At 67.8% G+C, this 57,671-nt stretch carries 43 protein-coding genes (1 of these 43 cut by a window edge); 18 read left to right on the top strand and 25 right to left on the bottom strand.

The annotated features are described in order from the left end of the window. Window positions 1-118: 118 nt before the first annotated feature. Window positions 119-8,785: a cable pilus-associated adhesin AdhA gene (adhA, locus tag DTA15_RS16260; RefSeq protein ID WP_122332868.1), complete on the bottom strand. Its 8,667-nt coding sequence runs from the start codon at window positions 8,783-8,785 to the stop codon at window positions 119-121. 1,213 nt (window positions 8,786-9,998) lie between these two features. Here adhA and DTA15_RS16255 point away from each other — a divergent pair. Together DTA15_RS16255 and DTA15_RS16245 are read left to right on the top strand one after the other, a co-directional pair. Next, window positions 9,999-10,736 (top strand): sulfite exporter TauE/SafE family protein, encoded by a 738-nt coding sequence (locus tag DTA15_RS16255; protein ID WP_006490854.1) that lies wholly within the window; start codon window positions 9,999-10,001, stop codon window positions 10,734-10,736. Between the two features lie 289 nt (window positions 10,737-11,025). Continuing rightward, window positions 11,026-12,405, top strand: coding sequence for an amino acid permease (locus DTA15_RS16245; protein WP_006490861.1), 1,380 nt, complete (start codon window positions 11,026-11,028; stop codon window positions 12,403-12,405). Between the two features lie 33 nt (window positions 12,406-12,438). On the opposite strand, the gene DTA15_RS16240 is transcribed toward DTA15_RS16245, so the two are convergent. The 5 genes from DTA15_RS16240 to ftrA form a co-directional block, all read right to left on the bottom strand. After that, window positions 12,439-13,017, bottom strand: a complete 579-nt coding sequence (locus DTA15_RS16240; RefSeq protein WP_006490860.1) for an NnrU family protein — start codon at window positions 13,015-13,017, stop codon at window positions 12,439-12,441. Between the two features lie 301 nt (window positions 13,018-13,318). Beyond that, window positions 13,319-13,858 (bottom strand): TfoX/Sxy family protein, encoded by a 540-nt coding sequence (locus tag DTA15_RS16235; RefSeq protein WP_006490858.1) that lies wholly within the window; start codon window positions 13,856-13,858, stop codon window positions 13,319-13,321. Beyond that, window positions 13,855-14,964: a malate/lactate/ureidoglycolate dehydrogenase gene (locus DTA15_RS16230; protein ID WP_006490859.1), complete on the bottom strand. Its 1,110-nt coding sequence runs from the start codon at window positions 14,962-14,964 to the stop codon at window positions 13,855-13,857. The genes DTA15_RS16235 and DTA15_RS16230 overlap by 4 nt, the downstream gene beginning before the upstream one ends. A 60-nt stretch (window positions 14,965-15,024) precedes the next feature. Beyond that, complete coding sequence (locus tag DTA15_RS16225) at window positions 15,025-16,479, bottom strand: M20 family metallopeptidase (protein WP_006490856.1); 1,455 nt, start codon at window positions 16,477-16,479, stop codon at window positions 15,025-15,027. Between the two features lie 185 nt (window positions 16,480-16,664). After that, on the bottom strand, window positions 16,665-17,627 hold the full coding sequence (ftrA, locus tag DTA15_RS16220) for a transcriptional regulator FtrA (RefSeq protein ID WP_006490855.1): 963 nt from the start codon (window positions 17,625-17,627) through the stop codon (window positions 16,665-16,667). Window positions 17,628-17,741: 114 nt separating this feature from the next. Here ftrA and DTA15_RS16215 point away from each other — a divergent pair, with 114 nt between their 5' ends. Next, window positions 17,742-18,161, top strand: coding sequence for a rhodanese-like domain-containing protein (locus DTA15_RS16215; RefSeq protein ID WP_006490857.1), 420 nt, complete (start codon window positions 17,742-17,744; stop codon window positions 18,159-18,161). A 90-nt stretch (window positions 18,162-18,251) separates the two neighbouring features. Continuing rightward, window positions 18,252-18,578 carry a superinfection immunity protein gene (locus DTA15_RS16210; RefSeq protein ID WP_006490851.1) on the top strand — a complete coding sequence of 109 codons (327 nt, stop codon included), beginning with the start codon at window positions 18,252-18,254 and terminating at the stop codon, window positions 18,576-18,578. Between the two features lie 15 nt (window positions 18,579-18,593). Here the strand turns inward: DTA15_RS16210 and DTA15_RS16205 are convergent, their stop codons facing one another. The 7 genes from DTA15_RS16205 to DTA15_RS16175 all read right to left on the bottom strand — a co-directional run bounded on the left by DTA15_RS16205 (window position 18,594) and on the right by DTA15_RS16175 (window position 25,079). Next, complete coding sequence (locus tag DTA15_RS16205; protein ID WP_006493868.1) at window positions 18,594-19,754, bottom strand: cytochrome P450; 1,161 nt, start codon at window positions 19,752-19,754, stop codon at window positions 18,594-18,596. 105 nt (window positions 19,755-19,859) lie between these two features. Continuing rightward, complete coding sequence (locus DTA15_RS16200) at window positions 19,860-20,126, bottom strand: YodC family protein (RefSeq protein WP_034178596.1); 267 nt, start codon at window positions 20,124-20,126, stop codon at window positions 19,860-19,862. A gap of 335 nt (window positions 20,127-20,461) precedes the next feature. Then, window positions 20,462-21,322 carry an isocitrate lyase/PEP mutase family protein gene (locus DTA15_RS16195; protein ID WP_006489758.1) on the bottom strand — a complete coding sequence of 287 codons (861 nt, stop codon included), beginning with the start codon at window positions 21,320-21,322 and terminating at the stop codon, window positions 20,462-20,464. A gap of 146 nt (window positions 21,323-21,468) precedes the next feature. Then, entirely contained in the window at window positions 21,469-23,136 is a 1,668-nt protein-coding gene (locus DTA15_RS16190; protein WP_012493494.1) for an ankyrin repeat domain-containing protein, read from the bottom strand. A gap of 183 nt (window positions 23,137-23,319) precedes the next feature. Continuing rightward, window positions 23,320-23,745, bottom strand: coding sequence for a GNAT family N-acetyltransferase (locus DTA15_RS16185; RefSeq protein ID WP_006485684.1), 426 nt, complete (start codon window positions 23,743-23,745; stop codon window positions 23,320-23,322). A gap of 64 nt (window positions 23,746-23,809) precedes the next feature. Then, on the bottom strand, window positions 23,810-24,670 hold the full coding sequence (locus tag DTA15_RS16180; protein ID WP_006485686.1) for a MurR/RpiR family transcriptional regulator: 861 nt from the start codon (window positions 24,668-24,670) through the stop codon (window positions 23,810-23,812). Between the two features lie 55 nt (window positions 24,671-24,725). Further along, window positions 24,726-25,079 carry a YgiW/YdeI family stress tolerance OB fold protein gene (locus tag DTA15_RS16175; protein WP_006485690.1) on the bottom strand — a complete coding sequence of 118 codons (354 nt, stop codon included), beginning with the start codon at window positions 25,077-25,079 and terminating at the stop codon, window positions 24,726-24,728. A gap of 234 nt (window positions 25,080-25,313) precedes the next feature. Here DTA15_RS16175 and DTA15_RS16170 point away from each other — a divergent pair, with 234 nt between their 5' ends. The 5 genes from DTA15_RS16170 to DTA15_RS16150 all read left to right on the top strand — a co-directional run bounded on the left by DTA15_RS16170 (window position 25,314) and on the right by DTA15_RS16150 (window position 29,307). Beyond that, window positions 25,314-25,976 carry a response regulator gene (locus DTA15_RS16170; protein WP_006485687.1) on the top strand — a complete coding sequence of 221 codons (663 nt, stop codon included), beginning with the start codon at window positions 25,314-25,316 and terminating at the stop codon, window positions 25,974-25,976. Window positions 25,977-25,981: 5 nt separating this feature from the next. Further along, the gene (locus tag DTA15_RS16165) at window positions 25,982-27,349 is read left to right on the top strand and encodes an ATP-binding protein (protein WP_006485692.1); all 1,368 of its coding nucleotides are present in this window, start codon (window positions 25,982-25,984) and stop codon (window positions 27,347-27,349) included. Window positions 27,350-27,671: 322 nt separating this feature from the next. After that, on the top strand, window positions 27,672-28,118 hold the full coding sequence (locus DTA15_RS16160) for a MarR family winged helix-turn-helix transcriptional regulator (RefSeq protein WP_006485683.1): 447 nt from the start codon (window positions 27,672-27,674) through the stop codon (window positions 28,116-28,118). 35 nt (window positions 28,119-28,153) lie between these two features. Beyond that, complete coding sequence (locus tag DTA15_RS16155; RefSeq protein ID WP_006485685.1) at window positions 28,154-28,522, top strand: antibiotic biosynthesis monooxygenase family protein; 369 nt, start codon at window positions 28,154-28,156, stop codon at window positions 28,520-28,522. A gap of 584 nt (window positions 28,523-29,106) precedes the next feature. Continuing rightward, window positions 29,107-29,307, top strand: a complete 201-nt coding sequence (locus tag DTA15_RS16150; RefSeq protein WP_006485688.1) for a DUF805 domain-containing protein — start codon at window positions 29,107-29,109, stop codon at window positions 29,305-29,307. Between the two features lie 482 nt (window positions 29,308-29,789). Here DTA15_RS16150 and blaPEN-B read toward each other — a convergent pair whose 3' ends face one another. Continuing rightward, window positions 29,790-30,728 (bottom strand): PEN-B family class A beta-lactamase, encoded by a 939-nt coding sequence (gene blaPEN-B / locus DTA15_RS16145; protein WP_012493495.1) that lies wholly within the window; start codon window positions 30,726-30,728, stop codon window positions 29,790-29,792. Window positions 30,729-30,864: 136 nt separating this feature from the next. Between blaPEN-B and penR the strand changes: the two genes are divergently transcribed. Beyond that, entirely contained in the window at window positions 30,865-31,755 is an 891-nt protein-coding gene (penR, locus tag DTA15_RS16140; protein WP_006491626.1) for a beta-lactamase transcriptional regulator PenR, read from the top strand. A 467-nt stretch (window positions 31,756-32,222) separates the two neighbouring features. On the opposite strand, the gene DTA15_RS16135 is transcribed toward penR, so the two are convergent. The 3 genes from DTA15_RS16135 to DTA15_RS16125 all read right to left on the bottom strand — a co-directional run bounded on the left by DTA15_RS16135 (window position 32,223) and on the right by DTA15_RS16125 (window position 42,046). Continuing rightward, the gene (locus tag DTA15_RS16135) at window positions 32,223-32,474 is read right to left on the bottom strand and encodes a hypothetical protein (RefSeq protein ID WP_006482135.1); all 252 of its coding nucleotides are present in this window, start codon (window positions 32,472-32,474) and stop codon (window positions 32,223-32,225) included. Between the two features lie 96 nt (window positions 32,475-32,570). After that, window positions 32,571-34,793 (bottom strand): amylo-alpha-1,6-glucosidase, encoded by a 2,223-nt coding sequence (locus DTA15_RS16130; RefSeq protein ID WP_006482131.1) that lies wholly within the window; start codon window positions 34,791-34,793, stop codon window positions 32,571-32,573. A gap of 155 nt (window positions 34,794-34,948) precedes the next feature. Continuing rightward, window positions 34,949-42,046 (bottom strand): autotransporter-associated beta strand repeat-containing protein, encoded by a 7,098-nt coding sequence (locus tag DTA15_RS16125; RefSeq protein ID WP_012493496.1) that lies wholly within the window; start codon window positions 42,044-42,046, stop codon window positions 34,949-34,951. Between DTA15_RS16125 and DTA15_RS38280 the strand changes: the two genes are divergently transcribed. Then, window positions 41,988-42,185, top strand: a complete 198-nt coding sequence (locus tag DTA15_RS38280) for a hypothetical protein (protein WP_006482137.1) — start codon at window positions 41,988-41,990, stop codon at window positions 42,183-42,185. The genes DTA15_RS16125 and DTA15_RS38280 overlap by 59 nt on opposite strands. A gap of 482 nt (window positions 42,186-42,667) precedes the next feature. On the opposite strand, the gene DTA15_RS16120 is transcribed toward DTA15_RS38280, so the two are convergent. Together DTA15_RS16120 and DTA15_RS16115 are read right to left on the bottom strand one after the other, a co-directional pair. Further along, window positions 42,668-43,282, bottom strand: coding sequence for a YdcF family protein (locus tag DTA15_RS16120; protein ID WP_020979681.1), 615 nt, complete (start codon window positions 43,280-43,282; stop codon window positions 42,668-42,670). 237 nt (window positions 43,283-43,519) lie between these two features. Then, on the bottom strand, window positions 43,520-44,554 hold the full coding sequence (locus DTA15_RS16115) for a rod shape-determining protein (protein ID WP_006482133.1): 1,035 nt from the start codon (window positions 44,552-44,554) through the stop codon (window positions 43,520-43,522). Window positions 44,555-44,826: 272 nt separating this feature from the next. Between DTA15_RS16115 and DTA15_RS16110 the strand changes: the two genes are divergently transcribed. Further along, window positions 44,827-47,235: a patatin-like phospholipase family protein gene (locus tag DTA15_RS16110; protein ID WP_012493497.1), complete on the top strand. Its 2,409-nt coding sequence runs from the start codon at window positions 44,827-44,829 to the stop codon at window positions 47,233-47,235. Window positions 47,236-47,295: 60 nt separating this feature from the next. Here the strand turns inward: DTA15_RS16110 and DTA15_RS16105 are convergent, their stop codons facing one another. The 3 genes from DTA15_RS16105 to DTA15_RS16095 all read right to left on the bottom strand — a co-directional run bounded on the left by DTA15_RS16105 (window position 47,296) and on the right by DTA15_RS16095 (window position 50,134). Next, a complete protein-coding gene (locus DTA15_RS16105) occupies window positions 47,296-47,922 on the bottom strand; it encodes an FMN-dependent NADH-azoreductase (protein ID WP_006483167.1) in 627 nt (208 codons plus the stop codon). Window positions 47,923-48,228: 306 nt separating this feature from the next. Then, window positions 48,229-49,359 carry an ATP-binding protein gene (locus DTA15_RS16100; protein WP_006483159.1) on the bottom strand — a complete coding sequence of 377 codons (1,131 nt, stop codon included), beginning with the start codon at window positions 49,357-49,359 and terminating at the stop codon, window positions 48,229-48,231. A gap of 64 nt (window positions 49,360-49,423) precedes the next feature. Then, window positions 49,424-50,134, bottom strand: a complete 711-nt coding sequence (locus DTA15_RS16095; RefSeq protein WP_006483171.1) for a response regulator — start codon at window positions 50,132-50,134, stop codon at window positions 49,424-49,426. 219 nt (window positions 50,135-50,353) lie between these two features. On the opposite strand from DTA15_RS16095, the gene DTA15_RS16090 reads away from it, so the two are divergent. The 3 genes from DTA15_RS16090 (at window position 50,354) to DTA15_RS16080 (ending at window position 52,953) form a co-directional block, all read left to right on the top strand. Further along, window positions 50,354-51,268: a glutaminase gene (locus DTA15_RS16090; RefSeq protein WP_006483161.1), complete on the top strand. Its 915-nt coding sequence runs from the start codon at window positions 50,354-50,356 to the stop codon at window positions 51,266-51,268. Window positions 51,269-51,448: 180 nt separating this feature from the next. After that, window positions 51,449-52,099, top strand: a complete 651-nt coding sequence (locus tag DTA15_RS16085; RefSeq protein WP_006493359.1) for a hypothetical protein — start codon at window positions 51,449-51,451, stop codon at window positions 52,097-52,099. Between the two features lie 218 nt (window positions 52,100-52,317). Next, window positions 52,318-52,953 carry a cysteine hydrolase family protein gene (locus tag DTA15_RS16080; protein WP_006483160.1) on the top strand — a complete coding sequence of 212 codons (636 nt, stop codon included), beginning with the start codon at window positions 52,318-52,320 and terminating at the stop codon, window positions 52,951-52,953. A 25-nt stretch (window positions 52,954-52,978) separates the two neighbouring features. Here the strand turns inward: DTA15_RS16080 and DTA15_RS16075 are convergent, their stop codons facing one another. Continuing rightward, complete coding sequence (locus DTA15_RS16075; protein WP_006483157.1) at window positions 52,979-53,710, bottom strand: ribonuclease T2; 732 nt, start codon at window positions 53,708-53,710, stop codon at window positions 52,979-52,981. A gap of 230 nt (window positions 53,711-53,940) precedes the next feature. Between DTA15_RS16075 and DTA15_RS16070 the strand changes: the two genes are divergently transcribed. Beyond that, complete coding sequence (locus tag DTA15_RS16070) at window positions 53,941-54,330, top strand: OsmC family protein (RefSeq protein WP_006483162.1); 390 nt, start codon at window positions 53,941-53,943, stop codon at window positions 54,328-54,330. 78 nt (window positions 54,331-54,408) lie between these two features. Here DTA15_RS16070 and DTA15_RS16065 read toward each other — a convergent pair whose 3' ends face one another. Both DTA15_RS16065 and DTA15_RS16060 read right to left on the bottom strand, forming a co-directional pair. After that, complete coding sequence (locus DTA15_RS16065) at window positions 54,409-54,981, bottom strand: hypothetical protein (RefSeq protein WP_006483169.1); 573 nt, start codon at window positions 54,979-54,981, stop codon at window positions 54,409-54,411. 93 nt (window positions 54,982-55,074) lie between these two features. Further along, window positions 55,075-56,478, bottom strand: a complete 1,404-nt coding sequence (locus tag DTA15_RS16060; protein ID WP_006483168.1) for an HdeD family acid-resistance protein — start codon at window positions 56,476-56,478, stop codon at window positions 55,075-55,077. A 446-nt stretch (window positions 56,479-56,924) separates the two neighbouring features. Here DTA15_RS16060 and DTA15_RS16055 point away from each other — a divergent pair, with 446 nt between their 5' ends. Both DTA15_RS16055 and DTA15_RS16050 read left to right on the top strand, forming a co-directional pair. Beyond that, window positions 56,925-57,491, top strand: coding sequence for a helix-turn-helix domain-containing protein (locus tag DTA15_RS16055; protein WP_006483170.1), 567 nt, complete (start codon window positions 56,925-56,927; stop codon window positions 57,489-57,491). A 78-nt stretch (window positions 57,492-57,569) separates the two neighbouring features. Continuing rightward, window positions 57,570-57,671: the start of an HD domain-containing protein gene (locus DTA15_RS16050; protein WP_006483155.1), read on the top strand. 480 nt of this gene lie beyond the right edge of the window; only the first 102 of its 582 coding nucleotides appear in the window; it begins with the start codon at window positions 57,570-57,572; the stop codon falls past the right edge of the window.

Here is a 57,671-nt window from a genome sequence, read left to right as displayed (position 1 = left end):
CGGCAAAGCTGGCCCCGCGCATGACGCGGGAACGGATATGCGTCGGGCGGGCCCGCGTCGCGATGCGAACGGGCCTGCCGTGTCGGGGAGGCAGGCCGGCCTCCCCGGGGCGCTGCGGTCAGACGATGATCTGATGGTTCGCGAGCAGGCTCTCCAGGTTGGTCGTCACGTTGTTCAGCGTGACGAGGGTTTCGGAACCGAACGCCGTCCCGGCGCCGTCGCGGTCGATGCTGATCACCGTATCGGCGCCGACGTTCGTCACCGACAGGAACTGCCCGATCGTGTCGCCCGCATCGATCGTGGGCACGCCGTCCACGTAGTGCGCGGGCCCGTCCGCGTCGGCCGTGTAGCCGACCAGCAGCTTCGACAGATCGATCTTGTCGCCGCTCGTATCGGTGGGGCCGCTTGCCAGCTGGAAGTCGGTGATGACGTCGTGGCCGTTGCCGCCGGTGTTGTCCGCGCCGACGACTTCCCACAGGAACACGTCGGTGCCGGCGCCGCCCGTCAGCGTGTCGTTACCGGTGCCGCCGATCAGGATATCGTTGCCGTTGCCACCGTTCAGCGTGTCGTTGCCGGCGCCGCCGCGCAGCAGGTCATTGCCGTCGCCGCCGTTCAGCACGTCGTCGCCGCCATAGCCGTACAGTCGGTCGTTGCCGGACGTGCCCGTGACGGTGTCGCTGCCCGACGTCCCCTCGATGATCGACGCCGACTGCGTCGAGCCGAGCAGGCTCGCGTTCAGCAACTGACCGGCGGTGGCCGATGCGGACAGCCCTGTCTTGTCGGTCGCGGAGATCGTCACGCTGTCGAGCGCGCTGATGCTGATCAGCCCGCCGTTCAGCGTGATCGAACCGAGAAACTCGTTGAGCCTCAGGTTGTCGATCGGGCCGCCGTCGGTCGCCGTGATCGTCAGGTCGGACGACGGCCCGATGATGCCGAGGATTCCGGGGTTGTTGACGACGTTGAAGTGCAGCCCCAGTTCGTTCGCCAGCGCCTGGTTCGCGTTGAATTGCAGCGCGCCGAGGCCGAGCAATCCGCCGTAGTGCAGCGTCACGTGATCGAGGTTGTTGTTGTAGTCCGATGCGGAGAACGCCTGCTGCGTGCTGAAATCGATCAGGTTGAGCAGGTTCGCGCCGATGATCCCGAGCAGGTTCCCCGATGCCTGCGCCGATACGACCGGTGCGACATTCGGATCGATCGTGAAAAGCTGCGACGTCGTCGGGCCGAGGTTGCCGGCGGCATCGACCACGCGCACCGTCGCCGTGTAGTTCGCCGCGGACAACACGCCCGGCGTGTACCAGGTCCAGTTCGTGCCATTGACGGTCGCGTTGGTCCAGTGGGCGCCGCCGTCGAGGCTGACCTGGACGACCTCGCCCGCACCGAGCGCAGCATTCAGCGTGCCGCTCAGGGTCGGGGTCGTGTCGCCGGTGATCCAGTCGTTGGGCACGCCGGTGTTGTCGGTCAGGGTCGTCAGCGTGGCCGTCGCAGTCGGTGCGGTCGTATCGACCGTGATCGCGAATGCCGCGCTCGGGGGGCTCACGTTGCCGGCCGTGTCCGTGGCAGTCACCGTGATCGAATGCGCGCCTTCACCCAAGCCTGTGGCCGGCGTGAACGTCCAGTTTCCGGACGGATCTGCCGTCGTCGTACCCAGCAACGTCGTGCCGTCATAGACGCTCACCGTGCTGCCTGCTTCCGCCGTACCGGCAAGCGTCGGGGTCGTGTCGTCCGTCGTCGCGCCAGTCGTCAGCAGGCCAACGATCGAGCCAACGTCGTCGGTCACGGTGCCGATGATCGGCGCGGCCGGCGCCGTCAGGTCTGAAACCGTTACCGACGCGGACGGGCCGGTGTTGCCAGCCGCGTCCGTGGCGGTCACGCCGATCACCGTGCCGATCGGCAGCGGGCTCGATGGTGTGTACGTCCACGCGCCGCCCGGGTCGGCTGTTACGATGGCGTCCGGCGTGCCGTCGCCGTTCGTATCGATATTGACCGTCGCGCCCGCTTCCGCCGTACCCGACAGCGACGTACCATCGGTCGCGTTCACAGTCGGTAATGCAGGAGCCGTCGTATCGATCGTCAGATCGAAGGTCGTGCTCGGGGGGCTCACGTTGCCGGCCGTGTCCGTGGCAGTCACCGTAATCGAGTGCGCGCCCTCTCCCAAACCCGTGGTCGGCGTGAACGTCCAGTTTCCGGACGGGTCTGCTGTCGTCGTACCCAACAACGTCGTGCCGTCATAGACGCTCACCGTGCTGCCTGCTTCCGCTGTACCGGCAAGCGTCGGGGTCGTGTCGTCCGTCGTCGCGCCAGTCGTCAGCAGGCCAACGATCGAGCCAACGTCGTCGGTCACGGTGCCGATGATCGGCGCGGCCGGCGCCGTCAGGTCTGAAACCGTTACCGACGCGGACGGGCCGGTGTTGCCAGCCGCGTCCGTGGCAGTCACGCCGATCACCGTGCCGATCGGCAGCGGGGTCGATGGTGTGTACGTCCACGCGCCGCTGGGGTCGGCTGTTACGGTGGCGTCCGGCGTGCCGTCGCCATTCGTATCGATATTGACCGTCGCGCCCGCTTCCGCCGTGCCCGACAACGACGTACCGTCGGTCGCATTCACCGTCGGTAATGCAGGAGCCGTCGTATCGACCGTCAGCTCGAAAGCCGTGCTCGGGGTGCTCACGTTGCCGGCCGTGTCCGTGGCAGTCACCGTAATCGAGTGCGCGCCCTCTCCCAAACCCGTGGTCGGCGTGAACGTCCAGTTTCCGGACGGGTCTGCTGTCGTCGTACCCAACAACGTCGTGCCGTCATAGACGCTCACCGTGCTGCCTGCTTCCGCCGTACCGGCAAGCGTCGGGGTCGTGTCGTCCGTCGTCGCGCCAGTCGTCAGCAGCCCGACGATCGAGCCAACGTCGTCCGTGACGCTAACAACGATCGGTGCGGCCGGCGCCGTCAGGTCTGAAACCGTTACCGAGCCAGACGGGCCCGTGTTGCCTGCCGCATCGGTAGCCGTCACGCCGATCACCGTGCCGATCGGCAGCGGGGTCGATGGTGTGTACGTCCACGCGCCGCTGGGGTCGGCTGTTACGGTGGCGTCCGGCGTGCCGTCGCCATTCGTATCGATATTGACCGTCGCGCCAGCTTCCGCCGTGCCCGACAACGACGTACCGTCGGTCGCATTCACCGTCGGTAATGCAGGAGCCGTCGTATCGACCGTCAGCTCGAAAGCCGTGCTCGGGGTGCTCACGTTGCCGGCCGTGTCCGTGGCAGTCACCGTGATCGAATGCGCGCCTTCACCCAAGCCTGTGGCCGGCGTGAACGTCCAGTTTCCGGACGGGTCTGCCGTCGTCGTACCCAGCAACGTCGTGCCGTCATACACGCTCACCGTGCTCCCTGCTTCCGCTGTACCGGCAAGCGTCGGGGTCGTGTCGTCCGTCGTCGCGCCAGTCGTCAGCAGGCCAACGATCGAGCCAACGTCGTCCGTGACACTAACAACGATCGGTGCGGCCGGCGCCGTCGTGTCTCCCGTCACCGTTACCGAGGCAGACGGGCCCGTGTTGCCTGCCGCATCGGTAGCAGTCACGCCGATCACCGTACCAGCCGGCAGCGGGGTCGACGGCGTGTACGTCCACGCGCCGCTCGGGTCGGCTGTCACGGTGGCGTCCGGCGTGCCGTCGCCATTCGTATCGATGTTGACCGTCGCACCCGCTTCGGCCGTACCCGACAGTGACGTACCGTCGGTCGCGTTCACTGTCGGAATCGACGGAGCTGTCGTATCGATCGTCAGGTTGAAGGCCGTACTCGGAACACTCACATTGCCGGCCGTATCCGTTGCGGTGACGGTCAGGCTGTGCGCGCCCTCTCCCAAACCCGTGGTCGGCGTGAACGTCCAGTTTCCGGACGGATCTGCCGTCGTCGTACCCAGCAACGTCGTGCCGTCATACACGCTCACCGTGCTCCCTGCTTCCGCTGTACCGGCAAGCGTCGGGGTCGTGTCGTCCGTCGTTGCGCCAGTCGTCAGCAGGCCGACGGTCGAACCAACGTCGTCCGTGACGCTAACAACGATCGGTGCGGCCGGCGCCGTCGTGTCACCCGTCACCGTTACCGAAGCAGACGGGCCCGTATTGCCCGCCGCATCGGTAGCCGTCACGCCGATCACCGTCCCGATCGGCAGCGGGGTCGACGGCGTGTACGTCCACACGCCGCTCGGGTCGGCTGTCACGGTGGCGTCCGGCGTGCCGTCGCCATTCGTATCGATGTTGACCGTCGCACCCGCTTCGGCCGTGCCCGACAACGACGTACCGTCCGTCGCGTTCACTGTCGGAATCGCCGGAGCCGTCGTATCGATCGTCACGTTGAAGGCCGTGCTCGGAACACTCACGTTGCCTGCCGTATCCGTTGCGGTGACGGTCAGGCTGTGTGCACCCTCGCCCAGTGCAGTAGTCGGCGTGAACGTCCAGTTTCCGGATGGGTCCGCTGTCGTCGTGCCGAGCAACGTCGTGCCGTCATACACGCTCACCGTGCTGCCTGCTTCCGCTGTGCCGCTCAATGTCGGCGTCGCATCGTCAGTACTGCCGCCGGAAATGATCGCACCAACAACAGAGCCCACGTCGTCCGTCACGGTGCCGATGATCGGTGCCGCAGGCGCCGTCGTGTCACCCGTCACCGTTACCGAAGCAGACGGGCCCGTATTGCCGGCCGCATCGGTAGCCGTCACGCCAATCACCGTACCAGCCGGCAGCGGGGTTGACGGCGTGTACGTCCACGCACCGCTCGGGTCGGCTGTCACGGTGGCGTCCGGCGTGCCGTCGCCGTTCGTATCGATGTTGACCGTTGCGCCCGCTTCGGCCGTGCCCGACAGCGATGTACCGTCGGTCGCGTTCACAGTCGGTAATGCAGGAGCCGTCGTATCGATCGTCAGGTTGAAGGCCGTGCTCGGAACACTCACATTGCCGGCCGTGTCCGTGGCGGTGACGGTCAGGCTGTGCGCGCCCTCACCCAGTGCGGTAGTCGGCGTGAACGTCCAGTTTCCGGACGGGTCTGCTGTCGTCGTGCCCAGCAACGTCGTGCTGTCATACACGTTCACTGTGCTCCCTGCTTCCGCCGTACCGGCAAGCGTCGGGGTCGTGTCGTCCGTCGTCGCGCCAGTCGTCAGCAGCCCGACGATCGAGCCAACGTCGTCCGTGACACTAACAACGATCGGTGCCGCAGGCGCCGTCGTGTCGCCCGTCACCGTCACCGAGGCAGACGGGCCCGTATTGCCCGCCGCATCGGTAGCCGTCACGCCAATCACCGTACCAGCCGGCAGCGGGGTTGACGGCGTGTACGTCCACGCGCCGCTGGGGTCGGCTGTTACGGTGGCGTCCGGCGTGCCGTCGCCGTTCGTATCGATGTTGACCGTTGCGCCCGCTTCGGCCGTGCCCGACAGCGATGTACCGTCGGTCGCGTTCACAGTCGGTAATGCAGGAGCCGTCGTATCGATCGTCAGGTCAAAGGCCGTGCTCGGGGTGCTCACATTGCCGGCCGCATCCGTTGCGGTGACGGTCAGGCTGTGTGCGCCCTCACCCAAACCCGTGGTCGGCGTGAACGTCCAGTTTCCGGACGGATCTGCCGTCGTCGTACCCAACAACGTCGTGCCGTCATACACGCTCACCGTGCTGCCCGCTTCCGCTGTGCCGCTCAATGTCGGCGTCGCGTCATCAGTACTGCCTCCGGAAATGATCGCACCAACAACAGAGCCTACGTCGTCCGTCACCGTACCGATGACCGGCGCACCCGGTGCCGTCGTATCCCCCGTCACCGTTACCGAAGCAGACGGGCCCGTATTGCCCGCCGCATCGGTGGCCGTCACGCCGATCACCGTACCAGCCGGCAGCGGGGTCGAGGGCGTGTACGTCCACGCGCCGCTCGGGTCGGCTGTTACGGTGGCGTCCGGCGTGCCGTCGCCGTTCGTGTCGATGTTGACCGTCGCACCCGCTTCGGCCGTACCCGACAGCGACGTACCGTCGGTCGCGTTCACCGTCGGTAATGCAGGAGCCGTCGTATCGATCGTCAGCTCGAAAGCCGTGCTCGGAACACTCACATTGCCTGCCGTGTCCGTGGCGGTGACGGTCAGGCTGTGCGCGCCCTCTCCCAAACCCGTGGTCGGCGTGAACGTCCAATTTCCGGACGGGTCGGCCGTCGTCGTACCCAACAACGTCGTGCCGTCATACACGCTCACTGTGCTGCCTGCCTCCGCTGTACCGCTCAATGTCGGCGTCGCGTCATCAGTACTGCCGCCGGAAATGATCGCACCAACAACAGAACCCACGTCATCCGTCACGGTGCCGATGACCGGCGCACCCGGTGCCGTCGTGTCACCCGTCACCGTTACCGAGGCAGACGGGCCCGTGTTGCCTGCCGCATCGGTGGCCGTCACGCCGATCACCGTACCAGCCGGCAGCGGGGTCGAGGGCGTGTACGTCCACGCGCCGCTGGGGTCGGCTGTTACGGTGGCGTCCGGCGTGCCGTCGCCATTCGTATCGATGTTGACCGTCGCACCCGCTTCGGCCGTGCCCGACAACGACGTACCGTCCGTCGCGTTCACTGTCGGAATCGCCGGAGCCGTCGTATCGATCGTCAGATCGAAGGCCGTGCTCGGAACACTCACGTTGCCGGCCGTATCCGTTGCGGTGACGGTCAGGCTGTGTGCACCCTCACCCAGTGCAGTAGTCGGCGTGAACGTCCAGTTTCCGGATGGGTCCGCTGTCGTCGTGCCGAGCAACGTCGTGCCGTCATACACGCTCACCGTGCTGCCTGCTTCCGCTGTGCCGCTCAATGTCGGCGTCGCATCATCAGTACTGCCGCCAGAGGCAATCGCACCAACAACAGAGCCCGCATCGTCCGTCACCGTACCGATGACCGGCGCACCCGGCGCCGTCGTATCGCCCGTCACCGTTACCGAAGCAGACGGGCCCGTATTGCCCGCCGCGTCGGTAGCCGTCACGCCAATCACCGTGCCAGCCGGCAGCGGGGTCGAGGGCGTGTACGTCCACGCGCCGCCGGGGTCGGCTGTTACGGTGGCATCCGGCGTGCCGTCGCCGTTCGTATCGATGTTGATCGTTGCGCCCGCTTCCGCCGTGCCCGACAGCGACGTACCGTCGGTCGCGTTCACTGTCGGAATCGACGGAGCTGTCGTATCGATCGTCAGGTCGAAGGCCGTGCTCGGAACACTCACATTGCCGGCCGTGTCCGTGGCGGTGACGGTCAGGCTGTGCGCGCCCTCTTCCAAACCCGTGGTCGGCGTGAACGTCCAGTTTCCGGACGGGTCGGCTGTCGTCGTACCCAACAACGTCGTGCCGTCATACACGCTGACCGTGCTGCCCGCTTCCGCTGTGCCGCTCAATGTCGGCGTCGCATCATCAGTACTGCCGCCAGAGGCAATCGCACCAACAACAGAGCCCGCATCGTCCGTCACCGTACCGATGACCGGCGCACCCGGTGCCGTCGTATCGCCCGTCACCGTTACCGAAGCAGACGGGCCCGTATTGCCCGCCGCGTCCGTGGCCGTCACGCCGATCACCGTGCCGATCGGCAGTGGGGTCGACGGCGTGTACGTCCAGACGCCGCTCGGGTCAGCCGTCACGGTGGCGTCCGGCGTACCGTCGCCATTCGTATCGATGTTGACCGTCGCGCCCGCTTCCGCCGTGCCCGACAGCGACGTACCGTCCGTCGCGTTCACCGTGGGCAGCGCGGGAGCCGTCGTATCGATCGTCAGCTCGAAGGCCGCGCTCGGGGTGCTCACGTTGCCGGCCGCATCCGTCGCAGTCACCGTAATCGAGTGCGCGCCCTCGCCCAAACCCGTGGTCGGCGTAAATGTCCACTTCCCGGACGAATCCGCTGTCGTCGTTCCCAGCAGCGTCGTGCCGTCATACACGCTCACCCTGCTACCCGCTTCCGCGGTACCGCCGAGCGTCGGCGTCGTATCGCTCGTCGCACCGCCGATCGTCACCGGATGTTGTGCATCGTCGCTGACGGCCGTAATCGCAGGCGTTTCCGGCACGATCGTATCCACCACGATCCCCACCGTGCTCAGCTCGCTCGTATTGCCGCTACTGTCGGTCTGCGTCACGGTGATCTGATGGGCGCCCTCCGGCAACGTACCGGGCGTGTACGACCAGCGCCCGTTCGCGTCCGCAGTCACCGCACCGATCGTCTGACCATCGACCTGGATCGTCACCGTCGTGTTCGGCTGAGCGCCCGAACCCGCGATCGTCGGCGACGCCCGCCCCGTGACGATATTGCCGTTGCCGTCGGTCGACTGCCCATCGATCGAATCGATCGCCAGTCGCGCCGGCCCGGTCGGCGTTCCTCCGCCACTGGCGCCGCTACCGCCGTCATCCCCACCGCCGCCGCTGGCCGCGGCTGCCGCAATGCCGCCGGCCGCGGCGACGCCGCCGAGTATTCCGAGCAGCGCACCGGTCGACAACCCGTCGCCGATCGGCGCATAAGTGAGCGCCGCATCGACGATGCCATCGCCGGTCGCCTGCAGTGCGGGGCCGAACTGCACAAGAAATCGCCCGTCGTCCTGAACGAAGACGAGATTGTGATAATCCGCGCCGTTCTCGAAGAACGCCTGAACGCGCACTGTTCGGCCGTCCTTGAATTCGACGACCAGGTCGTTCCCCGAACGCGCATAGTTGGCCACGTCCTCTTTGTGGGCCGACAGCAGGAAATTGGCCGGGCCTCCTGGCGACGCGACGACCTGCGACCCGTTGGCGACCGGAACATCGACGTGATTGCTCAAGACCGACGAGGAAACCATTGCCCGACTCCTTGTAGATGGATGTGACAAAACCTGGCCCGTCGATGACAGGCAAACGTTCAACCAAACAGGCGCGACGGAGCACGACGCGAATTCGCGCCGCTGCAAACCGGGTATCCGGCTCGCGCGGGACGCAACGAGCCGCTAGCCCGCCCGAGGCGGCCTATGCCGGAAAAGGAAAAATGGAGCCGGGGCTGCTACGGAATCAGGGATGAGTCCAGACGGCCGGAACAGCCGTTCGCCCTGCGTGCCGGGAAATGGCCCAATACAACGCGCCAGTCCGACGGACATACGTGTTTGATGGCCCTCGCGCCGCGGGTGTTGTCCACGCGGCGATTTTTTGTTTGATATTGGATCTGCATTTCTACCGCCCTCGCCATATTAGTTATTTCCTTTTATCGCGAATCATCAACAATTCGCTTGATCAGGGCGAATTGCCGCGGTGCACCATCACTCTCTCTATGTACCGCTCGTGCCTGCGTTTAGATTACACCGGTCTTTCACGTACATGATTGCACTCCACTGGCACTTTTACAAATATTTTCAGCCTTTCTTTCGCATATTTCCCGCCGCTTATAAAAACATAAACAATTGTCTGGATTGGTTCACCTTATTCGCTGTCGTGGCAATGAGTCATCGCGATGCGGGTTATCCCCGAAAGCACCGCTGGAAACCGAATGTTTTCGGCCCAGCCAGTGCGACAAGGCGTATGCACGCACGCTCGCACCCAACGCTGCAGGGTGAAAAATGAAATCGAACCTCACCATGCAACTATATTGAGATCGAGCATTTCGACGCGTCGGATCCTGCAAAAAACCTCTTCGACGACAAGGATTTTCGCGAGACGCTTCTCTCTTCCCGACATTCACTCAAAACTTCCGACATCCGGGCGCTTCCGACCCCAGCATCCGTTTCTGCATGGATGCCCGGAATCCAATTCAACCTTCACCGCAACCCTGTCCGCTCATACCAAAAAAACCGTCTCCCGAAAACCACACCCGATGAATCCAGAAACGAAATAAACGACCTGGTCTTTATTAATTGAATCGTCGCCGCAGACAATCGATGCTCATTTCGTCCGCGTCCTGGCCGCCATCGGCACGCCGCGTATCGTGCGTGCATCGGCCGCGGTCCTGAATTACCATCGTGCATCCCCGCCCGGCAAGCCTGGCCGTTCGCGGTTCAAGGTCGGAATATCCCGGATCCATCGATCGTGCTCGCCCTCATCATCCTCGCCGGCCTGTGGGCCGGCCTGCAGAACGCTCTCGCCGGCGGCGGCTCGTTCGTCACGCTGCCCGCGCTGATCGTGTCGGGGATGTCGCCGCTCGCGGCCAACATCACGTCGACGGTCGCACTGTTCCCCGGCCAGGTCACGACGGGCTGGGCGAGCCGGAACATGGTGAGCGGCGTGGGCAGGCTGCCGTTTCGCGCGCTGTTCGCGATCAGCGTGGTCGGCGGCGCGCTCGGCGGGCTGCTGTTGCTGAAGACGCCTTCGTCGATCTTCTCGCGCCTCGTCCCGTGGCTCGTGCTGTTCGCGACGATCGTGTTCGCATGGGGCAGCTTCTTTCGCAAGCCGGGCGCGGGCACGCAACATCTCGGCCCTGTCGCGGCCGGGGCCTCGCAGTTCCTGATCGCGATCTACGGCGGCTACTTCGGCGGCGGCATCGGGTTCCTGATGATGGCCGCGCTGACGATGGCCGGCCTGCCGCCGCGTCGCGCGATGTCGACCAAGAACGCGCTCGCGGGCGTGATGAATGCGTCGGCGGTCGTGCTGTTCCTCACCTCGCCGCACCTTCACTGGCGCGCGGCGATCGCACTCGGCGGCGGCGCCATCGTCGGCGGCCTGCTCGGCGCATGGGCGCTGCATCGCGTCAACGAACGCGTGCTGCGAATCGCGATCGTCTGCATCGGCGTGCTGCTGACCATCGGGTTGTTCGTCAAACCGATCTGACCCACGCCCACGCCTGCCGCGATCGCGGTAATTGATGAGCAAACCGCAAGACGTCTTTCGCATATCTCGTTTGCCGTCACGGCGGTGTCCGCCGACAATCCGGTTTGTCGCCATCATCGCCCTCTCGCGGGCACCGACCGGCACACCGTGGCCGCCATTTCGATTCACCGCCGGCGGCCCCGCACATCGCGTCACACACGCTCCCTCGACATCGGCGCCCCGCAGCGGCAGAACGCTTGCCGCCGCGCCGCCCGATACGTTCCCGGCCAACAATAACTAGAGGTAGGAGATGCAGGACAACTCGTTGAGGCAAAGCCTCAAGCAACGGCACATCACGATGATCGCGCTCGGCGGCGTGATCGGCGCGGGCCTGTTCGTCGGCTCCGGCGCGATCATCGCAACGGCCGGCCCCGCGGCGATCCTGTCGTACCTGATCGGCGGCGTGATCGTCACGCTGGTCATGTTCATGCTCGGCGAAATGGCGTCCCGCAATCCCGACAGCGGATCGTTCTCCACGTATGCGAGCAGCTATCTCGGCGAATGGGCCGGCTTCGCGGTCGGCTGGCTGTACTGGTTCAAGTCGATGATGACGATCACCGTCGAAGCGATCCTGCTCGGCGCGATCCTCCACGATTTCCTGCCGTGGCTGCCGATCTGGGGCGGCGCGCTGTTCATGCTCGTCACGCTGATCGCGAGCAACGCGTATTCGGTGCGCTCGTTCGGCGAAGCCGAATACTGGCTGTCGTTCGCGAAGGTCGCGACGATCATCGTGTTCATGGCGCTCGGCGCGTCGATCCTGCTCGGCTTCCAGCCGCGCATTCCCGCGCCGGGGCTCGTGAACCTCACGGATCACGGCGGCTTCATGCCGAACGGCATCTCGCCCGTGCTCGCCGGCGTGATGGTCGTGATCTTCTCGCTCGGCGGCAGCGAGATCGCGGCAGTGGCCGCGGGCGAATCGGAAAACCCGAGCAGGAACGTGATCCGCGCGATCAAGAGCGTGATCGTGCGCGTGATGGTGTTCTACGTCGGCTCGGTGTCGATCCTGATCCTGTGCATGCCGTGGACCGACAAGGCCAACCTGAAATCGCCGTACGTATCGCTGTTCGGCATGGCAGGCTTCACGGAGGCCGCCGTCGCGATGAAGATCGTGCTGTTCGTGTCGTTCATGTCGGTGATGAACTCGTTCCTGTTCTCGAACTCGCGCATGCTGTTCTCGCTGAGCCAGCGCGGCCACGCGCCGGCGGTGTTCGGCCGCACCAACGCGAAGGGCGTGCCGATGAACGCGCTCGTGCTGTGCCTCGCGATCTGCGTGTCGATCCTCGGCATTCACTTCGTGAGCGGCGGCGACCTGTTCCTGATGCTCGCGAAGAGCAGCGGCGCGTTCGTGATGATCGTGTGGATCTTCATCATCGTCGCGCACTTCGCGATGCGCCGGCAGACGAAGCACGAGCAACGCGACCCGACGGCGTTCCGCGCGTGGTTCTATCCAGTATCGAACTGGGTCGCGCTGCTGGCGCTGGTCGCCGTGCTGGGGTCGCAGGCGTTCAACCCGGATTCGCGCTTCCAGTTCTGGTTCACGGTGCTGACGGCGCTCGCGATCGTCGCGGCGTACTTCCTGCGGCGCAAGCAGCCGTCGTTCGGGCAGGCCGCCGGCGCGAAGGGGCGTTGACCGGCGGGAGGCCGACCGGCGTGCGCGTTCCGTTCAGCCGAACGGCCGCACGCCGATCAGCGGGCCGTGCAGGAACAGCGCGAACACGGCCCAGGCGACGAGCCCGGCCGCCACGGTTGCGAGGTCGCCGGCCAGCCCGCCGGCCGGATAGCGGACACCGTCGCTGCGATCCCGCGCACGCGACACGACGAAATCGACGATCGACCACACGAAGAACGCACCGAACAGCACGACCGCATGCACGGTGCCGTTCACGAGCAGGTGCGCCACCGCCCACACCATCACGCCGGCCAGCATCGGATGCCCGACGAGCGTCTTGATCCGGTTGCGCGGCACGTAGGACGCGGCGATCAGCACGAACGCGACCGCGGTCAGCATGCCCGTCAGGTGGCGCACGCCGACCGGCGACACCCACAGCAACGTCGCGCCGGCGCGGGCGATCCCGTACCCCCAGATGATCAGCACGAAGCCGACGATCGACGCGATCGCGTAGCCGCCCTTCCAGCCTTTCTCGCCGATCCGATCGATCGTCGCGGACCGCCAGCCGTCGGCGACGATCCGGACCGAGTGCACACCGAGGAAGATCGCTAAACCGAGAATCAGGACGAGCATCGGCTGTCTCCGTCTGGAATGATGAGTGGGGAAGCGTGCCGCGCGGCGTACGGTGCGCCGTTCGCGGGCCGGCGGCGAGGCCGGCGCGGGTCGCGCGACGCACGGGCGCAGCCCGCGCCGATCATAAACGTCGGGGCCGCCGTTGTGAAGCACGCAGGATGTGCGGTGCGTCACGCTCGATGCGTTCATGCGCCGGATCGCGCGGGCCAGTCGCCCGCGCGGCGTGCTGGTCGGCCGCGACGAGGCGGTCTGAAAGAAAGGAAAGCGAACCTTGCGAGGCTGTCGCGCCACGCGGCCGGTATTACGTCTGCTTGCGCTTCGCTGCCGGTTTCGGTGCCGGCGCGGATGATGATTTCGATGCCGGTTTCGCTTTCTGCGCCGACGCCGGTTTCGATGCGGATTTCGCCGCTGGCGTGGATGCCTTTTTGGGCGCCGGTTTCGCTGCAGGCTTCGGCGCCGCCCTCGATCCCGTCTTCGACACCGCCCGCGCCTTGCGCTTCGGCGGCCCGGCCAGCAGCGCCGCGCGATACGCGCTGCGGCACCAGTCGAACAGCGCGCCCGCATCCTCGAGCACGTCGGCCGGCGTTTCGTAATAGCCCTCGAGCGAGACGGTGCGCGTGGGCCGCGCATACGAGAACGGCCCCATCCCCGCCGCGACGAACGCCGGGCGATTCACGTCGTCGACACGCAGGAACAGCGACCCGCGCGACAGGAAGCCGAACATCACGCCGTCGAGCCGCAAGGCCGCCCCGCTGAAGAACCGTGCTACGGCGACCGTACCGAGCGGCGCAAGCTGATACGCAATTTCCTCGCCGTGCGCCTTCTCCGCCTGCCAGCTCATGCGGACGCCTCGCAGCGCTGCGTCCACGCATCGAACTCGGCCGCGTCGACCCCGACGGCCGCCGCGCTCTCGCGAATCTGCCGCCACGTTGCGCGGTCGACCGGAATCCCGGCCGTGCCGCGTGCGGCGCGGCTCGCCTCTTCCGGCTCGCCGGGCACCTGCACCGGCGCATCGCCGGCCCGCGGCGACGCCTTCGCCCACGCGACGAACGCATCGGCTTCGCGTTCGGCATCGGCCGCGTCGAACGCGTTCGGATCGATCAGCACCGAGAGCATCCCGTTGACGATCGCGCTCGTCTTCTGCAGCGTATCGCCGTACGTCGTATGCCCGCCCACCAGCGCGCCGCCGAAGATCTCGCACATCGCCGCGAGCGCATAGCCCTTGTGCAGCCCGAACGGCAGCAGCGCGCCGAACGGCTGCTCGTGCATCACGGCCGGATCGTCGGTCGGCTGGCCGCGATGGTCGATCAGCGACCCGGCCGGCACGCGCTTGCCCTGGTTGTACGCGACACGCGTCTTGCCGTACGCGATCGCGCTCGTCGCGAAATCGAGCAGCAACGGCGGCTTGCCCGCCCGCGGATACGCGGCGCAGAACGGATTCGTGCCGAAACGCGGATCGGTGCCGTGCAGCGGCGCGACCAGCAGGTCGCCCGGCACGTTGACGAAATGGAACGACACGAGCCCGGCGCGCGCGCACTGCTCGGCCCAGTGCCCGATGCGGCCGAGGTGATGAACGTCGCGCAGCCCGATCGCGCAGATGCCCATGCGCCGCGCGCGCTCGATTCCTTCGACCATCGCCTCGAACGCGATCACCTGGCCGAAGCCGCGCCCGCCGTCGATCGTCAGCACCGCGCCGCCGTCGCGGACGATCGACGCGTGCCCGTTCAACTGCAACTGCCCTTCGCGCCACGACGCGACGTAATTCGGGATCATCCCGATCCCGTGCGAATCGTGGCCCGCGAGATTCGCGCCGACCAGGTGATCGGCGACGAGCGTCGCCTCGCGCGGGTGGCTGCCGGCCCGTTCCCAGAGTGCCGCGACGAAGGCGTGCAGCGATTCGGCGCGCATGCGCAGCGGTTCGGTATCGGGCGTCGGCAGTGCGGTCATCGGCAACACTCCATCAAGGCGGTTCGGGTCGGGCAATCGGTACGTCGAACGTTGCGCCGATCAGCGCGCGGTCGCGATCACGTCGGCAACGGCCGCGGTGAGCTTCTTCGCATACGGTACGTGCAGGAACTCGTTCGGGCCGTGCGCGTTCGACTTCGGCCCGAGCACGCCGCACACCATGAATTGCGCTGCGGGGAAGCCTTCCTGCAGCACGTTCATCAGCGGGATCGTGCCGCCGAGGCCCATGTACGCGCAGTCGGCGCCGAAGTGGCGGCGCGACGCGGCGTCGAGCGACGACGCGAGCCACGGCGCGAGATCCGGCGCGCTCCAGCCCGTCGCGGCGCCGGCGTCCGGCTTGAACGTGACCTTCGCGTTGTACGGCGGATCGAGTTCGAGCAATTCCTTGAGCTGCTGGACGGCCTGCGCGGCGTCGACGAGCGGCGGCAGCCGCAGCGACAGCTTGAATGCGGTGCGCGGACGCAGCACGTTGCCCGCATCGGCGAGCGCCGGCATGCCGGCCGCGCCCGTCACCGACAGCGACGGACGCCACGTCGAATTCAGCAGCGCCTCGCGCGGATCGGTCGTGGTCGGCAGCACGGGCTTGCCATCCTGGCCGCACGCCCACGGCAGCCCCTTCCACACCGTGTCGCCGAGAATCGCGGCAGCGGCCTCGGCTTCGCGCACGCGGCTCGACGGAATCTCGCAATGGAACACGCCCGGCAGCAGGTTGCCGTTCTTCGCGTCTTCGAGGCGCTCGAACAGCTGGCGCATCACGCGGAAGCTCGACGGCGCGATGCCGCCGTAGACACCCGAGTGGACGCCTTCTTCCAGCACCTCGACCTGCAGGTCGCCGGACACGAGGCCGCGCAGCGACGTGGTGAGCCACATCTGGTCGTAATTGCCGGCGCCCGAATCGAGGCACACGACGAGCGACACCTGACCGAGCCGGTCGCGCAATGCGTCGACATACGGCAGCAGGTCGTAGCTGCCCGACTCCTCGCAGGTCTCGATCAGGCCGACGCAGCGCGGCCGCTCGATGCCCTGCTCGTCGAGCGCGCCGAGCGCCGCGAGGCTTGCGTAGATCGCATAGCCGTCGTCCGCGCCGCCGCGGCCGTACAGCTTGCCGTTCTCGAACTTCGGCGTCCACGGGCCGAGGTCCGCGCGCCAGCCGTCGAATTCGGGCTGCTTGTCGAGGTGGCCGTACAGCAGGATCGTGTCGGTGCTGCCCGAGCGCGTGGCCGGGGACTCGAAGAAGATCACCGGCGTGCGGCCCGGCAGGCGCACGATTTCGAGCTTCAGGCCCTTCACCGGCTGCCGTTCGGCCCACTGCGCGGCATCGGTGACGACGCGCTCGAGATATCCGCGTTTCGCCCAGTCGGGGTCGAATGCGGGGCTCTTCGCGGGAATCGCGATGTAGTCGGTCAGGGCGTGGAGGATTTCATCGTTCCACTTGCGCTCGATGAAGGTAACGAGCTTGTCATGGTCGAGGACGGGGGTAGTGTCGACGGAAGTCATGGTGGGGGTGCCTGGATCGGGCTGACGAAAACCCAGATCATACGCCGATGCGCCCCCACCGGCGCCCCTCCTGGCCGTTCAGACAGCGTTCGGAAATGCGTCGCGCAGCCCGGCCGCGCGGGTGAGCGCATCGTGCCGCAGGGACGGCTTTTCATCGTCGCGCGAGCGCTCCGGCCCGACACCCGCTACGTGCCGCCGCGATCCATCCCGCGCCGGTACGCGGCCGGGCTCGTCGCCGCGACGCGCCGGAAATGCCGGCGCAGCGACTCCTCGGAACCGAACCCGGCGCGCGCCGCGACTTGTGCGAGGGGCAGCGCGGGCTGCGCCTCGAGCATGTCCTTCGCGACGTTCACGCGCTCGCGGATCAACCACGCGAGCGGCGACATCCCCGTCGCATCGGAGAACTGACGCTGCAGCGTGCGCGTGCTCATCGCGGCCTGCGCGGCGAGCGACGCGAGCGTGTGCGGCTCGGCCGCATGCGCGCGCATCCAGTCGATCAGCTTGGCGAGCCGGTCGGTGCCGCCCGGTGCGACCGGACGCGGCACGAACTGCGCCTGGCCGCCGTCGCGATGCGGCGGCAGCACGAGACGCTGCGCGACGCGGTTCGCGATCGCGCCGCCATGATCGCGGCGCACGAGATGCAGCAGCATGTCGAGTCCCGCCGCCGAGCCGGCCGACGTGACGATCTGCCCTTCGTCGACGTACAGCGCATCGGGATTCACGCGCAGCGCCGGATAACGGGCCTGCAGACGTTCCGCATACCGCCAGTGAGTCGTCACGGTGAGGCCGTCGAGCACGCCGGCCGCCGCGAGCACGAACACGCCCGAACAGATCGAGCAGAGCCGCGCGCCGCGCCGGTGCGCGGCCCGCAGCTTCTTCAGCAACGGCTCGGGTGGCAATTCGTCCGGATCGCGCCAGCCGGGAATCACGATGGTGTCCGCGCGATCGAGCGTCGCGAGCCGGTAGGGCGCGGCAACGGTAATGCCGCCCGCCGCGCGCACCGGCCCCGGCTCGCTCGCGCATACCGCGAAGCGATACCAGTCGACGCCGAGTTCGGGGCGCTCGAGCGCGAACAGTTCGACCACGCAGCCGAATTCGAACGTGCAGAGCCGATCGTAGGCGAGCGCGACGACGAGATGATTGTGCATGGCGCGATGTTACCGGAACTTGTCGATCGCGCCACTGCCGCGACCCGCGCCGAACCGCGATACTGCCCTTCATTGCGGCGCATTTCGTGCCCGTTCAACCCGGAGAGCCTGACCATGTCCCACGTCACCGACGTCCCCGCCGCCGACAGCCCCGCCGCCCTCGCGCATTTCGAGGCCTCGCTGCGCTTCGAGACCGATTGCTGGGACGTGCACGACGCGTTCGCATCCGGCACGTCCGATTTCGTGCTGCTCGACGTGCGCGGCCCCGACCAGTTCGCCGCCGGCCACGTGCCCGGCGCGCGCAACCTGCCGCACCGCAAGATCGTCGAAAGCAAGCTCGCCGGCTACCCGGCCGACACGCTGTTCGTCGTCTACTGCGCGGGGCCGCACTGCAACGGCGCCGCCCGCGCGGCGATCCGGCTCGCGCGCCTCGGCCGCCCGGTCAAGCTGATGATCGGCGGCGTGACGGGCTGGCTCGACGAAGGTTTCGCACTGAGCAACGACGTGCAGCCGACCGACGTCGAAGCCGCCTGATCGTCACTAAAAGCGCAACAATCAATTGCCTGCACACGAACGGAAAAAGCGCGACAATCAGCCTCATTGCAGTTCGGACGGAGCAGCACCATGCATGATGCAGTCCTGATTCAAGTGGCCGGTTCAGTCGCGGCGATCGCGCTCTATTTCCTGCCGGCCGTCATTGCCGACCGGCGCGGCCGGCACGACAAGCTGACGATCGCGATGTTCAACGCCCTGTTCGCGTGGACAGGCATCGGCTGGCTGATGACGCTGTACTGGGCGTGCCAGCCGAACCCGCGCACCGACGTCGCGCAGACGATCCTCGCGAAGCGCCGCGGTATCAGCATGCGGACTTTTTCGACCGGCCTCGTCGAACGCGTGCAACGCCGTGTCGCCGCCCAGGAGCAATGGGCGGAAAAACAAGGCTGCCGGTAGGTCCCTCTTTCCCCTTCACCGACTCGCGTCGAACTTCGGCATCCTGACGTTGGTCGACGCGCGGTAATCCCACTTCAGTGCGTCACGCGGCGGCCAGCCGCCCGCGTGCAACCGCGCCGCGAATGCCCCCGCCGTGACCGCCCGTGCGATTCGCTCGCCCGGACATCCATGCGGCCCCGTGCCGAAGCCGAAATTCGGCCCCGCCGTGCGGCCGGGCATCAGCCGGTGCGGCTCGCGATGCACGGCCGGATCGCGATTCGCCGCTGCCAGCACGACGAGGATCGCGTCGCCGGCTTCGACGCTCACGCCTTCGATCGTCGTGCGTGCCGCGACGAAGCGGCGCGTGTTCTGTACCGGTGAATCGAAACGCCCGACTTCGGCGACGAATGCGTCGATCGCGGCGGCGTCCGGCACCTCGCGTGCTTCGCCGTTCCACGCCACGAGTGCATTGCCGAGCCATGCGGCGGTCGCCTCGCATGTTTGCGACAGCAACCCGACGAGATTCGCGACCAGCGCGCCGCCCGCCTGCCAGCCCGACGCGCGGGCCGCTTGCTGCACCGCGGCGACCAGCGTGCCGTCCTGCGCATGCGACTGCGCGACGCGTTCCGTCATCCGGTCGAGCAGTTGTCGCGCCGCGTCGCTCGCGCGCGCCAGCGCCGCGGCATCCGACAGCGGCGACAGTGCCGCGACGAACTCGACGACCCGCGCCGCGATGTCGTCGAGCTGGGTTTCGTCGAAGCCCAGCAGCTCGGCAACCGCGCACACGGGCACCGTCATGCACCATGCGTTCAGCGCGTCGGCATCGCCGGGCGCGGACAACCGCCGCGCGGCAATCACCTCGGCGCGATCGCGCAGCGCGGCCGGGTCGAGCGGCGCGAACGCCGCACGCAACACCTGCTTCGGTACGTCGTGTCGCGATGCACCCTCGTTCATGCGTACCAGCTCGCCGAACAGCGCGCCGGCCGTCGTGCCGCGCAACGCGGGCGGCACCGGCGCGTCGAGCGGGCGCACGCGGCAGGCCGGGTCGCCGAGCACGGCCGTCACGGCCGTCGCGCGGCTCGCGACCCACAGGCCGAGCGTGGCATCGAACGCGAGCGGCGGCCCGTCGACGAGCGCGGCGTAATAGGGATAGGGATCGCGGTGCGTGACCGCGGCAATGGGATCGGTCGGGTTCATGCGCTCAGTATCGGCGCAGTGCGCCGCCGCATGTTTCGGGATGGCGTGAAATGTCGCGGTACGGACGGCGAGCGACGAGTCACGGCATGGCTGAGGCGGCCGGCGTCAGGCCGCCGATCGGTCGCGGTGCGACTGCATGCGCAGCCGGACCCGCCCGGCCGAAATCGCGCGCGGTTCGGGCACCACCGTGTCGTGATGGAACATTTCCTGCCGGAATTCGCCGCTTTCGTCGAACCACTGGCAGATCAGCCAGTCGCCGTCGTCGAACACGACCGGCCCGGCATACGTGACGGTCATGCGCGGGCCGCCCGTTTTAAGCGTCACGACATCGCCCACGCGAAACCTCATGCGGTGATTTTCTCGGATCGTCATCGCTCTCTCAGCTTTTTATATATTGAATATATTGATATTCCCGGCGGCGCACTGACCGGCCATTGGAACGTGCCGCAGATTATCAATCAAAAAATCATCCGGCAACTGCCGCGCGCGGCAACGCTCTGAACAATAACCTGCAACAATGCGCGGGATCGTCACGCCTGACGGCCCGCCGGGCGTCAGGCGCGGCGCGCCGGCTGTGGCCGAACAGGCGGAATGCGGAGAATAGACGATGATTTTCGCGTCGTCATCGACGATTAATTCGGACGCGAAACCGGTTGATTATTGTCAATCAATGTTTCGCCGTAAACGATTCCGGCTTTTATTGGGGCTCATTCGTCGAACAAAATCGGCGAATTATCCGGCGCCGCAAACCAGCGGTTGATATCGCGCCCCGGCACGGCCGCCTGGGTAAAGGTGAAGGTGCCGTCGCGCCTCATCTCCGTCGCCGCGCGCAGGAACGCGCCGAGCGCGGCCCGCGCCAGCGCGCCGCCGACGCTGACACGCTTCACGCCGAGCGCCGCCAGTTCGTCGAGGCTCAGCAGCCCGCCCTGCAGGCCCATGACGACATTGACCGGCGCGCCGACCGCCCGCGTCACCGCCGCGATCTCGTCGGCGTCGGTGATGCCGGGCGCGTACAGCACGTCGGCGCCGGCGTCGCGATAGGCGACGAGCCGCGCGATCGTGTCGTCGAGGTCGCGGCGGCCGTGCAGGTAGTTTTCGCAGCGGGCGGTCAGCGTGAACGGAAACGGCAGCGCGCGCGCCGCGTCGACGGCCGCCGCGATGCGCTCGACCGACGCGTCGCGCGCATAGATCGGCGTATCGGCGCGACCGGTCGCATCCTCGATCGAGCCACCGACCGCGCCGGCTTCGGCCGCCAGCCGGATCGTTTCGGCCACCGTGCCGGGCGCGTCGCCGAAGCCGTTCTCGAGATCGGCGCTCACCGGCAGGCCCCCCGCGGCGACGAGATCGGCGATGTGATCGAGCATCGCGTCGCGGTCAATCGCGTTGTCGGGCTGCCCTTTCGAAAACGCGTAGCCGGCGCTGGTCGTGGCGAGCGCCTCGAAGCCGGCCATCGCGAGCAGGCGCGCGGTGCCGGCGTCCCACGGGTTCGGGATGATGAACGCGCCGGGGCGCGTATGCAGCGCACGGAAAGCTTCGGCGTGGCGGGCTTGCAGGTCGGAACGGATCATCGCGAACTCCAGGGACAGTGTTGACGGGTGAGCTTACGCCGGTCGTGCACGCGACGTTTCAGCTTTCGTCGAAATGTCATCGCGCAACAGGAAGAATGCGGCCCAACGCCGAATGCAGGCCACCCCGCGCGGCCGCCCGCGTCGGTTCACGTCGATACGGGCCGCCCGCCGTCGCTGCCGAGCAACACGTCGGTGACGGCCTCGGAGAACCGCATCGCGCGACCGTCGATCAGCACGCCGTCCGGATTCGACGGATCGCGCACCGCTGGCGGCACGCCATGCGCAAGCAGCACGCGCGCGCATGCCTCCCAGTCGGCCTCACCGGCTCCCTCCGGTTCGTTGACCGACGCCCACGACAACGTACCGAGCGCGTCGCTGCCGAACCCGTGCAGGTCGCGCCAGCCCGCACCGTGCGCGAGCAGAAACGCCAGCAGTTCCGCATCGCCGCGGAACACCGCGTGATTCAGCGCGCTCGCGTCCCAGTCGCCGCCGCGCGCGTCGATCGGCCAGCCCAGCTCGACCATCACCTTCACCGCATCGCGCGAACCCCATGCGGCGGCGTCCGGCAGCAACCGCAGCCGGTCGTCGGACAGCGCACCGGGCAGTTCGCGATGACGTGCCTGGATGCGCCGTGCGTCGTCGGCATCGGCGCGCGCGCACGCCGCCACGAACGCGTCGTGCGCATCGAGCGCCTCCTCCGCGCCGGCCGCGCGCAACAGCGCCGCGACATCGGACGATCCGGTCTGCATCGCGAGCCGGTACGCGCTGACGCCCGCGGCGGTCCGCGCGCGGGGATCGGCGCCGGCCGCCAGCAGCGCGGCGACGTGGCGCGCCGGGCAACGCACGGCGATCGCGCGCAGCAACGGCGCGCCCCACGTCCTGGTCGGCCCCTCGCCGGCCGGTTCGTTCGGATCGCCGCCATGCGCGAGCAGCAGTTCGAGCGCGGCCGCGTCCGGCACGTCGAGCGCGCGTCGCAACGCATTCGTCCCGCCCACCCGCGCGCCGTGCTCGAGCAGCAGCCGCGTGCACGCCGGGTTCTCCACCGAGTGATACAGCGATTCGCCGTCGTTCGGATCGGCGCCGGCTTCCAGCAGCATCGCGGTGAGCGCCGGATCGCGCTGGACGCCGGCGGCGCCATAGAGCGCCGACAGCGGCGCCGACGCATCGGGCGCGGCGAGCGAGGCCGGCGGATACCGGTTGCCGATCCGCTGGTTCGGATCGGCGCCCGCATCGAGCAGATGACGCGCGCACGCACGCAACCTCGCCGCGAATTCGGGAAGCTGCCCGAGCCGCGAATGCGTGACGGCGACGAGCGGCGGCAGCTTCAGCGCCCCGCCGGCGCGCGCGATCCAGCCGGGATCGGCGGCCAGCGCGGCCTTCACCGCATCGAGATCGCCGGCCGCACACGCGATGGTCGGGTCCGCCGAAACGAGATCGGGATGATCGAGCAGCAATTGCGCGGCGACGCGCGGCTGGGCCGCGTCGAAGCCGCCCGTCACGTCGGCGCCGTAAGCGAGCTCGAGCCAGCGGCGGATCAGCAGCGGCCGCGGTTCCCGCGTGAGCGCATGGGTTTCGACGAACACGCCGAGATCGGCCCACGAAGCAAAACCGTACTCGCGCGCGATGCAGGACTGCGCGTCGTGCAGGCGCAGCCCGAGCGCGAGCGTTTCGTCGTGCGTGCGATTCGCGGCGGCGGGCAGCGACTCGACGAAGCGCGCGACGGCATCGGCGTCACCCTGCCGGTACAGGCGCAACAACGCCTTGGCCTGCTTTTTCAGATGATCGGGATGGGCGTTGGGAGGCAGCTTTTTCATGCGGATCCTCGTGCATGGATGGCCGAAGGTCCGCAATACCGCCAGCACAAAGGATGGGGAAAGACCGGATTTGCCGCGACAGGTGGGTTGAACCCTTTCCGCGGACCCGGAAGCGACCTGCATCGCTGCCCGGTATCGTAGGCGACGGCCGCCGGCAACGTCAATCGTGCCGCGCGGCGGCGCTCAGCCCGCGAGTTTCTTCGTCAGGAAAATGCGGCTGTGCCCGACCGGATAATCGGGCAGCTCGCCGAAGCGGACATAGCCGCGCTTCTCGTAGAACGGTCGCGCCTGGAAGTCGAACGTGTCGAGCCACGCGCTGTGGCAGCCGCGCGCGACGGCCTCCTGTTCGGCCAGGTCCATGATGCGCGTGCCGGCGCCCTGGCCGCGCGCGGCCTCGGGTACGACCAGCAGGTCGACATGCAGCCAGCCGAACGCCGTGCCGCCCCACAGGCCGCCGACCACCGCGCCGGCCTCGTCGGTCACGATCACGGCCAGCGGCCGGAAGTCGACCGGGCCGGCCTGGCTTTCGTTGAAGCGGATGAGCGGCGCGACGATCTGCTTGCGCACCGCCGCGTCGCCCGCATCGGTCACTGCGTAGGTCAACGTCATCGAGTTGCGTCGGGTCGTGAATGAAAGTGATGCGAGGAGGCTGAAACTGCCCGCGCCGCGCCCATCAAACGACGTACGCGCCCTTCGCGTGCAGTTCCGCTTCGGTCCGCTCGAGCGCCGCGATCGCATCGCTGCCTTCGAGCGCCAGCAACTGCGCGACCAGCGCCTCGGCCATCGCATGCGCGGCCACCAGCGACGGAAAGAACGACGGGCTGTCGTGCGTGAAGATCAGTTGCGCGTCCGCGTGCAGCGCGATCGGCGACACGGCGCTGTCGGTGATCGCGACGATCCGGCTGCCCTGCGCCTTCGCGGCCTGCGCGACGCGCGTCGCTTCGGCCGAATACGGCGCGAAGCTGACGATCACGGTCACGCTCTGCTTCGCGATCGTCCGCAGTTCCATTTCGAGCGAACCGGCGACGCCGTTCAGCAGCGACACGGTCGGCCGGAACAGCCGGTAGCCGTAGACGAAACCGAACGCAACCGGATAGCACGAGCGAAACCCCGCCACGTGCACATGCGATGCCTTGCGGATCAGCTTTGCCGCATCCGCGAGCGCATGCTCGTTCTGCGCGGCGGTCGCCGACAGGTTGTGCTGCTGCGCGGCGAGCAGGTCGTGCGCGAGCGACGCCTTCGCGTCGGGCCGCACGAGCGAGCGCGCACGCTGCGTGAGCGGCTCGGGCCGCGTGCGCACGCGCGCGACGCACAGGTCGCGCAGCTCGTTCCAGCCGGGAAAGCCGAATTGCTGCGCGAGCCGCACGAGCGACGCAGGCTGCACCTGCGCGCGCTGCGCGACCTTGCGCATCGACGACGTGGCGACTTCGTCGGGATGATCGAGCAGGAAGGCGGCGCCCGCCTGGAATTGCGGGCTCAGCTCGGAAAATTGCGCCCGGATCCGGGACGCGAGTTCGTCGAAATTGGCGGCCATCTTGATGGGAACGGGAACCGGTCGTCCATGGTATCACCGGCCCCGCGCGCATCGGTCAGCGCAGCACTTCGACGTGATCGGCGTCGACCTTCACGCGGCCCGACCATTTGCGCTCGAATTCGCCGGTCAGCTTCACCTCGTTCTTGTCGCTGACGGGCTGGCCCGCCGCCCACAGCTTGTGGTCGATTTCGACGTGGATCGTGCCGGTGGCGTCGGCGAACTCGTAATCCTCGCCGCCGACGTGCTTGACGATGCGCCCCTGCAACTGCACGTGCTGGTCGTCCCGGCCGTTGGCGAGCAGTTCCTTCACGGTCGTCGTCGTCAGCGCGGACGGCCCCGTGTATTGCGCGTAGACGGCGGCGGGCAGCGCGACGAGCGCGACCGCCAGAATTCTGGCCAGGTGTTTCATGATCGTGGTCCTCTTCTTCGATGTGGCGCCGCGCTCCGTTGAACGCGACGGCGTCAGATTACGGACCGTAAGATTAAGCAAACCTGAAGGGCATGCCGAAGTGACACGGTGCCGCATTGGACGAGTACGAAAACCGCGCGGCGCCCTGCGCGCATTTAAGCTTGGTCTAAGACGCGTGCGCTTATCATGGGGATCCCGGGCGCCGCGGCGCCCCGTTTGAAGAGACACGAATTCATGCGCGTACTGCTCGTCGAGGACGATCCGCTGATCGGCAGCGGGCTCGAACAGGGCCTCAAACAGGAAGGCTTCGCGGTCGACTGGGTGAAGGACGGCGACGCCGCGTCGCTCGCGCTGCGCGCGACCGGCTACGGATTGCTGCTGCTCGATCTCGGGCTGCCGAACCGCGACGGTTTGTCGGTGCTCGCCGCGCTGCGCCGCCGCGACGAAAACCTGCCCGCGATCATCATCACCGCGCGCGACGGCGTGCCGGACCGCATCGCCGGCCTCGACAGCGGCGCGGACGACTATCTCGTCAAGCCGTTCGAGCTCGACGAGCTGCTCGCCCGCATTCGCGCAGTCAGCCGCCGCCATGCGGGTCGCGCGCAGACGACGCTCGCGATCGGCCCGCTGCGGCTCGATCCCGTCAAGCACCTCGTCTGGCTCGACGGTGACGAAGTCCCGCTGTCGCCGAAGGAATTCGTACTGCTGCACGAGTTGATGCGCGAACCGGGCGCGGTGATTTCGCGCGAGCAGTTCGAGGAACGGCTGTACAGCTGGGGCGAGGAAATCGAGAGCAACGCGGTGCAGGTGCATATCCACAACCTGCGCAAGAAACTCGGCCACGACATGATCCGCACGGTGCGCGGCGTCGGCTACCGGATCGGTGACGGCACGTGACGCGCATGGAACGCGCGGTCGAGCGCTGGCGCAACGCGTCGCTGCGGCGGCGCCTGCTGACGTGGCTGCTGCCGGCCGCGTGCGTGATCGGCCTGGTCGCGAGCGCCGGCACCTACTGGGGCGCGCTGCGCGAGCTCGACGACCTGCTCGACGACCAGATGCGCAGCATGTCGAAACAGATCGTGGTCGGCCCGAACGGCGAGCTGTCGTTCAGCAACCATGCCAAAGGCAAGCACGGCTTCGAAGCGAGCGACCCCGACGCGGTGCTGCTGCAGGTGTGGCGCAACGGCACGCTCGTGTATTCGACCGATCGCGACTCGAAACTGCCGCCGCCCGCGCAGCAGGGCATCGCGAGCGTCGACGTCGGCGGCCAGCCGTGGCGCACCTATGTGACCGAGCGCGGCGGCACGACGATCCGGCTCGCGCAGGCGCGGCATGCGCGCTGGGAAGCGATCGCGGGCATCGCCGTCCACCTGCTGTGGCCCGTGTTCTCGATGCTGCCGCTGCTCGCGCTCGGCCTGTGGTTCGGCATCGGCGCGGGGCTGCGGCCGCTGCGGGCGATCGCGTCCGGCCTGAAACGCAGGAATGCGAACAACCTCGAACCGGTCGACGTCGCGTCGATGCCGAACGAGGTCCGCCCGCTCGCCGAAGCGATCAACGACCTGCTCGCGCGCCTCGACCGCTCGTTCACGCTGCAGCGGCACTTCATCGCCGATGCCGCGCACGAGCTGCGCACGCCGATCATGGGGCTGTCGATCCAGTCGCAACTGCTGCGGCGCGCGGCGACGGCCGAGGAACGCGAGCACATCCTCGCGCAGATCCATGCGGGCACGACCCGCCTCGGCCACCTCGCCGAACAGTTGCTGACGCTCGCGCGCCTCGAACCCGATGCGCAGGCGGTCGTCTCCGCATCGGCGCCGGTCGATCTCGCCGCGCTGTGCCGCTCGGTGGTGTCCGATCGCGCACGCGTCGCCGACGCGCACCGGATCGATCTCGGCGCGATCGTCGACGTGCCGGTGATGGCCGCGGGCAATGCCGACACGCTGCGCGTGCTGCTGAACAATCTCGTCGACAACGCGATCCGCTATGCAGGCGAAGGCGCGCGCGTCGACGTGTCGGCGCGCGTCGACGGCACGACGCCCGTGCTCGAAGTCGCGGACGACGGCCCCGGCATTCCGGAAGCCGAGCGCGCCGACGTGTGGGAACGCTTCTATCGCGGCGAAGGCGCACAGGCCGCCACGTCGTCGGGCAGCGGGCTCGGGCTGTCGATCGTCAAGCGGATCGCCGAACAGCATCGCGCGACCGTCTCGCTCGGCACCACCCGCGGCGGACGCGGGCTGACCGTCACGGTGCGCTTCCCGCTGCCGGCCTGATGCGCGGGCGGCCGAAGGCTTGTCCACAGATAATGTTGGCAAGCTTGTGGACAACCTTCCATTAACAGCACCAAGCCCTTGATCGGAAAGGGTTTGTCGTGCGTGCGCGGCAAATGCGCCGGCCAGCGGCAAGCACGCACGCGCGCGTCACTTCTCGTGGACGATCCGCTCGCCCCAAAGATCGGTCGAGGTTTCACGGATGTTCGCGTGCGCTTCCACGCTGCAATACCGAAGCCCCTTCGTCTGTCGACACTCGCCCATCAATTTGACAACTAGTTGTCTATTACGTAAAGTAGTTGTCAATTTACGACCCGAGCTGGCCATGACGAAATCCGACAAGTTGACCGCCGTCGCGCTATCCGTATTCCGGTTGAACGGCCTGCTGATCGAATGGGGCAACACCTTCGCCGGGCCGCACGGCTTGACCAGCGCGCGCTGGCAGGTGCTGGGCGCGATCTCGATGGCGCCGGACGCGCCCAACATCCCGCAGATCGCCGACACGATGGGCATCACGCGGCAGGCCGTCCTGAAACAGATCAACGTGCTGACCGACGAAGGGCTGGTGCTGTCGTTGCCCAATCCGGCGCACAAGCGCTCGCCGTTGTATGCGCTGACGCCGCGCGGCGAAGCGGCCTATCAGGCCGTGGTCGAGCAGTGGCAGCGGCATGTCCGCGACATCGCCGGCGACTTCAGCTCTTCCGACCTCGACGCGGCGCTGCGCGTGCTGTCGGCGATGTCCGGCGCGCACGGCCAGGACGGCCACGCGTAGCCGCCCGCTCGCCCTCTACCTCACCAGGAGCACCCATGCCCCAGTTCAAGCCGATGGATCCGGCCTTTCCGATCCAGCAACAGATTGCGATCGACGCGGACCCGGTCGTGCTCGTCAACGTGTTCACGCTCGCGCCCGCCGACGAAGCCGATTTTCTCGCCGCCTGGAAAGACGACGCGGCTTTCATGAAGCGGCAGCCGGGATTCATCTCGACGCAGCTTCATCGCGCGCTCGGCGACAGCCCGACCTACCTGAACTACGCGATCTGGGAATCGACGGACGCGTTTCGCGCGGCCTTCACGCATCCGGAGTTCGTCGCCAAGCTGTCGGCCTATCCGTCGTCCGCCGTCGCCAGCCCGCACCTGTTCCAGAAGGTCGGCGTGGCCGGTATCTGCACGGCGTGAGCGGGCATGCGAAGCGTGGCAGTGCGTGGCATCGGCCGCCTCGCGAACGTGGAGTTCTCCACAGAAAATGTTGGCAAGCTTGTGGATATCCTGCGCACCGCGACGCTAAACCCTTGATCCGATGGACTTTGGCACGCGTGATGCAGACACGGCGCGCGCCATGGCCATCGCGCACACCGCTTCGCCGCACTTCGCATCACGACGCCACGGCGATGTAGTCCCGATGTACTCCGATGCAGTCCGATGCACGCTCGATGCGCGTCGTAACGGCCGGCGCTGCGCCACTTACCCACAGATTGTGTTGGCAAGCTTGTGGATATCCTGCGCAAGCCTGCGCTAACCCATTGATCGGTCTACGGTTCGTGCCGCGTGTCACCGTTTCGGCAGCGCGCGGTAGCGGCCGGCGCGCACGCGGACGATTCAGTGCGATCGCAGCGCGGCGCCGATACCTTGACGCCCGCGCCCGTCACCCATCAAGATCACGCAAGCCGCACGCGGCCGCGCATGGCCGGCAACGCGCGTCGGCGCCACGGGCCGGCCGTTCCGCCGGCACCGCATGACGACATTTCAATCCGAGGAAGACCATGGAACACTTCACCGCGTGGCAATTGCTCATCTCGCTCGTGCTCGTCGCCATCGTCGTCTATCCGTACGTCCGCATCGTCCGGCGCACCGGGCATTCGGGCTGGTGGATCCTGACGATGTTCGTCCCGGTGCTGAACTTCATCATGTTGTGGGTGTTCGCGTTCGCGCGCTGGCCGGCCGTCGGCGATCGGCAGCCCTGAGCGTTGCCATCGCGGCAGCGCGCGGGCTTGTCCACAGATTGTGTTGGCAAGCATGTGGATAGCCTGCGCATACCGCGATCAAGCACTTGATCCGAAAGACTTTGTCCGCGCCGCCTCGAAAACGGCACGCGAGCGGCCAATCACCGGTTATGTGCTGCCTCGACGCGTGACGCGCCGGCTGCCACGCTGCTCGCCGCGCTTGTCCACAGATTGTGTTGGCAAGCGTGTGGATAGCCTGCGCATACCGCGGCCAAACGCTTGATCCGAAAGACTTTGTCCGCGCTGCTTCAAACGCGGCACGACGGCGGGCGGCATGCCGGGCGCCGCTGCGTGCGGGCTTGTCCACACTTTTTGTTGGCAAGCATGTGGATATCCTGAGCATGCGCGATCTAAGTCGTTGATCGCACAACGTTTGATCGCGCGGGTCACGACTGCGGCACGGCGCGCCCGCGGATCTCGCCACGCACGCCGCGCCGCGTGGCTCAACCGAACGTCTGCGCGACGATGCGCGCGACCGACGCGATCACGTCGTCCTTCGCCCGCGCATCGGCTCGCGTCTGCGTGTAGTACACGGCCAGCACGATCGGCGCGCGCGACGTCGGCCAGATGACGCCCGCGTCGTTCGTCGTCCCGTAGTCGCCGGTACCGGTCTTGTCGCCGACCACCCATCCGGCCGGCACGCCCGCACGAATCCGCTTGTCGCCGACCTTGTTGCCGCGCAGCCACGCGACGAGCTGCGCACGCTGCGCGGCCGGCAGTGCGTCGCCGAGCGTCAGCACGCGTATGCTGGCGGCCATCGCGGCGGGCGTCGTCGTGTCGCGCGGGTCGCCCGGCAACGCGGTATTCAGTTCGGTCTCCCATCGATCGAGCCGGAACGCGTCGTCGCCGATCGAGCGCGCGTAGGCGGTGACCGCCGACGGGCCGCCGATCAGCTTCATCAGCAGGTTCGCGGCCGAATTGTCGCTGTACTGGATCGTCGCCTCGCACAGCGCGGCCACCGTCATGCCCGCGCCGACATGCTTCTCCGACACCGGCGAATAGTTGACGAGGTCGGCCTTGGTATACGTCACGCGCTGTTGCAGCAAGCCCGGCCGCTCGACGCTCTGCGCGAGCACCGCCGCACTCAGCATCGCCTTGAACGTACTGCAGAACGGGAAGCGCTCGCCCGCGCGATGCTCGATGACCCGGCCGCTCGCCGTGTCGATCGCGCATACGCCGAGACGGCCGCCCGCGTCGCGCTCGAGATCGGCGAGCGTCGCTGCTGCCGCGGCGGGCGCCATGGCATCCGCGGCAGCCGCCGCTGCCGCCGTGGCCGGGTCCGGCGCAGCGGCCTGCCGCGACGCGCACGCGGTGGCGGTGAGAACGAGCGGCGCCGTCGCGGCGGCCAGCAACAGGGTTCGACGTTTCGATGAGTAGGTCATGTCGGTTGTCTCGTGGTGGAATGGCGGCGCAACGGTGTCGGGAGAGGGAAAACGGCCGGCCGCCGAGACAGCACTATCGAGACTTTACGGTTGCCTGACAAGCAACGATAATTGAGCGCTGACAAAAGAAATTCTTATGACGAAGCTCCGCCCTCATCTTCCGCTCAATGCGTTGCGCGCGTTCGAATCGTCGGCGCGCCACCTGAACTTCACGCGCGCCGGCCTCGAGCTGAGCGTGACGCAGGCCGCCGTCAGCCAGCAGGTGCGCTCGCTCGAGGAGCGGCTCGGCTGTACGCTGTTTACGCGGTTGCCGCGCGGCCTCGGGCTCACCGACGAAGGGCGCGCGCTGCTGCCGGTGCTGAGCGACGCGTTCAGCCGCATCGAAACGGTGCTCAAGCAGTTCGACGGCGGGCGTTTCCACGAGGTGCTGACGCTCGGCGTCGTCGGCACCTTTGCCCTAGGCTGGCTAATGCCGCGGCTGAAGCAGTTCGGCGACACGCACCCGTTCGTCGAGCTGCGGCTGCGGACCAACAACAATGTCGTCGACCTCGCCGCCGAGGGCCTCGACTTCGCGATCCGTTTCGGCGAAGGCAACTGGCCGGCGACGCGCAACGAGCGGCTGCTCGATGCGCCACTCACCGCACTGTGCACGCCGGAGATCGCGCGGCGCCTCGCGCGGCCGGCCGATCTCGCGAACGAAACGCTGCTGCGCTCGTACCGCACCGACGAATGGCTCGGCTGGTTCGACGCCGCACGGCTCGAACCGTGGGCCGTCAACGGACCCGTGTTCGATTCGTCCCGGCTGATGGTCGAGGCCGCGATGCAGGGTGCGGGCGTCGCGCTCGCGCCCGCGTGCATGTTCGCGCGCGAACTGCAGCTCGGCCAGCTCGCGCGGCCGCTCGACATCGACGTGCGCGCGGGCGGCTACTGGCTCACGTCGCTGAAGTCGAAACCGCTGACGCCCGCGATGACGCTCTTTCGCGACTGGATCGTGGCCGAGGCGGCCGGCGCCGCGCCCGTCGAATAACGCCGCTTGTCCACAGAAAGTGTTGGCAAGGATGTGGATATCCTGGGTACCTGGCGCCTAAGCCCTTGATCACGCACGCATTAGCGTGCCGGTGCACGGCGCGGGCAGCCTTTGCGCACGGGCTTCGTGCCCCGGTCGCATTCCGGCCGGATCCTCAACCCCTGCGACGCAATCGATTGCGAGTTGTCCACAGATTTTGTTGGCAAGCCTGTGGATATCCATCAGATCGGACGCGTAACATCTTGATACACAAGGAGATTCGATCCACGGACCTTGACCGGTCAATGGTGTGGCACCGGAACGGTTGTCGAACCGCTCGCCACGCACCCGGCCGGCGGCCGGGCGGTTCTCCACAGATTGTGTTGGCAAGCTTGTGGATATCCTGCGTATCGGGCACCTAACTGGTTGAGCGCACGGGGTTTTGTGCCGCGTCTGCCAAATCGGGCAGCGCCCGCGCCGCCCGTGCATCAATGGCGGTCGAGCCCGCCGCGCAATTCGCTCGCCTTGTCGCGCAACGCTTCGTAGCCCGAACGCGCATGCTCGGGCAGGTCGGGATCGCCGATCAGTGCGCCGAGCGTTTCGATCAGGCTGAACAGGATGCCTTTCGCCGCGCCGACCGCGATGCTCTGCGATTCGATCGACTTGTGCAGGTGGTCGACCGCCGCTTCCAGATTCTCGAGCTTGTGCTCGCCGTCGTCGGGCCGGTTGTCGGTCGTCATCGTCTACCTCCGCCATCGTTCAAGGGTCATGTCACGATTCTATGCCGCTGCGCGCGAACGTGGCGCGACATCGCGCAACGTTCGCGCAGCGCCCCGCTACAGTACCGCGACCACCTTCACGCGGCCCGGCTGCTCCGCCGCCGCGACGACCTGACCGTCGACACGGCGGAACGTCAGCGATACGGTTTCGTCGCCGACGCGCAGCGCGTCGATCCGCAGCCAGTCGACGCCTTCCGGCAAGGCAGGGCGCTCGACGCGCACCTCGTGGCGCGACGCGTCGATGCTCACGCCGAGGCACGCCTGCAGCATCATGAACGGCGCGCCTGCCGCCCACGCCTGCGGCAGGCACGCCACCGGATATGCGGTCGGCGGTTCGCCGCGCCGGCGCGGGAACCCGCAGAACAGCTCCGGCAAGCGCATCTCGAAGCTCACCGCCGCCTCGAACAGCGCGCGCAGCAGATTCACCGCGGCCGTCTTGTCGCCGTAGCGCGCGAGGCCGCGCGCAATCAGCGCATTGTCGTGCGGCCACACCGAGCCGTTGTGATACGCCATCGGGTTGAAGCGCGGCTGGCCGGCCGCGAGCGTGCGGATGCCCCAGCCCGTCTGGAACAGCGCCGAGCCGAGCACGCCGGCGACCGCCGCGCCGCGCTCGGCGTCGGGCAGCCCGAACGCCAGCAGGTGGCCGGCGTTCGACGCGAACACGCGGCACAGCTCGCCATGACCGTCGAGCGCGATCCCGTAGAAATCGCCTTCCGGCATCCAGAACAGCGCGTCGACTTGGTCGCGCAGCGTCTTCGCGCGCAACGCGTAGCGCGTCGCGTCGGCCGCATGGCCGCGCCGGTGCGAGCATGCCGACATCGCGTCGAGCGCCGCGCACGCATAGGCCTGCACTTCGACGAGCGCGATCGGCCCGTCCGGGAAACGGCCGTCCGCGTGGAACACCGAATCGTGACTGTCCTTCCAGCCCTGGTTCGCGAGGCCGCGCTCCGACGTGCGCTGGTAATCGAGCAATCCGTACGGATTGCGGTCGCACTTGTCGATCACCCATTGCGCGGCGCGCTCGAGCGCGGGCCACAGCTCGTCGATCAGCGCATCGTCGCCGGTGCGTTCGAGATAGGCGCCCGCGAGCACGATGAACAGCGGAGTCGTATCGACGCCGCCGTAGTACAGCGCGAACGGCACCTCGCCCGTCGCGGCCATCTCGCTGCGGCGGAACTCGTGCATGATCTTGCCGGGCTCCGCGTCGCGGAACGCGGAGGTCTCGCGCGCCTGATGCTCGGCAAGAAAACGCAGCACGCCGCGCGCGAGCGACGGCTGCAGCCACAGCATCTGCAGCGACGTGATGATCGCGTCGCGGCCGAACGGCGTCGAGAACCACGGAATGCCCGCATACGGGTACGGCCCCGTGTCGAGCTGCGTCGTGAGCAGCCCGAGATCCGCGAGCGAACGATCGAGCCATGCGTCGAACAGCGGATTGCCGGTGTTCACGCGCGCCATCGACTCGCGCCGTGCCCGCATCTCGCGATGCACGCCGACCAGCGCGGTACGCAGCGCGACGCGGCCGCATCCGGGCCCTTCGCCCTGCTCGGGCCCGAGCGTCGCATCGACGGTCAGGTAGATCGACACGCACGCCTGCGCGGCGATCGTCAGCGTGTAGTCCGCACGATCGACCGACAGCGCGTCGGGCGCCGGCGAGAAATGCACGGTCACGTTGCGCTCCACGCCGTCGAGGCCGTCGTAGCGCAGCCGCACCGCGCCCGCGTCGACGCGCGGCGCGCCCACCGTGCCGCGCTTCGGCCGCTGCGTGCCGCGCACTTCGAACATGTCCTTGAAATCGGCCGCGAACGACAGCGACAGCGGCACCTCGGCTTCGCTCGCGCCGTAGTTCGTCAGCGTCAGCGCTTCGTACAGCACGTCGCCCGCGAGCACGCGCATGCGCTCGATATGAATCACGCCCTCGGGCGTCTCGTGGCCGCCGAGCGGCGGCAGCGGGCGGTTCGTCAGGTGCGCGGTGAACGACGCGTTGTCGGCGCTCGTCGCGCCCGACAGCAGCGACGGCGCGCGGCCGCCGAACGTCAGGCGCCATTTCGACAGCACGCGCATGTCGTCGACGAACAGGCCGTCGTCATGCCCGCCGATGTCGCCGAGCGCGTCGCTGACCACGAACGCGTCACCGGATTTCAGCACGTACTGGTTGTTGCGCGCGAGAACCTGCTGATCGGCTTCGGGCGCGATGAAGGCGGGACCCGACGCGATGGTCGGGGCAACTGGCGCGACTTGCGGCGCCTGCGTCGTCGTGGCTTCGGCGTGATTCGGCATCGATGCTCCTGTGTCGAGGCGCAACGCGCGGCGCGCGTCGCGTGTTTCGCACAGGATAGGCCAGAACCGGGCACGTGCGCAGCGACGAAACGGCCGCGGCGCCCCGCGACGTCGCTGCGTCGCGGGGCGCCGCGGACGGGTACGTCAGTTGCCGGTCAGAATTTCCACAGGATGTTGCCGAGGATCGCGTTGTCGCGCACGCCGCTGCCATACTGGCCGCTGTACGTGAGGCCGAGCGTCAGGCGCTTCGTGACGTTCGCGTCGATGCCGGCTTCGAGTACCGCGCTGTCGCGAGCAATCGGCACGCCCGACACCTGGAACGACGTGCCGCCATTCGCGAACGTGAACGCCGACGACGGCCGCACGTTGCCGAACGCATGTCGCCAGCCGACCGTCCCGCGCGCGGTGAACGTGCCGCTCGCGATCGAGCCGAGCTGCGACGCCGCACGCAGGCCGAGCGTCGAGAAGCCGACGTGGGTCGTCTCGCCGCCGGCGCGCAGCGCGGCCGCGCCGCCGGTTTCCGTATAGCCGTCGGTATGCAGGTTCACGTACGCGAGGCCCGCGAACGGCTCGATCGCGACCGGCCCGACCGGCAGCGCGTAGCCGACTTCGCCGAACACCTGCGCCGAATTCGCGTTGTAGCCGGCCGAGTCGTGATCGGAGAAGCCCGCGAAGCCCGGATAGCGGTCGCTGTTGATGCGGTACCACGTGTACGACGCGCCGCCGCGCACGCCGAGCGCGCCGTACTGCGCGCCGCCGTACAGCGACAGGTAGTAGCTGTTCACCGCCGCCGACGAACTCTGGTCGTTGTCGAGCGAGCTGTGCGTGACACCGGCCGCCAGACCCGCGCGCCACTTGTCGTTGAGCGCCATGTCGGCGCCGGCGATGAAGCCCGTCATGCTGCGGTTGATCGTCGACGCGTTGCCGTCGCCGGCAAGCCGGCTGCGGCCGCCGAACGCCTGCCCCCAGACGACCGGCTGATACGGCGTCCCGCCGTAGCACCCGTCGCGCGAGCCGATCCGGCGTTCCGGCGGCAGCGTCGGGTCGGCCACGCCGGCCGTGTTGTCGCCGCACAGCGCGGCGCCGCCCGACGACAGGGCCGCGAGCGGGCCCGATCCGGGCGCGAGACCCTGGCGGACACGATCGGTCACCGCGTCGCGTACATAGCGGCTGTCGAGCAGCAGCATGCTCTTCAGGCTCGCCTGCAGTTCGCCGTCGAGCAGCCCGTACGCGCGGCGCGCGGTGGGCGCGTCGGTCGTCAGCACCGCGTCGTACAGCGGATTGCCGGCGCCGAGCCCGCCCAGCGCGGTCGCGACCGAGCGCTGGTTCGGCGTCGTCGCGACGTCGGGCAGCGACGTGCCGTTCTGAACCAGTCGCAGGTACACGTGGCCCGGGTCGTAGCTGAGGGTCGGCGTCAGGAACGCGTAGTTCGCGCTCACCTGGGTGAACGCGCCCTGCACGCCCGACGACGCGCTGAGGATCGTGTACGTCGTGCTCGGCTGGTAAGCGCTCTGGTTCGCCAGCACCTGCACGGTGCCGCCGTTCAGCATCGCCGTGCCGCTCGCCGCGAGGCTGCCGCTTTGCTGCGGCGTGGCGGCGACCTGGAACGTCGAACCCGGCTGGAACGTGACGTTGCCGCCCACGTTCAGCGCCGCGCCCGGTTGCGTGGCAGCCGCCGTCGCGCCGTTCTGCACGACGAGGCCGCCGACCGTGCCGGTGCCGGTCAGCGTCGCGCCGCTCTGCACGGTGACGGTCGACTGGCCGAGCGAACCGTTGACGGCAAGGGTGCCCGCACTGACCGTGGTCGGCCCGCTCAGTGTGCTCGCGCCGGTCAGGGTCAGTTGTCCGCTGCCGGCCTGGGTGAGGGAGCCGGTGCCGGACAGCACGCTCGCGATCGTCACATTGCCGGATTGATTGACGATCAGCGCACCGTTGTCGACGACGTTGCCGGCCACGCTGCCCGACGTGCCGCCGTTGCCGAGTTGCAGCGTGCCGCCGGCGGCGATCGTGGTGCCGCCCGTGTACGTGTTGCCGCCGGTCAGCACCTGCGTGCCGCTCGCCACCGTCACGCTGCCCGAGCCATCGATGGTGCCGCCGAACGTACTGCTGCCGGTGCCGTTCAGCGCCAGCGCATTCGCGCCGAGATTCACGTTCGTGCCGGCCGCGCCCGACAGCGCACCGATCGTTTGCGTACCGGTCGCGGCGCTCACATCGAACGTCGCACCGGTGCCCGCAAGATTCACCGCGCCCGTCGACGCGAGGCTCCCTCCCGCGCCGAGTGCAAGCGTGCTGCCGCCATGGATCGTCGTGCCGCCCGTGTACGTGTTCGCCCCCGTCAGCGTCTGCGTGCCGGTGCCCGCCAGCGTCACGCCCCCCGTCCCGCCGATCGTGCCACCGAACGTGTTGTTGCCGCTGCCGTTCAATGTCAGCGTATTCGCGCCGAGATTCACGTTCGTGCCGCCCACCCCTGACAGCGCACCGATCGTTTGCGCGCCGCTCGCAGCGCTCATGTCGAAGGTCGCACCCGTGCCCGCGAGATTCAGGGTGCTACCGGACGCGAGACTGCCACCGGCTCCCAGCGCAAGCGTGCTGCCGCCGTTGATCGTCGTGCCGCCGGTATATGTGTTCGCGCCCGTCAGCGTTTGCGTGCCCGTGCCGGCGAACGTCACGCCGCCCGTCCCGCCGATCGCACCGCCGAACGTACCGTTGCCGCTGCCGTTCAACGTCAGCGCATTCGCGCCGAGATTCACGTTCGTGCCGGCCGCGCCGGTCAGCGTGCCGAGCGTCTGGGCGGCCGTCGCGCCGCTCACGTCGAACGTCGCGCCCGCGCCCGCGAGAGTCACGGCGCCCCCCGACGCGAGGCTGCCGCCCGCACCGAGCGCGAGCGTGCTGCCGCCGTTGATCGTCGTGCCGCCGGTATACGTGTTCGCGCCCGTCAGCGTTTGCGTGCCCGTGCCGGCGACCGTCACACCGCCCGTCCCGCCGATCGCACCGCCGAACGTACCGTTGGTGGTGGCATTCAGCGTCAGCGCATTCGCGCCCAGATTCACGCTCGTGCCGCCCGCACCCGCCAGCGTGCCGATCGTCTGCGCGCCCGTCGCGCCACTCAGATCGAGCGTCGCACCCGTGCCGGCGAGGGTCACCGCGCCGGTCGACGCGAGGCTGCCGCCCGCACCCAGCGCCAGCGTGCCGCCGCCGCTGATCGTCGTGCCGCCGGTATACGTGTTCGCGCCCGTCAGCGTCTGCGTACCGCTGCCGGCGAGCGTCAGGCCGCCGGCGCCGCCGATCGCGCCGCCGAACGTGTTGCTGCCGTTGCCGCTCAGCGTCAGCCCGTTGCCGCCGAGGTTCACGTTCGTGCCGGCCGCACCGGTCAGTGCGCCGATCGTCTGCGCGCCCGATGCGCCGCTCAGGTCGAACGTCGCCCCGGCCCCGGCCAGATTCACCGTGCCGGTCGACGCAAGGCTGCCGCCCGCGCCGAGCGCCAGCGTGCTGCCCCCGCCGATCGTCGTGCCGCCCGTATAGGTGTTCGCGCCGGACAGCGTCTGCGTGCCGGTGCCCGCGAGCGTCAGGCTGCCCGTGCCGCCGATCGCACCGCTGAACGTGCCGCTGGCGGTCCCGCCCAGCGTCAGTGCGTTGCCACCGAGGTTGAGGTTCGTGCCCGCGACGCCCGACAATGCGCCGAGCGTTTGTGCGCCCGTCGCGGCGCTCAGATCGAGCGTCGCGCCGGCACTCGCGAGATTCATCGCTCCGGTCGACGCGAGGCTTCCGCCCGCGCCCACCGCCAGCGTGCCGGCGTTGATCGTGGTGCCGCCCGTGTACGTGTTCGCGCCCGTCAGCGTGGTCGTCGCCGCGCCGTTCTTCACGAGGCTGCCCGCACCGGAAATCGCACCGCTCAGGTCGAGCGCATTGCTGCCGCCCAAGGTGAGCGCCGCACCCGTGCCGAGATTGACCGCATTGGCCACCGTCAGGCTCGCGTTCGTATCGAGCGTCGCCGCGCCGCCCACGTTCACCGTGCCGGTGCCCAGCGCCGTATTGTTGCCGAGCACCACGCCACCGCTATTGAGGTTCGTGCCGCCCGAATAGGTGCTCGCGCCGTTCAGCGTCTGCGTGCCGGTGCCTGCGAGCGTCAGGCTGCCCGTACCGCCGATCGCACCGCCGAACGTGCCGCTGGCGGTCCCGCCCAGCGTCAGTGCATTGTTCCCGAGGTTGATGTTCGTTCCCGCGACACCCGACAGCGCGCCGAGCGTTTGGCCGCCCGTCGCACCGCCCAGATCCAGCGTCGCGCCGACGCCCGCGAGGTTCATCGCACCGGTCGATGCAAGACTGCCGCCCGCGCCGAGCGCCAGCGTCCCCGCGTTGATCGTCGTGCCGCCCGTGTAGGTATTCGCGCCGGTCAGCGTGGTGGTGGCCACGCCGTTCTTCACGAGGCTGCCCGCGCCGGAAATCGCGCCGCCCAGCGTGAGGTTGTTGCTGCCGCCGAGCGTGAGCGCGGCGCCCGTGCCGAGATTGACCGCATTGCCGACCGACAGGCTCGCATTCGTATCGAGCGTCGCCGCCCCGCCGACGTTCAGCGCGCCGGAGCCGAGCGCCCCGTTGTTGCCGAGTACCAGGCTGCCGCTATTGAGATTCGTGCCGCCGGTATAGGTATTTGCGCCGTTCAACGTCTGCGTGCCGGTACCCGCCAGCGTCAGGCTGCCGGTGCCGCCGATCGTGCCGCTGAACGTGCCGCTCGCGGTCCCGCCCAGCGTCAGCGCGTTGGCGCCGAGGCTCACGCTCGTGCCGACGCCGCCCGACAGCGCGCCGATCGACTGCGCGCTGCCCGCGCTGATGTCGAGCGTGGCACCCGCATTGACTAGGTTCACCGTACCCGTGGACGACAGGCTGCCGCCCGCGCCGAGCGCGAGCGTGCCGGCATTGATCGTCGTGCCGCCGGTGTAGGTGTTCGCCCCCGTCAGCGTCGTGGTCGACGCGCCGTTCTTCACAAGCGCGCCCGTACCGGAAATCGCGCCACTCAATCCGAGTGCGTTGCTGCCGCCGAGCGTCAGCGTCGCGCCCGTGCCGAGACCGATCGCATTGCCGACCGACAGGCTCGCATTCGTATCGAGCGTCGCCGCGCCGCCGACGGTCAGCGCACCGGTGCCCAGCGCGGAGCCGTTGCCGAGCACGAGGCTGCCTGCGTTCAGCGTCGTGCCACCGGTGTAATTGTTCGCGCCGTTCAGCGTCAGCGCGGCCGCGCCGTTCTTCACGAGACCGCCGCCACCGGAAATCACGCCGCCGAGGCCGAGATCGGTGCCGCCGCCGAGCGTCAGCGTGGTGCCCGTCGCGAGATTGACGCCGTTTGCCAGGGTCACGTTGGTCGTCGCGTCGAGCGTCGACGAGCCGTTCACGTTCACCGCGCCGCTGCCGAGCGCCGTATTGCTGCCGACGACGAGGTTGCCGCCGTTCAGGTTGGTGCCGCCCGTGTATACGTTCGTACCGGTCAGCGATTGCACGCCGGTACCCGACAGCGTCACGCTGCCCGACCCGCCGATCGTGCCGGCATAGGTCGCATTGCCGGTGCCGCCGAGCGTCAGCGAATTGACGCCGAGGTTCACGTTCGTGCCGGCCGCGCCGGCCAGCGAGCCGATCGTCTGCGCGCCCGACGCAGCGCTCACGTCGAACGTTGCACCCGCACCGGTCAGGTTGACCGTGCCGGTCGCCGACAGACTGCCGGCCCCATTCAGCGCGAGCGTACCGCTGTTGATGGTCGTGCCGCCCGTATACGTATTGACGCCGCTCAGCGTCGTGGTCGCCGCGCCGTTCTTCACGAGGCCGCCGCTTCCGTTGATCGCGCCGGTCAGCCCGAGACTGTTGCTGCCGCCGATCGACAGCGTCGAGCCGGAGGCGAGATTGACCGTGTTGCCGAGCGTCACGTTCGTGCTCGTGTCGAGCGACGCCGACGCGTTCACGTTCAGCGTGCCGATGCCGAGCGCCGAATTGTTGCCGATCACCAGGCCGCCGGCGTTCAGGTTGGTGCCGCCCGTGTAGCTGTTCGCGCCGGACAGCGTCAGCGTGCCGCCGTCGTTCTTCGTCAGCGCACCGCCACCCGACACCGTACCGGACAGCGTCAGCCCGGTCGTGCCCTGCACCGTCAGGCCCCCCACGCCGAGCGACACGTTGTTAGAGACGTTGAGCCCCGCCGTGCCCGCCTGCAACGCACCGCCGTTCCCGGTGATGTTGCCGGTGCCGAGCGACGCGTTGTCGTTGATGATCGCCACGCCGCCGCTCAGCGTCGCGTCCTGCGCGGTGGACGCGCCGTTGATCGTCCAGTTGCCGCCCTGGACGTTCAGGTGATTGAAGTTGATGTAGTTGTTGACCGCGATCGTGCCGTTCGCGGAAGCGCCCTGCTGCAGGTTGAGCGTGTTGTTGCCGCCCGAGCCGCCGTCGACGATGCCCGTCTGCGCGACGTTGAGCGTGTTCGCCCCGACCGTGATGTTGAACGCGCCCCCGGTGCCGCCCGCCGTGTTGACCTGCGAGCCCGTGATCGCATTGAACGTGTTCGTGCTGTTCGCGCCCATCGACACGCTGCCGTTGATCACGCCCGAGTTGGTGAACGTATTGCCGCCGCCGGGCGCGTTGTTCGAGCCGAACGACACGCGGCCGCTGATCGTCCCGCTGTTCGTCATGTTGACCGTGCCGCCGCCGTAGGCGGCGACCACCGGCGCATCGGCGCCGATCAGCGTCGCACCGACCAGCGCGGAAGAGCCGATCGAACCGGTGTTCGTAATGGTCGACGTGCCGCCCGTGCCGTTCTGGACCGACAGCGCCATGCCCGTCACGCCGCTGATCGCCACGCCGGTCGAGCCGTTCATCACGCCGTTGTTGGTGACGTTGACCGAGCTCGCCGCCGCGTTGCCGATCACCGCGCCGCTAGACAGCACGCCGAGCCCCGAGCCGAGCGCCGACGGGTCGATCGTGCCGTTGTTGGTCAGCGTGGTGTTGTTGCCCGTCAGCGACATCGCCGTGCCGCCGAGGCCGAGCAGCACGCCGACGCTCGCACCGGGGTTGACCGTCGCGTTGATGTTGTTGAGGTTGCTCGAGAAACTCGGCGCCAGCGGGTTCGCGACGCCGGAACAGGTCACCGTCGTGCCCGCCTGGCTGCAAGTCGCATGAGCGGGCACGATACCCGCGCCGGACAGTGCCAGGAAAACGCCCGTGGGCAACAACAGCCTCGGGAACGGTTCACTCGCCTTTTTCGAACGCGCAGTATTCATGCTTTCCCTCGTTATTGATTTCGGCCTTGGTATTGGTATTGCGACCACACTGGGTGACGCACAGCAGAAAATCACGGATGAAAGCGTCCGCTCCGGCAATCGCGGCGCGATGTCGGTTTATTCATGGATGAATTTTTAGTCAGACCGGGAATGCAAGTCGAAACTAGTCGAATGACATGATGGCGGCCCCTGTTTTTTGCAGCGACTTTCTGTTGATTTGATTACTGCCCTGCTTTTATCAGACAAGGCTATATCAAACTCAACCCGTTTTCCAGTCGATGTTTTCCCATCGGATCAAGGGCCGATGCACATGTATTTTTTACTCGCCGGAAGGCGCTCATCAATAACGACCGGCACGTCTTTCACCGGCTTGTTTCGAGTTTTCGCAAAGATATCGGACGCGCCGCATCCGTGAAAACGCTGATATATCGTCCTGATACGTTATACGCGAATCTTGCAGTGCAATATTTTTACCCTGCCGGATCAGGAAATGGATAATCCGCGCCACCAATAATCATCAGAGGAATCCGGATTTTCAAGCAATCCACGGAATTGCTTCGATTTTCGTCTTGAAACACCGTTGCAACGCGGCCGGAAGCATGTGCCGCCGCGGCTGCCGCGTCACGAAAACAGGCTCATCAGATAAAGCATCGGCCGAAACGAAACCGGCCGCGCATCGGGATTCACCCACAGCCGCACCGCATACACCGCATAGGCCGGCACCTCGCGCCAGCTCGAATAGACATCGCGCCACTGAAAGCGGCGCGGATAGGCAGCGGAGATAGTCGACCGCGCAATGCCGACGCGCTCGAACGCGAGGCGCGCCCGCGCGAGGTGGTAATACTGGCTGACGATCAGCACGCGCGACAGGCGGTGCGTGCGCAGGTAGGCCAGCGTGTGCTGCGCGGTCGCGAGCGTGTTGTCGCCCTGGTCGTCGACGGCGATCCGGTCCGCCGGCACGCCGCGCGCGACGAGGTAGTCGCGCATCGCCGTCGCCTCGTTCAGCCCGGGGCCGTCGATCGCGCCGCTGACCAGAAACGCCGGACACTGCCCCGCGCGGTAACACCGCACGCCAACATCGAGCCGGGCCGCGAGCACGGGCTTCGGCGCGCCGGTTTCGTCGAGCGCGTTGCCGAAGATCACGGCGACGTCCGCCGGATCGCTCGGCATCCGCATGCCATGGACGACGATCGCGCCAGCGGCCGCGGCCCAGACGCACGCAACGACGGCCAGCATGCGGCCGGCCCGGGCCGCGAAGCCCCGTTTGGTTCGATATTTCAAGGTAGTCGGTCTCTCTCAGGTATCGCCGCGCGCATCGGCCGGCCCGCCCCGAATGGGCGCGTCACGCTAGCACGGCGCGCTCGCGCCTGTCCATGCGACGAACCGATGCCGGCCACGCAGGCCGGCCATCGGGAGATCGAAAGTATGTGAAGGATGCGCCGCGTCGCGACGCGAACCCGGCACCGCCCCGGGTCAGTCGGCCGGGCACATCGCGAGTCGCCCCATCGCCTCGCCCGCGCCACGTACCGCGCAGGTGGCCGGCTCATCGGCGATCCGTGCGACCAGCCCGGTCTCGTCGTACAGCAGGCGTTCGAGATCGGCGAGCAGCGCGCCGCCGCCGGTGAGCACCACGCCGCGATGCGCGATGTCGGTCACGAGTTCGGCCGGCGCGTTTTCCAGCACCGACTTCACCGCGCCGATGACCTGCTTGAGCGGCGCGGCCAGCGCGTCCGCGACGTCGTGGTTGGACAGCTCGACCGAGCGCGGCAGGCCGTCGCCGATGCTGCGACCGACGGCGCGCGTGGACGTGCGCGGCACCGCGCTGGTGGCCGAGCCGATCGTCTTCTTCACGTGCTCCGCCGTCTGCTCGCCGAGCAGCACGCCGTACAGGTTGCGGACATGGTTGACGATCGCCGCGTCGAACTGGCTGCCGCCGACGCGGATCGCCTCGCGGTAGACGATGCCGCCGAGCGCGATGACCGCGACTTCGGTCGTCCCGCCGCCGATGTCGATGACCATCGAGCCGACCGGCGCGGTCACCGGCAAACCCGCGCCGAGCCCGGCCGCGAGCGATTCCTCGATCAGTTCGACCTCCGATACGCCGGCCGCGAACGCGGCCTCGCGGATCGCGCGGCGCTCGACGGCCGTCGCGTCGGACGGCACGCACAACGTGACCTCGACGCGGCGACCGAAGCGCGAGCGGGTGCGCGACATGTCGATGAAGCTGCGGATCATCTGCTCGGCCGCGTGCGCGTCCGCGATCACGCCGTGCCGCATGGGCCGCACGGCTTCGAGGTGCCCCGGTTCGCGGCCGACCAGCGCCTTCGCGAGCTCGCCGACGGCCTCGAGCGTCGGCCGCGCGTCGCTCGCGCCGCCCTTGCGGAAGCAGACGACCGACGGCTGGTTCAGCACCACGCCGCGTTCATGCGTATAGATCCGCGTACTCGCCGTTCCCGGGTCGATCGCAACGGGTTGCGCAAACAACTTTCCGAACAGCGGTGTCGACATATCAAACCTTTGTGAGGGAACGGGCCGGGACGGCCGCGCCGCACTTTTTTGCCGCGCGTCCATGCCGCCCCATCACGAGCTTAGCGGCAAATCATTCCGATACTTTAGGCAATTCCCATGATTTTTTCGCGACGAAATTGCCGAAACGGGCATTCCGCGCCCGTCCGGCTACGCAACAGCCTCTCGCGTTGGGCCTGTAAAACACGGTAATCTCTCGGTCTTGCCTGCTCCCGGCAGGCGTCAGACGCACGATCACGCCAGGTATTTTCACCATGACAGCGACCGTTTCCTTCCGCTGGGCGCCGGTGCGCCCGCTCTGCACGACGCTCGTTGCCTTCTGGTGCTGCACGGCCGCCGCGCAACCGCTGCCGGCCACCGAATCCGCCGCCGCCCAGGCCGTCGCCGCGGCGGCCAACGCGCCGGCGGCCGCCACGCCCGCTGCATCCGCGCACACCTGCTCGGCCGACGGCGGCCCGGCCGGCCGCCCGTCGATCGGCCTCGTGCTGTCCGGCGGCGGCGCGCGCGGCTACGCACACCTCGGTGTCCTGAAAGTGCTGGAGGACAACCGGATCCCGATCGACTGCATCGCGGGCACCAGCATGGGCGCCGTCGTCGGCGGCCTGTACGCGAGCGGAATGGCGGCCGACGAAATGCAGAAGCGGCTGTCGGAAGTGAACCTCGCGGATATCGCGTTCGACGTGACGGATCGCGCGGACCTGCCGCAAACCAGCCGGGAAGACGAACGCCTGTACATCAACGGACTGACGCTCGGCTTCGGCAAGAAAGGCGTCAAGGCGCCGGTCGGCCTCGTGCAGGGCAACCGGCTGCAGGCGCTGCTCGCGAACTGGACGGCCGCCGTGCCGACCAACCAGCCGTTCGACCGCCTGCCGATCCCGTATCGCGCGGTCGCGACCGACCTGCAGACCGGCCAGATGGTCGTGCTCGACCACGGCTCGCTGCCGCTCGCGATTCGCGCGAGCATGGCGATGCCGGGCCTGTTCGCGCCGGCCGAGATCAACGGGCGCGCGCTCGTGGACGGCGGCCTCGTCAGCAACCTGCCCGTCGACACCGCACGGCAGATGGGCGCGAACGTCGTGATCGCCGTCGACATCGGCTCGCAGTTGCGCCCGCTCGACGCGCTCGCGTCGCCGGCCGACGTGATGCAGCAGATGGTCGGCATCCTGATCCGCCAGAACGTGACCGCGCAGCGCAAGCAACTCGACGCGCAGGACGTGCTGCTCACGCCGGACCTCGGCTCGCTCGCGTTCACCGATTTCCAGAACGCGAAGCAGGCGATCGCCGCCGGCGAGGCCGCCGCGACCGCGGCGCTGCCGAGGCTGCGGCGTTTCGCACTCACGCCGGAACAGTATGCGGCGTACCGGTCCGCGCACGCGCAGCCGCTGCCGCCACCGATCCGGATCACGCGCATCGACATCAAGACCAGCGGCGGCGTGCCGAAGCGGGTCGTCAGCAACGCGCTGCACGTGAAACCCGGCGACATCTACGATCCGCAGACCGTCAGCCAGGATCTGCTCGGACTCACGACGGGCGGCAACTTCGAGAGCGTCACGCAGCAGATCGTGAGCCGCGGCGACGACAACGTGCTCGAGATCGACGCGCGCGAGAAGTACTGGGGGCCCAACTTCCTGCTGTTCGGGCTCGGCATGTCGAGCAGTTCGACCGACGAAGGCGGCTTCCGCCTGCATGTCGGCTACCGGCGGCCGTGGCTCACGGAGTCGGGGCTCGAATTCCGCGCGGACACGACGATCGGCAGCGACCTGCAGTCGGCGCGCGTCGAATTGCGCCAGCCGCTGCCGGCCGCATACGGCGTGTACCTGTCGCCGTACGCGGAATACCAGCGTCGCTATGCGAACCTGTACGACAACAGCAATGACGTGAAGCTGAACCAGTACCTGATGCAGACGGCGCGCGCGGGGCTCGACCTCGGCTTGCCGATCGGGCGTCTCGGTGACTTCCGGATCGGCCTCGGCTACGCGACCGGGCACGGCTCGCCGAACTACAACCTGCCGTTCTCGGCCGACGACGGCAGCAGTTCGACGCTGCTGTGGCCGAGTTTCACGTCGCAGGCGCTCATCGCCCGTGCGCGGCTCGTCATCGATCAGCTCGACGATCCGATGTTCCCGCGTCACGGCTACTACACCGAATTCCGCGTCGAACGCTCGCTGCTGTCGCACAACAGCCAGTCGGCGCAGGAATTCGACGATGCGATCTCCAACACGCCGTACACGGAGATCTACGGCAAGGCGATGATCGCGCAACAGTTCGGCCGGCACAGCATCAGCGCGACGATCGAAGGCGGCAAGAGCATCGGCGGCACCAACCTGATCAACGCGTTCAACTTCACGCTCGGCGGCTTCCAGCATCTGGCCGCCTATGCGGCCGACCAGTTGAACGGCAACGAGCTCGCATACGGCAACGTGACGTACATGAACCAGCTGATGACGTTCAACGCGTCGCCGATCAAGGCCCTGTCGATCGGCGCCAGCGCGGAAGTCGGCAACGTGTGGGCCGCCGGCGAGAAGATCGGCGGCGGCGCACTCAAGCAGAGCTATACGTTCTTCACGAGCCTGTCGACCGCGTTCGGGCCGGTCTACATCGGCGTGGCGCTCGCCCCCGGCGGCCGACGAAACGTCTACCTGCAGCTCGGCCGGACTTATTGAGCATGCGCGGATGCCGCTGCGGCGGCATCCGTGCGGCCGTCGCGCCGGCGTGTTCCCCGCTCAGAAATCGGCGGCCATCGCGACCGCACGCGCTTGCGCGCGTTCGATGCTTTCGTGCGCTCTCGCATGCCACGTGTGTTCGACGGTCAGGCTTCTGACCTCGTCCACGCCGATGAACTTCAGCCAGAATTCGATGTAATCGGCCTGATGCCCGAAGCCGGGATGGCCCGCACGTCCCGCGCCGGCCGCCTCGCCCTGCCCGCGCACATGGATGGCCAGTGCGCGCGGAATCTCCAGCAACGGGCCGTAGGCAGTGCCATCGAACGTGAACAGCATGTTCCGCTGGCTGACGAGATCGATCAGTTGCTTGAGCTTGTACGGATAGCCGAAATTCCACATCGGCACGCCGACGACGATCCGGTCCGCTTCCTGAAAGCGCTTCACGAGGGACTGGATTCGTCGCCAGATCGACTGCTCCGCCTCGTCCATCGGCACGTTGGCGACGCCCTTGTATTTCGCGCCGATCGCGTCGCCGTCAAAGTCCGGCAAATCCTCCTCCCAGACATTCAACGTATCGACGTCGAGCGTGGCGCCCGTCTGCCGGTACGCATCGATAAAGGCATTGGCGACCGCGATCGAAGCCGACTTCGCGCCGCGGGGAGAAGACACGATATTCAAAAGCCGCATGATGTGTGACCCGGACAGGAATGCATGAACAAGGGGACGGCCATCGCGGCGGCCCCGGCTTCACTGCTGCGTCGCGGGGCGCCCGCGTCCGCCGTCACGGATCGGCCACCCATATAGTTGCAATTGCAATCGTAATGCAAAGCGCGCCCGCGTGGCAAACGAATCGTCACGCGCTCGCGGTGCAGGAAGGCATCGATACGGGGAAGGTATGGCGGGAAAGGCCGGCGACGCACCGGGTCCGGCGCGCGCGGCTGCGTGCTGTCGTGTCGTTGGTGCGGCGAGGCTCGGGACGCTTGCCGCGTATCGCTAGACCGGCCAGCTGATCTCGAACCGCGCGCCGCCGAGCTCGACCGGATCGACGACCGCGATCCGGCCGTTGTGCGCGTGGAGCACCTGCCGCGTGATAGACAGGCCGAGCCCGTAACCGCCGGTGCGGCGGTCGAGGCGCACGAACGCGTCGAAGATCCGTTCGCGCTCGCTCTCGGGCACGCCGGGGCCGTCGTCCTCGACGAAGATTCCGATGTTGCCGTGCACGAGCGAGATCCCGACGACGATCCGCGATTTCGCGTACTTGCTCGCGTTGCGCAACAGGTTGCGCATCGCATACGACATCAGCCGCCGGTCCATCTTCACGCGCAAATCCGACGCGATCGCGATGCGCGACTCGATCGCACGCTCCGGATACAGCAGCTGCGCGTCGTTCACCTGATGCTCGAACCATGCGACGGGCGCGGTCGACTCGAGGTTCGACTGCAGCGAGCTGTATTCGAGCCGCGCATACGTGAGGCTCATGTCGATCAGTTCCTCGAGCTCGGTCACGTCCTGTGCGATGCTCTCGAGCGCGCCCTGGTATTCGGCCGCCGAGCCCGGTTCGCGCAGCATTTCGAGCGCGAAGCGCACGCGCGCGAGCGGCGTGCGCAGTTCGTGCGAGATGCCGTTCGTCAGATCGCGTTGCGCGGCGATCAGCCGCTCCATGCGCATCGCCAGCGCATTCAGCGTGCGCGCGAGCGGACCGATGATCACGCTGTGCGATTCGCGCGCGCGGGTGTTGAAGCGGCCGCCGGTGAAGTCGATCGCCCGCTCGCGCACCATCACGAGATCCGACCAGACCGGCCGCATCCACCGGTACGCGGCGAGCGCGGGCGCGGTGAACACGAACGCGAGCACGATCCAGATGTCGCCCGGCAACGAGTCGAACGCATGCCACACGACCTGCGGCGACAATTCGACGCACAGCGCGAGAGCGGGCACCAGTGCGGTGAGCAGCACGAGGCCGAGCAGATGCAGATAGGTGCGCACGTACAGGCGCGACCAGCTCGGAATGCGGTCGGCGCGCGTGTCGGTCCACGCGCGACGGAAATGCAGCCAGCGCCACTTGACGTAGCGCAGCGTCGGCAGCGGCGGTGCATCGGGGTGCGAACGGGTTCGTCGGATCATCGCGGCTCCCGGCCGGCAGGCGGAATGCCCGCGCGGAACGTGACGGCGTCGCGCGAGCGCGGCGTCATTCCCACGCGTGCTTGCTGAATTGATAACCCTTGCTGCGGATCGTCTTGATCCGCTGCGGGTTGCTCGCGTCGTCGCGCAGCTTGCGGCGCAGCTTCGAGATGCGCCCGTCGATCGTGCGGTCGAGGCCGTCGAATTCGACGCCGCGCAATTGCAGCATCAGATCGTCGCGGCTGACGACTTCGCCCGCATGACACACGAGCGCCCACAGCAGGTCGAATTCGGCCGACGTCAGATCGGGCGTGCTGCCGTCGGGCAGCACGACGGTGCGGTCGGTGCGGTCGATCGAGAACTTGCCGAACGCGTAGCGCTCCGGCTGCGGCGCGGTGCTCTCGACCGCTCGCGCGGGCGCACGGCGCAGTTGCGCCTTGATCCGCGCGAGCAGGATGCGCGGCTCGACCGGCTTGTGCACGTAGTCGTCCGCGCCGAATTCGAGGCCGAGCAGCTCGTCGAACGGCTCGTCGCGCGCGGTCACCATGATGATCACGCCGTCGTACTGCTTGCGCGCCTCGCGGCAGATTTCGAAGCCGTCCTTGCCCGGCAGGTTCACGTCGAGGATGACGAGATCGGGACGAATGGACAGGATCGCCGGCACCGCGGCGTCACCATGCAGCACAGTGTCGACTTCATAGTCGTTCTTGCGCAGGTAGCCGGCGATCAGCGTGGACAGGCGGGTGTCGTCTTCGACGAGCAGGATGCGAAAAGACATGGGCAGCGGTCGGATCATCGGGGAAGCCGCGGCGGCGCCGGCCGATGCCGGACGCCGGCCATCGGCCGAAACGTACCGCATGATACTGCGCCCGCCGCTTGCCTGTTTGCCGGTCTTGAAAATAAGGGCGCGATTCCGCCCGCGCTTGACGAATCGGCGCCGGGACGGTTCCATACGGGCTCGCCGGAATCCGGCCGTGCCTCTACCCTGCCTGACGCGATGAATTACCAGACGACTCTCGAACGCATCCACACCGAACTCGCCCCCTGGATTGGCCAGGGCCGGGTGGCCGACTACATTCCCGAACTCGCAAAAGTGCCCGCCGACAAGTTCGGGATGGCGGTCGTGACGCTCGACGGAAACGTTTACACGGTCGGCGATGCGCACGAGCGCTTCTCGATCCAGAGCATCTCGAAGCTGTTCGCGTGCACGCTCGCGTTCCAGCTGCTGGGCGACGAACTGTGGGAACGGGTCGGCCGCGAGCCGTCCGGCACCGCGTTCAACTCGCTGGTCCAGCTCGAAAGCGAGCGCGGCAAGCCGCGCAATCCGTTCATCAATGCGGGCGCGCTGGTCGTCACCGACGTGCTGTGCCGCCGCTTCGTGAAGGCCGAGACGGCGCTCGTCGAGTTCGTGCGGCGGCTGATCGGCGCGAACGACATCGACTACGACTCGCGCGTCGCGCTGTCGGAGTTGCAGCACGCGGAGCGCAACCGCGCGATGGCGCATTTCATGGCGAGCTTCGGCAACATGCAGATGCCGCCCGATACCGTGATCGACGCGTATTGCCGCCAGTGTGCGATCGAGATGAACTGCGTCGAACTCGCCAGCGCCGCGCTGTTCCTCGCGAACGGCGGGGTCGCGCCGGCGACCGGCGAGCGGATCGTCGATTCGAGTTCCGCGAAGCGGCTGTCGGCGCTGATGCTGACCTGCGGCACCTACGATGCGGCCGGCGATTTCGTGTATCGGGTCGGGTTGCCGGCGAAGAGCGGCGTGGGGGGCGGGATCGTCGCGGTGCTGCCGGGGGAGATGGCGGTGTGCGTGTGGGCGCCGGGGCTCGATGCGAACGGGAACTCGTTGGCGGGGACGCTGGCGCTGGAGTGGTTGACGACTTATACGGGAAGGTCGATTTTTTGAGAAGTCTCAGTGGACACTCGCGTCGTCCGGTGCCGTGACACCGGATTGATGTCGACGCGCACCACGAAGTGACGCCATTACGTCGGCGAGATTGTCGACAATGTCGTCACAACGCCGCGCGGGACGGGCACGGGGAATGGACATCGTTGCTTTGCTCGACGACAACAAGGATCCAGCGTGATGCAGACCAAGAACAGAATTCACGTCGTTTCAACCGCTCATACCAGGCACGGCTTCGTCAACCCCTTGGCCGTCGTGACGGCATTGAGCCTGTGCCTGCCGTTCGGCGGCGCACATGGGCAATCGGCGGATGCCCCACCCGACGGTAGCGGGGCGTCGCACGTCGAATCGCGAAGCCCGGCGAGCCTGACCGTCACGCAGGCGCTGCAAGGCATGCTGGAGCTGATTCGGATTAGCAATCAGGTTACCGACATGACACCCGACGCGGTGCACCGCACCTTCGGCGTGCAGACCCACGCGATCGATCAAGACAGCTTCGGCTACGGCCAACGCCTGCCCGGTAACTGGGCGGTCGGTATCCAGCGGTTCGTGGTCTATGGAAGGGGGACGCGCGTAGAACTGGGCTTTGATCCGATTCCCGGAATGCCGGCTGCGCCGCTGACGACATGCGAGCCGAATTTCGCGCAATTCACTGGAGCACTGGAGTCGATGGGGTTCAATCATCGTACCCACTACGGCGAGCACGGCCGCCGGATCTCCGAGATCTTCTGGCGCGAGCAGATGTCCGTGGAGGTCGTCCCCTACAGAGAACGCGGCGATAACGGTGAGCCGCCGGCCCCGGCTTGCGTAAGAACGGTACGGGTGCGATAGATCGCTGTCGCCGCAACACGCGATTCCGGCAAGCATCGCAACGAAACGCCGTGATCCCCTGCCGTCAAACCGCGCTGGAAATCGTTCGACTCGTTGATATCCTGAGGAAATATCCAACCGAGACTGCGCAACGCGCGAGCGCGCTGGCGCCGCCGTGACCGGCGATACGGAACAACCGACTTTCCCGACATTCCGCAGCGATTACTGGAGCCCCACGCATGAATCCGGACAACGCATCAAAAGTCGCAACGACGGCCCACGCGCACGCCGACAGTCATTCCTCCTCGTCGATCCCCCGCATCGCGCCATCCCGAACCGCGCTGCTCGTCATGCATTACCAGACCGACATCCTCGGCCTCTTTCCGTCGGTCGCCCCTGAATTGCTCTCGAATACGCGCCGTCTCTGCGACGCGGCGCGAGCGGCCGGCGTCGGCGTGTGGTTCGCGAATCTGCGCTTCAGTCCCGGCTATCCGGAAGTCAGTCCGCTGAACAAGAACGGCCAGGGCATCAAGCAGCTCGGCCTCTTCATCGACGATGCCCCCTGCCCGGAGCTGGCCAAACAGCCCGACGAGCCGCTGATCCTCGCCCACCGCGCGAGCGTGTTCTTCGGCACCGATCTGCAGGCGCGGCTCATCGCCCAAGGCGTCGATTCGCTGATCATGGTCGGCATCGCGTCGACCGGCGTGATGCTGTCGTCGATCGCCCATGCGAGCGACGCCGATTTCCGCCTCTACACGGTCAAGGATTGCTGCTACGACCCGGACCCGGTGGTCCACGAGCATCTGTTCGCCACCGCGTTCGAATCGCGCACGACGGTGCTGTCGCTCGCGGAGGCGCTGCGGCTGCTGGCGTAACGACGGCCGAGCCGCAGCATCCGCCTCACTTCGCGATGAACACGCCCGACGTCGGGCACGTACCCTGCGTATTGCCGTCCGTCACGAGCGACGCCGCGCTCGGAAACTGCGCGGTCGCGTTCGTCTTCACCGCGATCCACGCTTCGGTGAAGTAGCTCACGCCGTTCGTCTTCGTGCACTTCAGCGACACCGCGCTGCGCGTGTTGCTGCCGAACGCGCCTTCGAACGCCGACAGCAACTGGTTACGCGTGACCGTCTTGCCCGCGTTCGCCTGCAGGAACGCGTTGAACGACGTGTTGCCGAGCCGGCTGATCATGCCCGACGCCTGGTTCCAGTACGCATCGGGCGTCGCCGAGTTCGAACAGGTGCCGTGCTTGAACCACTCGTGCTTGTCGAGACAGGATGCGACGCCCGGCATGTACGTCGACAGCGTGTTGCGCGTCGCGCTGCTGATCGGGTACGCGTCCATGCTGCACCACTGGTGCGCGTTGTCGAGGTCGATGTCGTTCTGCGGCACGCCGCAGTAGAACGGCTGGTTGCCGTCGTAGCGGTTCGGCCACAGCCCGTGCAGCGACAGGCTCGTCGCCGCGTACGACCCGGCGAGGTTCGTGCATTCCGGTGTGTCGTGCGACGCGCAGAAGCCGGGCTCCCACGAGGCGGCAAGCAACAGGTAGTCGTAGCTGGTCTGCGCGGCGGCGTGCAGTGACACGGAAGCGACGGTGAGTGCGGCAGCGGCGCGGGCGAGCGTCTTGAGCATGGCGTGTTTCCTCGGAAAAGGCTTGCGGTCGCGGGAAGCGCCGCAAGGTTGTCGAATGTCTGCCCGCGATTGTTGCTGCCGCAACGTGGCACGAATGTGAAGGTGCACGAAAGAACGCGCGGGGTACCGCCGAACCTGTTACAGCCGGTACCGGTACCGGCGATTGCCTTCCGCCGCATGCGCCCCCGGCATACGCTGTCGCCACTTTCATCCTGCAACGGAGCATCCCCATGGTGACGGCCACACGGCTGGGCAAGCCGTACTGCGTCGAGATCGGAAACGGGCGCAGCGTCGTGCGCTCGGGCACCCACAAGGCAGGCAAAGGCGGCGACGCCGGCCTGCGGCCGCACGAGTTGCTCGAAAGCGCGCTGGCGGCCTGCGTCTGCATGTCGGTCGAACTGGCAGCGGAACGCGCGGGCGTGACGCTGCCGGCCTGTACGGTGGACGTCACCCTCGAACGCCGCGATGTCGAAACCGGTTTCGACATCGCCCTGCGCTTCGTGGTGCCGCTGTCGCAGGCGCAGCACATACTCGTCCGCGACGCGGTACGGGCCTCGCCGGTCGCCCGCACGCTCGGCAAGCCGATACGGATCGGGCCGGCCGCGATCGCGCACGACTGAGCTGATCGTCACGGATGCCGCATGGTCGGCACCCGTGCGTCGACGGTCGAACGGCACGCGCTTACCGCACGTGATCGCTCAGGTGCCGAGCTGCGTGCACGCGCGCGCCGACGCTTCGGGCCCCTCGAGCGCGAGAATCTGCCACACGCCGATACTGACGCGCCGGCGCGCCGCGGTCGACTCATCGGCCAGCAACGCCTCGACACGCGGTGCGACATCGGGCGCCTTCTGCTGCAGCGCCGCGTGGTGCCGCGCGCGCGACGCCGGCCCGGATTCGTACACGTCGCACAGGCGCACCATGCCGGCGAGGCCGGCCAGATCGTCGTCCTTGTCGATCGCGCGCGGCTCGACGGGCGCAAGGCCCTTGCGCTCTTCCGGCGGCAGCTTGTTGCGCGCGCCTTCGTCGATCGCCGACGCGGAAGCCGGCGGCAGGCCGCCGATCGCCGCGACGATCCTGCTGCCCGCGGCGATCATGTCGCCCTGGCACATGATCTTCTCGTCGGCCGTGACGTTCGAGCAGAACGATACCGACATCCGATACACGTCGTTGCTCATGCGCGGCACTTCGTCCATGCCCGCCTGCGCGAGGCCGGCGCTCGCCAGCGCCAGCGCGGCGGGAATCACGATGCGGAACGTTCTCGTCTTGTTCATTGTTGTCGTCTGTGGGTGCGGGTAGCGGGCAATATCGCCGGGCCGCGCCGGGCGCCCTTCGTGATGCCGGGCCCGCGTCCGGCATCACGCGTTTCACTTCATCGACGCCGCCTCCGAGCCGCCCGGCGACAACGCCGCGCTGTCCTGCTCGCGCCACGCACGCCGCGACGCCATGATCGCGCTCACCGCCGAGCGCGCCACCTTCCACCATGCGAACGGACGCGGATCGGCGAGCATGCTGAGCGCGCGCGCATAGTCGAGCGTGAGTCCGGGCGTCCACGCCATCGTCACCGCACGCTTGCGGATCTGCGCGGCCACCCACAGCTCGGGCGTGAACAGCAGCCGCACGAACGCGCCCCACCCGGCCCGCGCGCCTTTCAGCCGCCACACCGCACCGTCGAGCGCCGCCTCGAGCGCGTTCGACACGGTGCTCGAGCAGTTGCGGTGCGTGAGGTTGTACGTGACGTTCTGCCGATACGACGACCAGAACGCCTCGAGCTTGGCCGGATCGTAGTTGCGGATGCGCACGCGCACGGTCGACGGGCACCACGCTTTCGACTCGGTTGCATAGTCGGGCTGGAACAGGCCGGGCACGTCGTTCTCGCGCGTCGCGCGCAGGATGCGCGTGAATTCGTCGGGAGAACGATCGATCTCGACAGCCGGATACAGGCTGATGTAGATGCCCTCCGGCGATTCCAGCGCCGCATGGCCGGTCGAGATCGCGCCGTTGACGTCCACCGCCGCGATGTAGCGATCGATCACCGGATAGCGCTGCGCTTCGGCCTTCGACGTGCCGGTCGGGGTCCACACGTGCACGGTCAGCGCCCGCTCGCCGTCGGCCGGCGGCCCGTCCCATTCGGATTGCGCGAACTGCGGCGGGTACTGCGCATCGTCGAGATCCGGCGCCAGCGCCGGCGCGGGCGAGGTCGCGAACGCCGGATTGCGCGTCAGCCGCCGCACGCGCGCGGCGAGGCTCAGCATGTGCATTCCGCCGAACATCAGCAGCAGGCCGAGGCAGTACGGCACGGTGCCCGCGTAGTGCGTCGGGTACGGCTGGAAGAAGAAGACTGCCAGCAGGATCTCGACGACACCCCACGCGAACGCGACATTCCAGCGGCGATAGCGCACCATCCACGCGGACGTGCACTGCAGCAGCCCGTCGACGAGGAACAGCGTGCCGAAGATCATCGACAGCAGGAAGTGGCCGTGATGATGGCCGGCAAACACGAGCCCCGCGGCCACCACGACCGCGATGCCTTTCACGTAGCGCAGAATGCGCTGGCCGCCGACCCCGCTGCCGGCCACCGCGAGCGTCGCGAGCCCCTCGATCAGGAACAGCCATGCGAACAGCTCGATCGGGAAATGCAGCGCACCATCGAGCGCGTCGATGAAAATGCCGACGCCCGCCACCACCCACAGCCAGCCGAGCACGGTCAGCCCGCGCCAGCGGGTTCGCAGATATTCGATGCCCAGCAGCAGCAACACCAGTCGTACCATTGCGCCCTCGTATTTTTTCGGGATACGCGCGGCCTCGCGCCCCCTGTCGTTTCGACCGCGCGTCGGGCGACGTGCCGGCCGGAAGGCGGTCGTCGTGGCCGGCCCGTCATGTCGTCGACGTGATCGATGGCGGCCGGCATGCGCCGCTCTGGCCGAATAATAAGATATGGCGGAGCCGGTTGAAAGCCTGGCGAAAACGTTTTCGGCGGGGCGCGGACCGCCCCGGCCGCCCGCTGCCACGGCAGGTTTCGGGTTCGACAACGGGCGGCGGATACGGGAGAATCCGGCTTCCGAGGGCGAAAGCCACCCAGCCGAACCGCACAGACGGGACGAGAGCACATGCATGGACCGATTACACGCCGGCACATGCTGGCCGCCACTCGCCAGGTTCCAGGCCGCCCCTGTCAGCCATGGCGCTGGCCGACGCATGAAACAGGAGCATCGACATGCCCCACCCGCCGCTTCATCCATCCTCGCTCGGCCCGCAACTCAAGCGCTGGCGCGCGCTGCACCGCGTAAAGCAAAGCCATGCAGCCGAACTGTTCCGCGTCGCGCAATCGACGATCTCCCGCTGGGAAGCCGGCCTTCAGCAGATGTCGCCCGCCGAGCGCGCGACGGCCGAACGGCTGCTCGCCGCGCGCCTCGATTCCGCGGGCGACCACGCGCTCGCGCGGCTGATCGCCGGCAGCACGGGCCGCATGCATCTCGTGTGCGACCTCACGCACCGCCTGCTGGCCAGCTCGCCGGCGCGCGCGGCCGAGTTCTCGCGGCCGCTTTCGACGCTGCTCGGCGCGTCGCTGTGGCGCTATGCGACGCCGGAAATCGCCCGCATGGAAGCCGCGCTCGACCCGCTCGGCTGGTACGACCGCGCGGGACCGCCGAGCGTCGAGTTCGATACCGGCGCGAACGCGTCGCGCGTCGTGCCGATTCGCGGCAGCCTGTGCCGATGGACGCGGATGACGCTGTCGGACGGCTCGGCCGTGCGGCTCGTGGAAACGCTGGACGCGCACTGACGCCCACGCATATTTCATGCGTGGACACCCCGCGGCCGGCCGGCGTACGCTTGGCGGTTCATCGCAAGGACGCCGACCATGAATCCCGATACGATCCGCGCGCGCCTCGATTTCCTGCGCGACGCCGAACGCCTGAAGGACGTGCTGCGCAGCGGCCACACGTCGGCCGGGCGCGCGGAA

It is taken from the genome of Burkholderia cenocepacia, from assembly GCF_900446215.1.
Lineage (GTDB): Bacteria > Pseudomonadota > Gammaproteobacteria > Burkholderiales > Burkholderiaceae > Burkholderia > Burkholderia cenocepacia.
Note: the sequence above shows the minus strand (reverse complement) of the source record. Positions and strands in the feature narration are given on the sequence as shown.

What these genes read in the sequence shown, in the direction of transcription:
- adhA (WP_122332868.1), bottom strand. Translation starts at nt 8,785, where the DNA reads ATGGTTTCCTCGTCGGTCTTGAGCAATCACGTCGATGTTCCGGTCGCC.
- DTA15_RS16245 (WP_006490861.1), top strand. Translation starts at nt 11,026, where the DNA reads ATGCAGGACAACTCGTTGAGGCAAAGCCTCAAGCAACGGCACATCACG.
- DTA15_RS16240 (WP_006490860.1), bottom strand. Translation starts at nt 13,017, where the DNA reads ATGCTCGTCCTGATTCTCGGTTTAGCGATCTTCCTCGGTGTGCACTCG.
- DTA15_RS16235 (WP_006490858.1), bottom strand. Translation starts at nt 13,858, where the DNA reads ATGAGCTGGCAGGCGGAGAAGGCGCACGGCGAGGAAATTGCGTATCAG.
- DTA15_RS16230 (WP_006490859.1), bottom strand. Translation starts at nt 14,964, where the DNA reads ATGACCGCACTGCCGACGCCCGATACCGAACCGCTGCGCATGCGCGCC.
- DTA15_RS16225 (WP_006490856.1), bottom strand. Translation starts at nt 16,479, where the DNA reads ATGACTTCCGTCGACACTACCCCCGTCCTCGACCATGACAAGCTCGTT.
- ftrA (WP_006490855.1), bottom strand. Translation starts at nt 17,627, where the DNA reads ATGCACAATCATCTCGTCGTCGCGCTCGCCTACGATCGGCTCTGCACG.
- DTA15_RS16215 (WP_006490857.1), top strand. Translation starts at nt 17,742, where the DNA reads ATGTCCCACGTCACCGACGTCCCCGCCGCCGACAGCCCCGCCGCCCTC.
- DTA15_RS16210 (WP_006490851.1), top strand. Translation starts at nt 18,252, where the DNA reads ATGCATGATGCAGTCCTGATTCAAGTGGCCGGTTCAGTCGCGGCGATC.
- DTA15_RS16205 (WP_006493868.1), bottom strand. Translation starts at nt 19,754, where the DNA reads ATGAACCCGACCGATCCCATTGCCGCGGTCACGCACCGCGATCCCTAT.
- DTA15_RS16200 (WP_034178596.1), bottom strand. Translation starts at nt 20,126, where the DNA reads ATGACGATCCGAGAAAATCACCGCATGAGGTTTCGCGTGGGCGATGTC.
- DTA15_RS16195 (WP_006489758.1), bottom strand. Translation starts at nt 21,322, where the DNA reads ATGATCCGTTCCGACCTGCAAGCCCGCCACGCCGAAGCTTTCCGTGCG.
- DTA15_RS16190 (WP_012493494.1), bottom strand. Translation starts at nt 23,136, where the DNA reads ATGAAAAAGCTGCCTCCCAACGCCCATCCCGATCATCTGAAAAAGCAG.
- DTA15_RS16185 (WP_006485684.1), bottom strand. Translation starts at nt 23,745, where the DNA reads ATGACGTTGACCTACGCAGTGACCGATGCGGGCGACGCGGCGGTGCGC.
- DTA15_RS16180 (WP_006485686.1), bottom strand. Translation starts at nt 24,670, where the DNA reads ATGGCCGCCAATTTCGACGAACTCGCGTCCCGGATCCGGGCGCAATTT.
- DTA15_RS16175 (WP_006485690.1), bottom strand. Translation starts at nt 25,079, where the DNA reads ATGAAACACCTGGCCAGAATTCTGGCGGTCGCGCTCGTCGCGCTGCCC.
- DTA15_RS16170 (WP_006485687.1), top strand. Translation starts at nt 25,314, where the DNA reads ATGCGCGTACTGCTCGTCGAGGACGATCCGCTGATCGGCAGCGGGCTC.
- DTA15_RS16165 (WP_006485692.1), top strand. Translation starts at nt 25,982, where the DNA reads ATGGAACGCGCGGTCGAGCGCTGGCGCAACGCGTCGCTGCGGCGGCGC.
- DTA15_RS16160 (WP_006485683.1), top strand. Translation starts at nt 27,672, where the DNA reads ATGACGAAATCCGACAAGTTGACCGCCGTCGCGCTATCCGTATTCCGG.
- DTA15_RS16155 (WP_006485685.1), top strand. Translation starts at nt 28,154, where the DNA reads ATGCCCCAGTTCAAGCCGATGGATCCGGCCTTTCCGATCCAGCAACAG.
- DTA15_RS16150 (WP_006485688.1), top strand. Translation starts at nt 29,107, where the DNA reads ATGGAACACTTCACCGCGTGGCAATTGCTCATCTCGCTCGTGCTCGTC.
- blaPEN-B (WP_012493495.1), bottom strand. Translation starts at nt 30,728, where the DNA reads ATGACCTACTCATCGAAACGTCGAACCCTGTTGCTGGCCGCCGCGACG.
- penR (WP_006491626.1), top strand. Translation starts at nt 30,865, where the DNA reads ATGACGAAGCTCCGCCCTCATCTTCCGCTCAATGCGTTGCGCGCGTTC.
- DTA15_RS16135 (WP_006482135.1), bottom strand. Translation starts at nt 32,474, where the DNA reads ATGACGACCGACAACCGGCCCGACGACGGCGAGCACAAGCTCGAGAAT.
- DTA15_RS16130 (WP_006482131.1), bottom strand. Translation starts at nt 34,793, where the DNA reads ATGCCGAATCACGCCGAAGCCACGACGACGCAGGCGCCGCAAGTCGCG.
- DTA15_RS16125 (WP_012493496.1), bottom strand. Translation starts at nt 42,046, where the DNA reads ATGAATACTGCGCGTTCGAAAAAGGCGAGTGAACCGTTCCCGAGGCTG.
- DTA15_RS16120 (WP_020979681.1), bottom strand. Translation starts at nt 43,282, where the DNA reads ATGCTGGCCGTCGTTGCGTGCGTCTGGGCCGCGGCCGCTGGCGCGATC.
- DTA15_RS16115 (WP_006482133.1), bottom strand. Translation starts at nt 44,554, where the DNA reads ATGTCGACACCGCTGTTCGGAAAGTTGTTTGCGCAACCCGTTGCGATC.
- DTA15_RS16110 (WP_012493497.1), top strand. Translation starts at nt 44,827, where the DNA reads ATGACAGCGACCGTTTCCTTCCGCTGGGCGCCGGTGCGCCCGCTCTGC.
- DTA15_RS16105 (WP_006483167.1), bottom strand. Translation starts at nt 47,922, where the DNA reads ATGCGGCTTTTGAATATCGTGTCTTCTCCCCGCGGCGCGAAGTCGGCT.
- DTA15_RS16100 (WP_006483159.1), bottom strand. Translation starts at nt 49,359, where the DNA reads ATGATCCGACGAACCCGTTCGCACCCCGATGCACCGCCGCTGCCGACG.
- DTA15_RS16095 (WP_006483171.1), bottom strand. Translation starts at nt 50,134, where the DNA reads ATGTCTTTTCGCATCCTGCTCGTCGAAGACGACACCCGCCTGTCCACG.
- DTA15_RS16090 (WP_006483161.1), top strand. Translation starts at nt 50,354, where the DNA reads ATGAATTACCAGACGACTCTCGAACGCATCCACACCGAACTCGCCCCC.
- DTA15_RS16085 (WP_006493359.1), top strand. Translation starts at nt 51,449, where the DNA reads ATGCAGACCAAGAACAGAATTCACGTCGTTTCAACCGCTCATACCAGG.
- DTA15_RS16080 (WP_006483160.1), top strand. Translation starts at nt 52,318, where the DNA reads ATGAATCCGGACAACGCATCAAAAGTCGCAACGACGGCCCACGCGCAC.
- DTA15_RS16075 (WP_006483157.1), bottom strand. Translation starts at nt 53,710, where the DNA reads ATGCTCAAGACGCTCGCCCGCGCCGCTGCCGCACTCACCGTCGCTTCC.
- DTA15_RS16070 (WP_006483162.1), top strand. Translation starts at nt 53,941, where the DNA reads ATGGTGACGGCCACACGGCTGGGCAAGCCGTACTGCGTCGAGATCGGA.
- DTA15_RS16065 (WP_006483169.1), bottom strand. Translation starts at nt 54,981, where the DNA reads ATGAACAAGACGAGAACGTTCCGCATCGTGATTCCCGCCGCGCTGGCG.
- DTA15_RS16060 (WP_006483168.1), bottom strand. Translation starts at nt 56,478, where the DNA reads ATGGTACGACTGGTGTTGCTGCTGCTGGGCATCGAATATCTGCGAACC.
- DTA15_RS16055 (WP_006483170.1), top strand. Translation starts at nt 56,925, where the DNA reads ATGCCCCACCCGCCGCTTCATCCATCCTCGCTCGGCCCGCAACTCAAG.